This window comes from Serratia sp. CY83965 (assembly GCF_052166375.1).
Taxonomy (GTDB): Bacteria; Pseudomonadota; Gammaproteobacteria; order Enterobacterales; family Enterobacteriaceae; genus Serratia; species Serratia marcescens.
On sequence record NZ_JBJNOV010000018.1, the window covers coordinates 1 to 57,671 of the forward strand.

Here is a 57,671-nt window from a genome sequence, read left to right on the forward strand (position 1 = left end):
CCGTCGGGCGGCGATGTCGCCTTTCCTGACTATAACCAAGCGGTGAAGATGGGGGAAGCGGATTCAGTGCGCAGACGAATGAGGGCTACCGCGCTTGAACGGGCGATAGCCGGCGAGCGGTAATTAGCGTTCGATAACCTGGGAAACCTGATCGCCGTTGATCTGGCGGTGGTTGCCTTTCTCGTCTTTATAACTGATGAGTCCGGTGTCTGTGTCGATCTCCGGTTTTCCTTGCGTCAGGATCATGTTGCCGTCTTTAGTCGCCATGACGTAGTCGCTGGAACATCCCGCCAAACCGGCGGCCATAACCAGCGCAGACACTGCCATTACCCACTTTTTCATCCTGCGGATCCTCGATTATGCAGAAAACAATGTTCTTTCAAGATTAGCAAACTCTCGGCCGGGGGCGTCTCAGATAAGTCTTTATCTGATAAGAAAAAGTGAAATGAGGGGGCAATGAAACGGCGGAAGCCGCCGCTGGCGGCTTCCATATCGCGTTATTCCGGCACGTGATTTTTTTTGCTGCGCATCAGATTGAGCGCTTCTACCGACATGGAGAAGAACATGGCGAAATAGATGTAGCCTTTCGGCACGTGCACCTGGAAGCTTTCCAGCATCAACGTGAAGCCCACCAGGATCAGGAACGCCAGCGCCAGCATTTTTACCGACGGATGGCGGTTAACGAACTCGCCGATCGGCCGGGCGGCGAACATCATCACGCCGACGGCGATCACCACCGCCGCCATCATGATGAACAGATGGTCGGAAAGGCCCACGGCGGTAATCACCGAATCCAGACTGAAGATGATATCCAACAGCATGATTTGCACGATCGCGCCGAAGAAGCTGTGCACCTTGGTGTGGTGCTCTTCTTCCGAACCTTCGATGGTTTCGTGGATCTCTTTGCTGGCTTTCCAGATCAGGAACAATCCCCCCAGCAGCAGGATTAAATCGCGGGCGGAAATGGCGTGATCCAGCACGGTGAACAGCGGGTGCGTCAAGCGGATCACCCAGGCGATAGAGGCCAGCAGCGCCAGGCGCATCAGCATGGCGGCGGCCAGCCCGAGCCGGCGAGCTTTGTTCTGTTGCGCTTTGGGCAGCTTGGCTACCACCAGCGACAGAAAAATGATGTTATCAATACCCAGTACGATCTCAAGAATGGTTAGCGTACCTAACGCTAACCAGGCATTGGGATCCATAATCCATTCGAACATTGCCCGACACACCTTAATAAATGCAAAGCGTGAATTATACGCGTTTATCGCGGCGCTGACAGGGTTAGCTAAACCAGAGTTAAACGAAATCGCTTAGATTGAGAAATGTCTTGCCAGCAGCGCGCCGGTAAAGCCCTTTTTCAGATAGAAACCGCGCGGCAGCGTCATGATAGGTTGCCCCTGTTCGCCGATGGCTTCGGTGAGCGCCTTGTTGTTGGCCGCTTTGGGGCGCAGTTGCAGCACTTCGCCGTGGCGTGCGGTGATGCGTTCTACGTGACCGAGCACGATCAGATCCATCAGTTCTTCCCAATCGCGGCGCAACCTCTCTTCTTCTGCAAGGCTCGGGCTCCACAGCAGCGGCGAACCGACGCGGCGCTGGGCCAGCGGGATTTGCCGTTCGCCTTCTACCGGTATCCACAACACGCGCGCCAGCTTGTGGCGAACGTGGCTGCTGGCCCAGGTGACGCCGCTGTTGCCGGTGAGCGGGGCGACGCAGACGAAAGTGGTTTCCAGCGGTTTGCCGGCGGCGTCGACAGGAATGGTTTTCAGCTCAATGCCCAACTCGGGAAAATCCTGTTCCGGTTTGCTGCCGGCCATGGCGCCGAGATACAGCTCCAGCAGCATGCCCACCCAGCCTTTATCGCGTTTCAGATCCTTGGGGATCGGCAATTGCGCACGGGCGGCCAGTTCGCCAAAGCTGAAGCCGGCCAGCGCCTGAGCGCGCTCGAACAGCTGCCGTTCATTTTCCGGCGGGGGCGGCAAAGGGGATAAAAATGCCATAAATCAAGCCTGTCGAATTTGGTTGAAAAACGTACTGCAATTATACACGGCGAGCGATAACCGCTATCGCCTGGGGAAAAGAATAATAGTAGCATGATTTTACATGACTTTTTTTCTTTCTTTACGCGGGCGACAATGCACTCGCGGGGCTTGTTCACCTGAAGCCACCGACAATAAACAGGATCTTACACCTATTTATCCACAGATTTATGGGATAACCCAAATTTTTACCGATCACTGGTTCAATTTACAGCCTTGACTCAGGCGGGTTTTTACGAATTTGTCCGTTTTGTGCGTAACTTGCCCGGATAATCTGTGGATAAAAACGGCGTTGGTGGATCTTTCGCCAGGGTAAGATCCTTACCGTGCATAGATCACATTTTTGTCCTGTGCATCACTGCGAGATATTGGTTAACTATATGTTTTTAAGTTTAATATTTGTTTTTAGGTATGAGGGCGGATTTTAGAGGACGAGAGTTTTACCGGCTTATCCCTCGAGTTCTGCACACACCTATCCACAGAAAAAGTGAATAAAACCGGTCTGAAAGGCTGGGGTATGTTTATAACTTTGCCAATATCTGTGAGTTATCCCAATGTTATCCGGCCCGCAGCGCCGTAAAGCAGTGGTTTACCGCCTGTAGCTTGTGTGAAACAATCAGGACATCTATGCGAATTTAAGCTTATCGAGGTAGTCCGGTGATCGATGATGATGGCTACCGCCCGAATGTTGGTATCGTAATCTGTAATCGTCAGGGGCAGGTCTTATGGGCCCGCCGTTACGGTCAGCACTCCTGGCAGTTTCCCCAAGGTGGGATTAACCCTGGCGAAACTGCGGAGCAGGCGATGTACCGTGAGCTGTTCGAAGAAGTGGGGCTGAGTAAAAAGGATGTGCGCATCCTGGCTTCGACCCGCAACTGGTTGCGCTATAAATTGCCGAAACGTTTGGTGCGTTGGGACACAAAGCCGGTTTGTATCGGCCAAAAGCAAAAATGGTTTTTGTTGCAGCTACTGTGCAATGACGCTGATATCAATATGCAGCGCAGCAGCACGCCGGAGTTCGACGGTTGGCGCTGGGTGAGCTTCTGGTATCCGGTGCGCCAGGTGGTGTCGTTCAAACGCGACGTCTACCGCCGGGTGATGAAAGAATTCGCCGTGACCGTGATGCCGATGCAAGAGCAGGCGGCGCCGCGGCAGGCTCCCGCTTATCGCCGAAAGAGAGGTTAAGTTAAGCCGACTATGCTCACGCGCTTGCGAGAAATTGTAGAGAAGGTGGCCGCGGCGGCCAGTCTGACGGATGCGCTGGATCTGCTGGTCAATGAAACCTGTCTGGCGATGGACACTGAAGTGTGTTCCATCTACCTGGCGGACAACGATCGCCGCTGCTACTACCTGATGGCCACGCGCGGGCTGAAAAAGCCGCGTGGGCGCACTATCGCATTGGCGTTTGACGAGGGCGTCGTCGGGTTGGTCGGCCGCCGAGCCGAGCCTATCAACCTGGCCGATGCCCAAAGCCACCCCAGTTTCAAATACGTTCCGCAGGTGAAAGAGGATCGTTTCCGATCCTTCCTCGGGGTGCCGATCATTCATCGGCGCCAACTGCTGGGGGTGCTGGTGGTGCAGCAGCGCGAGCTGCGCCAGTTCGATGAAAGCGAAGAGTCTTTCATGGTCACTCTGGCCACGCAGATGGCCGGGATCTTGTCACAGTCGCAGCTCAACGCCATTTTCGGCCAGTATCGCCAAACGCGCGTGCGCGCACTGGCGGCCTCGCCCGGCGTGGCGGTGGCTGAAGGGTGGCAGGACAGTAGCCAGCCTTCGCTCGATCAGGTTTACCGCGCGTCGACGCTGGACACCGCCAGCGAGCGCGAGCGCCTGACGCTGGCGCTGGAAGAGGCCGGCGCGGAGTTTCGCCGCTTCAGCAAGCGTTTTGCCGCCAGCTCGCAAAAAGAGAGCGCGGCGATCTTCGATCTTTATTCTCACCTGTTAAACGACGCCCGCCTCAAGCGCGAACTGTTCGCCGAAATCGACAACGGCTCGGTGGCGGAGTGGGCGGTGAAACAGGTGATAGAAGCCTTTGCCGAACAGTTCGCCAAACTGCAGGACACCTACATGCGCGAGCGCGGCAGCGATCTGCGCGCGCTGGGCCAGCGCCTGCTGTTCCACCTCGATGACACCACCCAGGGCGCCACCCAGTGGCCGGCGCGTTTTGTGCTGGTGGCGGATGAGCTGACCGCGACATTGCTGGCCGAAGTGCCGCAGGATCGCCTGGTCGGCGTGGTGGTGCGCGACGGTGCCGCCAACTCGCATGCGGCGATTTTGGTGCGGGCGATGGGGGTGCCGACGGTGATGGGCGCCGACATCCAGCCTTCTCTGCTCAGCCAGCGGTTGCTGATCGTTGATGGGTATCGCGGTGAACTGTTGGTCGATCCTGAACCGGTGCTGGTGCAGGAGTATCAACGGCTGATCAGCGAAGAGCTGGAGTTGAGCAAGCTGGCGGAAGACGACGTCGAGCAACCGGCGCAGTTGAAAAGCGGCGAGCGTATCCAGGTGATGCTGAACGCCGGCCTCAGCCCGGAACATGAACAACTGTTGGGCGGCAGAGTGGATGGCGTGGGGTTGTACCGCACCGAAATCCCGTTCATGTTGCAAAGCGGTTTCCCCTCCGAAGAAGAACAGGTCGCGCAGTATCAAGGCATGCTGCAGCTTTATCCGAGCAAGCCGGTTACGCTGCGCACCCTGGATATCGGCGCCGACAAGCAACTGCCCTATATGCCGATCAGCGAAGAGAACCCTTGCCTGGGGTGGCGCGGCATCCGCATCACTCTGGATCAGCCGGAGATCTTTTTGATTCAGGTACGCGCCATGCTGCGCGCCAATGCCGGCACCGGCAACCTGGGTATTTTGCTGCCGATGATCACCAGCCTTGAAGAGGTCGACGAAGCTAAACGCCTGATTGACCGAGCCGGGCGCGAGGTGGAAGAGGTGCTCGGCTACGCGATCCCGAAACCGAAAATCGGCGTGATGCTGGAAGTGCCATCGATGATTTTCCTGATCCCGCATTTGGCCGGGCGCGTTGATTTCATTTCGGTCGGCACCAACGACTTGACCCAGTACCTGCTGGCGGTGGATCGCAACAACACGCGGGTCGCCGCGCTGTATGACAGTTTGCATCCCGCGATGTTGCAGGTGCTGAACTTGATCGCCGAGCAGGGGAAAGCGGCCGGGCTGCAGCTTAGCCTCTGCGGTGAGTTGGCCGGCGATCCCATGGGCGCGCTGTTGCTGGTGGGCATGGGCTATCGCAATCTGAGCATGAATGGCCGCAGCGTGGCGCGCATCAAATACCTGCTGCGACATATTGACCTGGCCGACGCCGAAATGCTGGCTCACCGGGTGTTGAATACCCAGATGACCACCGAAGTGCGCCATCTGGTGGCGGCGTTTATGGAGCGGCGCGGCATGGGTGGGCTGATCCGCGGGGGCCGATAACCGCCGCGCGGTGTGATTTTTTTACAGAACTTTTCCCGCCCTGCCGGACCGGACCGCGCTAAGCCTATGTTATGATGCGCAACCTCAGCGCGGCGCATGCTCGTCGCCTTGCAGACCGCAGCGGCCAATGCCGCCGTTTGCAAGGCGCGGGATAATTTCCGTCGCCGCTTGGCACCTGCCGCCCCCGCATGGGGAAAAATAACAGACATGTTGTGGTGATAGATGAGCAATAGCTATCTGGCGTTTCCTAAATTTGATCCGGTCATTTTCTCCATTGGCCCGGTTTCTCTGCATTGGTACGGCCTGATGTACCTGGTCGGCTTCGTTTTTGCCATGTGGCTGGCGGTGCGTCGCGCCAACAAGCCGGGCAGCGGCTGGACCAAAGACGAAGTGGAAAACCTGCTCTACGCCGGCTTCCTGGGCGTATTCGTCGGCGGCCGCGTCGGCTATGTGCTGTTCTACAACCTGCCGCTGTTCCTGGATAACCCGCTCTATCTGTTCAAGGTCTGGGATGGCGGCATGTCGTTCCACGGCGGCTTGATGGGGGTGATTCTGGTGATGTTCTGGTTCGCTCGCCGCACCAAACGCACCTTCTTCCAGGTTTCCGATTTTATCGCGCCATTGATCCCATTCGGCCTGGGCGCCGGCCGCCTCGGCAACTTTATCAACGGCGAACTGTGGGGCCGCGTGACCACCGATACCCCTTGGGCGATGTTGTTCCCAAGTTCGCGCAGCGAAGACGTGGCCCTCGCCGCCGCCGATCCCTCTTTGTTGCCGTTGCTGAATCAGTACGGCGTACTGCCGCGCCACCCGTCGCAGCTGTATGAACTGCTGCTGGAAGGCGTGGTGCTGTTTATCATTCTGAACCTGTTTATTCGCAAGCCGCGGCCGATGGGCGCCGTATCAGGCCTGTTCCTGATCGGGTATGGCGCATTCCGCATCATCGTTGAAGCGTTCCGCCAGCCGGATGCCCAGCTCGGCCTGTTCGACGGCGTGATCAGCATGGGGCAGATCCTGTCCATCCCGATGGTGGTGGCCGGTATTATTATGATGATTTGGGCGTACCGTCGTCGCCCACAGCAACAACTGTCGTGAGGAACAAATGAAACAGTATCTGGATTTGATGAATAAGGTGCTCGCCGAGGGCACCCCTAAAGCCGACCGTACCGGCACTGGCACATTGTCGATTTTCGGCCACCAGATGCGTTTCAACTTGCAGGAAGGTTTCCCGTTGGTGACCACCAAGAAATGTCATCTGCGTTCGATCATTCATGAGCTGTTATGGTTCCTGAACGGCGATACCAACATCGCCTACCTGCGTGACAACAAGGTCACCATTTGGGACGAGTGGGCCGATGAAAACGGCGATCTCGGCCCGGTGTACGGCAAACAGTGGCGCGCCTGGGGCGCAGCGGACGGCCGTCAGATCGATCAGCTGAGCAACGTGCTCCAACAGCTGAAGCAAGATCCGGATTCGCGTCGCATCATTGTTTCCGCCTGGAACGTCGGCGAGCTGGATCAGATGGCGTTGGCGCCGTGCCACGCGTTCTTCCAGTTCTACGTGGCGGACGGCAAGCTCTCTTGCCAGCTGTACCAGCGTTCCTGCGACGTTTTCCTCGGCCTGCCGTTCAACATCGCCAGCTACGCGCTGTTGGTGCACATGATGGCGCAGCAGTGCGATCTGGAAGTGGGCGACTTCGTCTGGACCGGCGGCGATACCCACCTGTACAGCAACCACATGGAACAGACTCAGCTGCAGCTGACGCGTGAACCGCGTCCGTTGCCGAAACTGGTGATCAAACGCAAACCGGCTTCACTGTTCGATTACCGTTTCGAAGACTTCGAGATCGAAGGTTACGATCCGCACCCGGCCATCAAGGCGCCGGTCGCGATCTGACCTTAACCGCATCACACCAGGGGCGCAGCGATTGCGCCCCTTTTTTTATCCGCATTGCGTACCGCACCGCATTTTTTTGTCGCCGTCTGCCATCGTAGAGAAAACATTGCGCAGCTTGCCGCAGCGCTTGCGCATGCGGCTTTACCGCGTTGTTACGGCCCTTACACTGGCGGCATGAACGACAATACTCTCTCGAACATCGATGATCGCCAACGGGGCATGACGCTGATTGAGCTAATGGCGGCGATCCTGATCGCCGCCATGCTCACCGGCTGGGGCGTCGGGCAATGGCGCTATCATCAGCAAGCGCTGCGGCTGGAACACACGGCCCAACAACTGCTGGCGTTTTTGCTGCGATTACAGGCGGACGCCAACTGGCGTAACCGCACGGCGCTGCTGTGGTTCAAGAATGGCACGCCCTGGTGCCTGGGCGGCGGTGTGCCACCGACGGATTGCATTTCCGCCGAAGGCTCCGTTTTCTTGCCGCCTTATCGCGACGTTGTGCTGAGTGGCTACTCCGGCAAAGAGATTGGGTTTTATGGTTTGCGCAATACTGCGCAGGCGGGGCACATCCTTCTCAGCAACGACGCAGGCAGCCTGCGGCTGGTGCTGTCCGCCCGTGGGCGGCTGCGTTTGTGCAGCGAAGGGCTCCGGATAAGGGGGATCGCGCCATGCTGACTGTCGAACGCGGTTTTACCTTGCCGGAGGTGATGTTGGCGCTGGTGTTCGGTAGCGTGATCGCGCTCGGCGCGGCGAAAACTTACCCGCTGTTACGCCAGCAGAACGTGGCCGTCGGTCAGCACTTTCGGCTGGAGTCAACGCTGCGACAGTTGGCGTTCGGCATTGAGAAAGATCTGCGCCGCGCCGGTTTTTGCGCCGGGCAATGCGCTGGCCGGCCGCTGCTGATAGGCCAGGCATCGGGGGAAACGGCTGGCAGCTGCGTTATCGTTGCCTACGACATTGCTCGCAGCGGGCAATGGCTCACTTCGGGTGAGGATGCAGGCTATTTCGGTTATCGACTACGTAATGGCGGCTTGGAAGGGCAGCGCGGCGTGAGCCAATGCGAGGGCGGTGGCTGGGAGCGGCTGCTCGATCATGACGAAGTGCGCATTGAGCGGTTTCATGTGGCGATAGAGCGGGGCGATCACGGCGCGGCATTGGCTCGCCTGACGCTGACGGGGCGCTCCGCCAGCGATACGCGTATCAGGCGCAGCCTGAGCGGGAGCGTCGAAATGGCGGCGCTGCCATGAAGCGGCGAACCCAGCGAGGTGGTAGCACCCTGGCGGCGGTGATGTTGCTGCTGGCGCTGGGGCTGATGTTGCTCAATGCTCAACAGCGGCAATTGGATAACGCGCTGTTACTGGCCGCCGATCAGCAGCGTTACCTTCAGGCTTACAATCAGGCCGCTTCGGCGCTGAGTTGGGGCATGAGCCAGCGTTGGCCGCGCGCCGAGCTGAGTGCAGCGGCCTGGCTATGCAGGCAGCGCGTGGAACTGACGGCTTGCGCTCGGCTGTCAGCCAGAGCGGGAGTGGTGACGGTTCGCGGCCTTGGTGAGATGCGCGGCGGTGAACCGGTATGGCTGTATCAATGGGGCACCTTTAACGGCGCGGAGGCTGCTGGCAAGTTGCAAGCACAGCCGGGCGGTCGGCTGGATTTTTGTCCCGAGAAAAGGTTGGCCGACTGTGAAGGCTAACGCTCGGGCAGCGTGGATATCCCGCAACGGCTTCAGTCTGCCGGAAGTGTTGGTGGCGGCCTTGCTGTTCTCGGTGTCGCTGCTTGGCTTGTTACAGTATCATCAGGTGCTGTTGCAGTCGTTCCAGCGCCAGTGGCACTACCGGCAAGCCTGGGGGCTGGCGCACCAGCAGTTGGAGGCGTTCGCCGTCATCGGCCGGCTCGAGGCTGAACCGCTGCCGGAAGGGTGGCGGCGCGAGACGGCACTTGACGATGCGGGGAGCGATTGTCACCGATTGACGGTCAGGATCCAAACGCCGCAGCGGCAGTGGGCAACGCTGAGCCGCTGGTATTGCGCCCGTTTTTGAGCCGTATGTCTTTTTTTTTAAAGGAGTCTTCATGTTCACTGTTTATCATTCCAATCAGCTGGATTTGTTGAAAACGCTGACCAGCGCGCTGATAGCCAGAGATCCGTTGACCGATCCTTTTCAACAGGAGGTGGTGCTGGTGCAAAGCCCCGGCATGGCGCAATGGCTGCAGATGCAGCTGGCGGAACAGTTCGGTATCGCAGCCAATGTCGCGTTTCCGCTGCCGGCGACCTTCATTTGGGACATGTTCACCCGGGTGTTGCCGGATATTCCGAAAGAGAGCGCCTTCAGCAAGGATGCCATGACCTGGAAGCTGATGTGGTTGTTGCCGGAGATGCTGACTCAGCCGGCATTTGCGCCACTGCAGCACTATCTCACCGATGACGGCGACAAGCGCAAAATCCACCAATTGGCCGGCCGGGTTGCCGACCTGTTCGACCAGTATTTGGTTTATCGCCCGCAGTGGCTGGAGAGCTGGCAGCGCGGCGAGCGCATCGACGGTCTGCCCGAGGCTCAGCAGTGGCAGGCGCCGCTCTGGGCGCGGCTGGTGGAGTACACGCGCGAATTGGGGCAGCCGGAATGGCACCGCGCCAATCTGTACAGCCGCTTTATCCACGCGCTCGAGCAGGCAACAACGTGCCCGCCCGGTTTGCCGCCGCGGGTGTTTATCTGCGGCATCTCGGCGTTGCCGCCGGTCTATCTGGAAGCGTTGCAGGCGCTGGGGCGGCATATCGACATCCACCTGATGTTCACCAACCCTTGTCGCTACTATTGGGGCGACATTCAGGATTATGCTTTCCTGGCCCGCTTGCAGAGCCGCAAGCGTCGTCATTACCACCAGGCTCGCGAGCAAGGGCTGTTTCGCGAGCCGGCCGACGCGGCGCGCCTGTTTGACGCCGAAGGGCAGCAGCAACTCAGCAACCCGCTGCTGGCCTCTTGGGGCAAGCTGGGGCGCGATCACCTCTATTTGCTGTCGCAGATGGAAGGGGCGCAAGAGGTCGACGCCTTTGTCGATATCCCGGCGGATACCATGCTGCACGCCGTTCAGCGCGACATGCTGGAGTTGGAAGATCATGCGGTGATCGGTATTACCGCGGAAACGCTGGAAAGCAGCTTCAGCAAACGCCCGCTTGATGAGAACGACCGCTCCCTCAGCCTGCACGCCTGCCACAGCCCGCAGCGGGAAGTGGAGGTGCTGCACGATCAACTGCTGACCATGCTGGCGCAGGATCCCGCGTTGACGCCGCGCGATATCATCGTGATGGTGGCGGATATCGACAGCTACACGCCTTATATTCAGGCGGTGTTCGGCAATGCCCCCGCCGAGCGCTACCTGCCGTTCGCCATTTCTGACCGCAAAGCGCGGCAGGCGCATCCGGCGCTGCAGGCGTTCATTTCACTGCTCGATCTGCCGCAAAGCCGCTTTACCTCGGAACAGGTGCTGGCGCTGCTGGAGGTGCCTGCCCTGGCCGCCCGTTTCGCCATTGGCGAAGAGGGGCTGCGTCTGTTGCGCTACTGGGTCGGTGAATCCGGCGTGCGCTGGGGCCTGGACGACGATAACGTGCGCGAACTGGATCTGCCCGCCACCGGTCAGCATACCTGGCGCTTCGGTATTACGCGCATGCTGCTCGGCTACGCGATGGACAGCAATGCCGGCGATTGGCAGGGCATTTTACCTTACGATGAATCGAGCGGGTTGGTCGCCGAACTGGCGGGGCAGTTGGCAGACCTGCTGGCGCAGCTCAGCCACTGGCGGCAAATTTTGAGCGAAGCGCGCCCGCTCGAGGCGTGGCTACCGCTGTGCCGGCAACTGCTGGATGCCTTCTTCGAAGCGGAGAGCGACACCGAAGTGGTGCTGGCATTGATCGAGCAGCAGTGGCAGCAGGCCATCAATTTTGGCCTAGCGGCGCGCTATCCCGATGAGGTGCCGTTGACCATTCTGCGCGACGATCTGGCGGCGCGCCTCGATCAGGAGCGCATCAGCCAGCGCTTCCTTGCCGGGCAAATCAACTTCTGCACGCTGATGCCGATGCGCTCCATTCCGTTCAAGGTGGTGTGCCTGCTGGGCATGAACGACGGCGTGTATCCGCGCACGCTGCCGCCGCTGGGTTTCGATCTGATGGCGCAGCAGGTCAAACGCGGCGATCGCAGCCGGCGCGATGACGACCGCTATCTGTTCCTGGAAGCGATTTTGTCCGCGCAACAGCGGCTGTATATCAGTTTCATCGGCCGTTCCATTCAGGACAACAGCCCGCGCTACCCTTCGGTGCTGGTCACCGAGCTGCTGGAGTACCTGGAACAAAGCTATTGCCTGCCGGGAGATGAAGAACTCAGCGCAGACGACAGTGCTCGGCGGGTTGGTGAGCATTTGCTTAAGTGGCACGCGCGCATGCCGTTCGCCGCCGAGAATTTCTTGCCGGGCTCGGAGGAGCAAAGTTATGCCGCCGAGTGGCTGCCTGCCGCCGATGGTCGCGGTGCGGCGCACCCGGCCTTCAACCAACCGCTGCCCGCCGAAGCGCTGCAGCAAATATCGTTGGATGAGCTGCTGCGGTTTTACCGCCATCCTATCCGCGCCTTCTTCCAGCTGCGGCTGGGCGTCAGTTTTATCCTGGAAGAGACTGAGCTGCCGGACGAAGAGCCCTTCACGCTGGATAACCTCAGCCGTTACCAGTTCAACAGCCAACTGCTGAATACCCTGATCGACGGCGACGATCCCGAACGGTTGTTCCAACGGGTGCGTGCCGCCGGCGGCTTGCCCTATGGCGCCTTCGGCGAGATCTATTGGCAAAAGCAGCAGGAAGAGATGAGCGAACTGGCCGAGCAGGTGCGTGCGGAACGCGCAGAGAGCCATAGCCTGGAGCTGGATATCGATATCGCCGGCGTACGTCTCAGCGGCTGGCTGCATCAGGTGCAGGATGACGGCCTGTTGCGCTGGCGGCCCGCCACGTTGTCGGCGGTGGACGGCATATTGCTGTGGCTGGAGCACCTGGTGTACTGCTGCGCCGGCGGCACCGGCGAGAGCCGCATCTACGGTCGCAAGAACTCCGCCTGGCGCTTTGCCGCGCTGGCGCCTGAAGAGGCGCAGGCGCAGCTGGCGGAACTGCTGGCGGGCTATCAGCGCGGTTTGTGTCAGCCGCTGCTGTTGCTGAACAAGAGCGGCTGGGCGTGGCTGAGTCAGTGCTATCAGCCGGAAACGCAGCAAATCGACTGGGAGGAAGAAGCGCAAATTAAGGCACGCGCCAAATTGCTGCAGGCTTGGCAGGGCGATCAGCGCATTCCCGGAGAAGGGGAAGATCCCTACGTGCAGCGAGTATTCCGCCAATTGGATAATGAATACTTAGCGCAAATACTGGCCGAAACAGAGCGTTATCTGCTGCCGGTGGCGCGACATAACCTGGGGTAACAATCCCCCGGTGGTGCTGTACGGCGGGAGGTGGTAAAAATAACGAAGGTTATATTCAACCATTGGGGTGATTCCCGGTCTTACATAACGTACAGGCATATACCCGCCGTGTTTCGGGCCGCCACATTGGCGAAGATCCCGGCGAGTACAGATTTGGTTATGTGGTTTTGATGCACGTCGCCAACGTCAGGGAGTGGGCGTAGCGACGTCAGAATAGGGGTTTATTTTGGATATGCGCAGACAGTTGGTCCGTATCACCGGGCTGGTACTATTGGCTATGTGTTGGGCACCGTTGAGTTGGGCCGCGCAAGGATGGCAACCGCTGACGGAGAAGATCAACAAGAGCGAACACGATCCGCGTCAGTATGAAGCGATCAAGTTGGCTAATGGCATGACGGTGTTGCTGGTGTCTGATGCCCAGGCGCCGAAATCGCTGGCGGCGCTGGCATTGCCGGTTGGATCGCTCGAAGATCCGAACAGCCAACTGGGATTGGCGCACTATCTGGAACATATGGTGCTGATGGGCTCCAAACGCTATCCAGAGCCGGAAAACCTGTCCGAATTCCTGAAAAAGCACGGCGGCAGCCACAACGCCAGCACGGCCTCTTATCGCACCGCCTTCTATCTGGAAGTGGAAAATGACGCGCTGGAGCCGGCGGTCGACCGCATGGCCGACGCTATTGCCGAGCCGCTGCTGGATCCGGGCAATGCCGATCGCGAGCGCAATGCGGTGAACGCCGAGTTGACGATGGCGCGTTCGCGCGACGGCATGCGCATGGCGCAGGTCGGCGCGGAAACCCTTAACCCGGCGCACCCGAGCGCGCGCTTCTCCGGCGGCAATCTCGATACGTTGAAAGACAAGCCGGACAGCAAGTTGCACGATGAACTGACCGGCTTCTATAAGCGCTACTATTCCGCCAATCTGATGATGGGCGTTTTGTACGGCAATCAGCCGCTGCCGCAGCTGGCTGACATTGCGGCGAAAACCTTTGGCCGCGTGCCGAATCATGACGCCAGCGTGCCGCCGATCACCGTGCCGGCCGTGACGCCGGAACAGCAGGGCATCATCATTCACTATGTGCCGGCGCAGCCGCGCAAGCAGCTGAAGGTCGAGTTCCGCATCGATAACAACAGCGCCGCGTTTCGCAGCAAAACCGATACCTACATCAGCTACCTGATCGGCAACCGCAGCAAAAACACCTTGTCTGACTGGTTGCAGAAGCAGGGGCTGGCGGACGCCATCAATGCCGGCGCCGATCCGATGGTGGATCGCAACGGCGGCGTCTTCGCTATCAGCGTCTCGCTGACCGACAAAGGCCTGGCCCAGCGCGACCAAGTCGTCGCCGCCATTTTCAACTACCTGAAAATGCTGCGCAGCGAAGGCATCAAGCAGAGCTACTTCGATGAAATCTCGCATGTTCTGAACCTGGACTTCCGTTATCCGTCGATCACGCGCGACATGGACTATATCGAATGGCTGGTGGACACCATGCTGCGCGTTCCGGTTGAGCATGCGCTGGACGCGCCTTATCTGGCCGACCGTTATGATCCTAAGGCGATCGCCGAACGCCTGGACGCCATGACGCCGCAAAACGCGCGCATCTGGTTCGTCAGCCCGGATGAACCGCACAATAAGACGGCCTATTTCGTCAACGCGCCTTACCAGGTCGACAAAATCACGCCGCAGCGCTTTACGCAGTGGCAGCAGTTGGAGAGCGGCATTTCCCTGTCGCTGCCGGCGCTCAACCCGTACATCCCGGATGACTTTACCCTGACCAAGCCATCGCACGAGTTCAAAAAACCGGAAAGGGTGGTGGATAAACCCGGCCTGCGCGTGCTGTACATGCCGAGTCGTTACTTCGCCGACGAGCCGAAGGCCGACGTCACCGTCGCTTTCCGCAACGCCAAAACCATGGATTCCGCGCGCAATCAGGTGCTGTTCTCGCTGACGGATTATCTGGCCGGCCTCGCGCTGGATCAGTTGAGCTATCAGGCGTCGGTCGGCGGGTTGAGCTTCTCGACCTCGCCGAACAACGGTCTGATGTTTAACGCCAACGGCTTCACCCAGCGTTTGCCGCAGTTGCTGACGGCGCTGATCGAGGGTTATTCCAGCTTCACGCCGACGGAAGATCAGTTGGCGCAAGCCAAATCCTGGTATCTGGAGCAGTTGGACGCCGCCGAGAAGGGCAAGGCGTTTGAGCTGGCCATTCAGCCGGTGCAGATGGTTTCCCGCGTGCCGTATTCCGAACGCAGCGAGCGCCGCGAGGTGCTGAAGACGTTAACGCTGAAAGACGTGCTGGCCTATCGCGACAGCCTGCTGGCCGAGGCCACGCCGGAGCTGCTGGTAGTGGGCAACATGAGCAAGCAGCAGGTCGACACGTTGGCGTCGACGTTAAAACATCGTCTGGGCTGTACCGGTAGCGAATGGTGGCACGGCGAAGACGTGGTGGTGGACAAGAATCATCTGGCCAACCTGCAACAGGTGGGCAGCAGTACTGACTCGGCGCTGGCGGCGGTTTATGTGCCGACCGGCTACGACGAAGTGACCGGCATGGCCTACAGTTCGCTGCTGGGGCAGATTATTCAGCCGTGGTTTTACAGCCAGCTGCGCACGCAGGAGCAATTGGGGTACGCGGTCTTCGCCTTCCCGATGTCGGTAGGGCGCCAGTGGGGCGTGGGCTTCCTGTTGCAGAGCAACAGCAAACAGCCGGCCTACCTGTACCAGCGCTATCAGGATTTCTACCCGAAAACCGAGAAACGCCTGCGCGACATGAGCGAGGCGGACTTTGAACAGTACAAACAGGCGCTGATCAATGAGCTGAAACAGCGGCCGCAAACCCTGAGCGAGGAGGCCAGCCGGTTCGCCAACGATTTCGATCGCGGCAACTTCGCCTTCGATACCCGTCAGAAGCTGATCGCGCAGGTGCAACAGCTGACGCCGGCCAAACTGGCGGATTATTTCCACCAGGCGGTGATCCAGCCACAGGGGCTGGCGGTGCTGTCGCAGGTCAGCGGCAGCGGGCAAGACAAGGCGGATTACGCGGCGCCTAAGGACTGGGTCACCTATCCGAACGCGTCGGCATTGCAGCAGATTTTGCCGCGTAAAGTGGCGACGCCATGACGGAAATTGCCCCGCAGAGGTTGGAGCCTCTGTCGCTGCCGCTGTTCGGCGAACGCCTGATAGAAGCGTCGGCGGGCACCGGCAAAACTTTTACCATCGGCGCGCTGTACCTGCGTTTGCTGCTGGGGTTGGGCGGTGAAGCAGCGTTTCCCCGCCCGCTGACGGTCGAAGAAATCCTGGTGGTGACCTTTACCGAGGCCGCCACCGAGGAGCTGCGCGGGCGTATCCGCGACAATATTCACGGATTACGCATCGCCTGCGTGCGCGGTGTCAGCGCCAACCCGCTGTTTTCGGCGCTGATGGCTGAAATTGACGATTTGACCGACGCCGCCTCGCAGCTGCTGGCGGCGGAGCGGCAGATGGACGAAGCGGCGATCTACACCATTCACGGCTTTTGCCAACGAATGCTGACGCACAACGCCTTCGAGTCCGGCATGCTGTTTGAACAAACGCTGGTGCAGGACGAGCTGCCGCTGCGGCGGCAAGCCTGCGCCGATTTCTGGCGTCGCCACTGCTATCCGTTGCCGCTGGGCGTGGCGAGTGCGGTCAGCCAGGAGTGGAGCGGCCCGGAAGCGTTGCTGGCCGATCTCTCCGGTTATCTGCACGGTGAAGCGCCGGCGCTGCGTCGGCCGCCGAAGGATGAAGAAACCGTCCTGATGCGCCACGAGCAGATCGTCGCGCGCATCGACGCCATCAAGGCGCAATGGCGGGCGGAGGCGGGCGATCTGGAAGCGTTGATCGCTCAGTCCGGCGTCGATAAGCGCAGCTACAGCAGTAAACACCTGCCGAACTGGCTGAACAAGGTCGGCGAATGGAGCGGGCAGGAGACTCAGGACTACCAGTTGCCGAAGGAACTGGATAAATTTCGCCAGTCGGTGCTGCTGGAGAAGACCAAGAAAGGTGAGCCGCCGCGGCATACGCTGTTCACGGCGATAGATGAGTTGTTCGCTGAACCCTTGACGCTGCGCGACCTGATCATGGCGCGTGCGCTCAGCGAGATCCGCACCTCCATTCAGCAGGAAAAGCGCCAGCGCGCCGAACTGGGATTTGATGACCTGCTCAGCCGGCTGGACGGCGCCCTGCAAAGCGGCGGCGGCGAACAGCTGGCGCAGGCGATCCGCCAGCGATACCCGGTGGCGATGATCGATGAATTCCAGGATACCGATCCGCAGCAATACCGTATTTTCCAAAAACTTTACGTCGGCCGGCCTGATTGCGGCCTGCTGTTGATCGGCGATCCCAAGCAGGCGATTTACGCCTTTCGCGGCGCCGACATCTTTACCTACATGCGCGCGCGTTCAGAGGTGAGCGCCCACTATACGCTGGAGACCAACTGGCGCTCGTCGCCGTCGATGGTCGCCAGCGTCAATCACCTGTTTTCTCAGGTAGAAAAGCCTTTCCTGTTCGGCCAAATCCCCTTTATTGAAGTTAACGCGGCGGAAAAGAACCAAGGGCTGGCGTTTGAATTGCACGGCAAGCCGCAGCCAGCGATGCAGTTCTGGCTGCAGCAGGGAGAAGGCGCGGGTGTAAGTGATTACCAACAGCTGATGGCGCGCCTGTGCGCCACGCAAATTCGCGACTGGCTCAGCGCCGGGCAGCAGGGCCAGGCGCGGCTGCAGAGCGGCAAGGAGTCACGGCCGGTACAAGCCTCCGATATCACGGTGCTGGTGCGCAGCCGCAATGAGGCGGCGTTGGTGCGCGATGCGCTGAGCGCGCTGTCTATTCCGTCGGTCTACCTGTCCAACCGCGACAGCGTGTTTGACACCCCGGAGGCCAAAGACCTGCTGTGGTTACTGCAGGCGGTGTTGGCGCCGGAGCAGGAGCGCACGCTGCGCAGCGCCATGGCCACCGGGCTGATGGGGTTGGACGCGCCGACGCTGGACGGCCTGAGCCGCGATGAGCGCGCCTGGGACGCGCTGGTTAACGAGTTCGACAATTACCGCACGCTCTGGCTGCGCCGCGGCGTGTTGCCGATGCTGAGCGAGGTGATGAAAGCGCGCCAGCTGGCGGAGAACCTGTTGGCCAGCGCCGGCGGCGAGCGTCGCCTGACCGACGTGCTGCATCTGGGAGAACTGTTGCAGGAGGCGGCGGCGCAGCTCGACAGCGAGCATGCGCTGGTGCGCTGGCTGGCGCAGCAGATCGCCCAGCCTAATCGTCAGTCCGATAATCAGCAGCTGCGGCTGGAGAGCGACCGGCATCTGGTGCAGGTGATCACGATCCACAAATCCAAGGGGCTGGAGTTCGATCTGGTGTGGTTGCCATTCATCGGCAACTTCCGCCAGCAGCAACAGGCGCTGTATCACGATCGCCACAGTTTCCAGGCATTGCTGGATCTCGACGCCAATGAAGAGAGCCAGGCCTGGGCGGAGGAGGAGCGGTTGGCGGAAGATCTGCGTCTGCTGTACGTGGCGCTGACCCGCTCGGTGTACCACTGCAGCATCGGCATCGCGCCGCTGTTCCAGGGCACGCGCAAGAAACAGGGCGATACCGATCTGCACCGCAGCGCATTGGGTTATCTGGTGCAGGGCGGGCAGGCCGGCGACGCCGTGTATCTGCAGGAACGTCTGCAGCAATTGGCGGGCGGGGGTATCGCACTGTCGCTGGTTGAACCGCCGGACGAAAAACCCTGGCAACCCCAGACGGAACTGGCCGAAGCGCTGGCGGCGAAAAGCTTTACCCGGCGGATCCAGGATTTTTGGCGGGTGACCAGCTATACCGGTTTGCAACAGCACGGCGCGAGCCTGATGCAGGATCTGCTGCCGCGTCTGGATGTCGACGCGGCGGGCGAGCGGAGTGAGGAGAGTGAGCCAGCGCTCACACCGCATACTTTCCCGCGCGGCGCGGCGCCCGGCACCTTCTTGCACAGCCTGTTCGAAACGCTGGACTTCACCCAGCCGTTGGATGAACAGTGGCTGTTGGCACAGCTGCAACAGCAAGGATTTGCCGAACACTGGCAGCCGATTTTGCTGGCGTGGATGCAGGTATTGCTCAACACGCCGCTCGCCGACAGCGGCGTGACGCTGGCGGCGCTAACGCCGCAGCACAAGCAGGCCGAGCTGCAGTTCTATTTGCCGATCAACCGGCTGTTGCAGGCGAAGGAGCTCGATGCCCTGGTGAAGCGTTACGATCCGCTTTCCGCCCGCTGTCCGGCGCTGGATTTCCATCAGGTGCAAGGCATGCTGAAAGGCTTTATCGACCTGGTGTTCTGTTGGCAGGGCAAATACTACCTGCTGGACTACAAGTCCAACTGGTTGGGGGAAGACAGCAGCGCCTATACCCGGCCGGCGATGGAGCAGGCGATGGCGGAGCATCGTTACGATCTGCAATATCAGCTGTATACGCTGGCGCTGCACCGTTATCTGCGTCATCGGCTGCCGGATTACGATTACCGGCGCCATTTCGGCGGGGTGATTTATCTGTTCCTGCGCGGCGTGGATGCGGCGCACCCGGGCAACGGCATTTTCACCTGTCTTCCCGAGTTTGAGCTGGTGGCGGGGATGGATCGTTTGTTCAGCGGCGAGGCCGCTGCGACGGAGGATGGATCATGATCGCACTGCTGGAGCAGGCGGTGGCGCTTGGCGTGTTGCGCCCGCTGGACGTGCAGTTCGCCCGCGTGGTGGCGAACGAAGACGAGCCCGATATTTTGCTGGCCGCCGCCTGCCTGAGTGCAGAGGCGGGGGCCGGTCACGTCTGCCTGATGCTGGAGCAGCTGCAGGCGGATACGCTGTTTGAAGGGCGCCAACCGGCGCTGGCGCTGGCGGTGTGGGAGGCGGCCGGGCGGCCGGATGGCGTGCGTTGGCAGCAGCGCCTGGCGGCCAGCGCGGCGGTCGGGGATGGCAGCGAGGCTACGCCGCTGGTGCTGCGCGGGCCGCGCTTGTATCTGCAGCGCATGTGGCAAAACGAAGGTGAAGTGGCGGCGTTTATCGGCGGCGAAGGCGAGTCGCTGGCGGTGCCGGAGGCTGAACTGCGCACTATTCTTGACCGTTTGTTCGGCTCGGCGAGCGATGAACCCGATTGGCAGAAGATCGCCGCCGCGGTGGCCGCCACACGGCGCATTGCGGTCATTTCCGGCGGGCCGGGCACCGGTAAAACCACCACCGTCGCCAAGCTGTTGGCGGCGCTGGTGCAGTTGGATGAAAGCGCGCGCTTGCGCATTCAGCTGGCGGCGCCGACTGGGAAGGCGGCGGCGCGCCTGACGGAGTCGCTTGGCAGCGCCAGCCGTCAGCTGGCGTTGACCCCGGCGCAGCAGGCGCTGTTCCCGACGGAGGCGGCGACGTTGCACCGCCTGTTGGGGGCGCAACCGAACAGTCAGCGCATGCGCTATCACCGCGGCAACCGGCTGCATTTGGATGTGCTGGTGGTGGATGAGGCCTCGATGGTCGATCTGCCGATGATGGCGCGCCTGATTGCCGCGTTGCCCGATCGGGCCCGGGTGATTTTCCTTGGCGACCGCGATCAGCTGGCCTCGGTGGAGGCCGGCGCGGTGCTGGGGGATATTTGCCGTTTTGCCGAGCAGGGATACAGCGATGCGCGCGCTGCAGAGCTGAGCCGCCTGACCGGCTGTTCGATCGAAGGACGGCTGGCCGTTGCGGAAGCGGCGGTGCGCGACAGCCTGTGCCTGCTGCGCAAGAGCTATCGCTTCGACGCCCGTTCCGGCATCGGTCAACTGGCGTTGGCGGTCAACGCCGGAGCGGGGGATCGCGCGCTGGCGGCACTAAACGGCAGTTTCGGCGATGTCATGGGTTATGCGTTGGCGACGAGTGAAGAGTATCAGACGCTGTTGGATGCCTGCGTGGCGGGCTATCGCGACTATTTGCGGCTGACCGCCGAAGGCGCAGACGCGGCGGCGGTGCTGGCGGCCTTTGGCCGCTTCCAGGTGCTGTGCGCGCTGCGTGAAGGGCCGTTTGGCGTCGCCGGCCTGAACGAGCGCATTGAGATCGGGTTGCAGCGCGCCGGTCTGATCGACCGTAAACCGGGCGTGCTCGGCCGTTGGTATCGGGGGCGGCCGGTGATGATCGGCCGCAACGACAGCGCGCTGGGGCTATTCAATGGGGATATCGGCATTACGCTGCCGGATGAGCGCGGCGAGCTGCGCGTGCATTTCCAATTGCCGGATGGAAGCATCAAGTCGGTGCAGCCGAGCCGTTTGCCGGCGCATGAAACCGCCTATGCCATGACGGTGCACAAATCTCAGGGATCGGAATTTGACCATACGGTTCTGGTGTTGCCGAATCACTTCCTGCCGGTGCTGACGCGTGAATTGGTCTATACCGCGATCACTCGCGCGCGTAAGCAGCTCTCGCTGTATGCCACGGAGGCGGTGTTGCTGCGGGCCATTCGCACGCCGACCCAGCGCCGCAGCGGATTGGCTGAACGATTACAGGCAACGGAATAAACGATGAACGGGCGCGGCAACGGCCGCGCCCACTGGGATTACAGATCCGCCAGCAGAATTTTGGAGCGGCGCTGGTAGTTGTACAACGCCTGTTTCTGCATCGGCAGCACGTCGACCTCCGCCGGGGTAAAGCCACGTTCCTGGAACCAGTGGATGCTGCGGGTGGTCAGCACGAACAGCTTCTTCAGCCCCATCTGTCGCGCCTGGTTTTCTACCCGCTGCAGCAGCATCTCGCCGCGCGAAGAGCTGCGGTAATCGGGATGCACCGCCACGCAGGCCATCTCACCGATTTTTTCCTCCAGGAACGGGTACAGCGCCGCACAGGCGATGGTCAGGTTATCGCGTTCAATGATGGTGAATTTGTCGATCTCCATCTCCAGCTGTTCACGCGAACGGCGCACCAGAATGCCCTGCTGCTCGAGCGGCCGGATCAGCTCCAGGATGCCGCCGATGTCGTTGATTGTCGCCCGGCGCACCTGTTCGGCGCTCTCCATCACGATTTGGGTGCCGATGCCGTCGCGCGAGAACAGTTCCTGCACCAGCGCACCGTCTTCCTGGTAGCTGATCAGGTGGCTGCGGCGCACGCCGCTGCGGCAGCCTTTCACCGCGCCGCGCAGGAAACGCACGGTGCCGGAATGGTAATCGCCGCCTTCCTCCAGCTCTTCAAGGCGCTTTTGCGCGTCGTTGGGGAACAGCTCGGAAAGGATGTTGCCTTCCGCGTCGGTCACGCCCTGCGAGGAGCAGAAACCGATCATTTTTTCCGCCTTCAGCTTGATCGCCAACTGGGTGGCCACTTCTTCCGAGGTCAGGTTGAAGCTCTCGCCGGTGACCGAAACCGCGACCGGGCCAATCAGCACGATGGCGTTGCTGTCGAGCTGGCGGTGGATCGCTTCTTCATCGATGCGGCGAATGCGGCCGCTGTGGCAGTAGTCGATGCCGTCATCCACGCCCAGTGGCTGCGCGATGATGAAGTTACCGCTGACCACGTTAATGTGCGCGCCTTGCAGTGGCGTGTTGTTGAGGCTCATCGACAGCCGAGCGGTGATGTCGAGCTGCAGCAGGCCGGCGGCCTGCTTGACCAGCTCGAGCGTATGGGCGTCGGTCACGCGAGTGTGTTTGTGGTAGATCGGCTCATAGTTGTGCTGCGCCAGATTGGCGTCGATCTGCGGCCGTGCGCCGTAAACCACCACCAGGCGAATACCCAGGCTATGCAGTAGCCCGATATCGTTGACGATGTTGGAGAAATTCTCGTGTTCGATGGCTTCCCCGCCGAGCATGATGACGAACGTCTTGCCGCGGTGGGCATTGATATAGGGGACTGAGTGACGGAATCCTTGCACCAGCTCTGTACTACGTTCCTTCACGGCCAAACCTCTTTGCATATTTATACGATATTTTTGTATTTTTATTCTTTTATTGCGCCGATGGCAAGTGGGAAATCGTCATGAAGCGTGCGCTAAGGGCGCTAAATCGTTAATAAATTGAAAAACCATAAAAAGATTTTCTGATGACAGGGCTGGCATGATTGGTTAAAGTTTTCGGCATCCCCATTTCATTGGTGTTTTTTTCATCTGTTGTAAACAGCTATTACTGCCGGAGCCGCATGCCAAACGCTAATCACAATCTGGGCCGCCGTCGTTTATTACAGGGCGTTGCCGCCAGCTGGTTGCTGAGTGTGAGTCGTACGGGCTTCGCCGCATCATCGCACGTGATCGCCGTGCGCGTCTGGCCATCCTCCACCTATACCCGCGTCACGCTGGAATCCAACGTCGAACTGAAATACAAGCAGTTCGCCCTGACCAATCCCGATCGCGTGGTGGTGGACATCGAAGGTGTTCACCTCAACAGCGTGCTGAAAGGCATCGCCGGGCAGGTGCGCGCCGACGATCCTTATCTCAAGCAGGCGCGCGTCGGCCAGTTTGATCAGAATACCGTGCGGCTGGTGCTGGAGCTCAAACAAAGCGTCAGCCCGCATATTTTCACGCTGGCGCCGGTGCCGGAGTATCGCAACCGTCTGGTGATGGATCTCTATCCGACGAAGGGCGGCAGCGGGGGTGAGGAGTATGATCCGCTACTGGCGTTACTGGAAGATTACAACAAGGGCGATCTGGAGCGCACGCTGCCGCCGGAAGCGCCGCAGGCCGGCAAAGCGGGGCGCGATCGGCCGATCGTCATCATGCTGGATCCCGGCCACGGCGGCGAAGATCCCGGCGCTATCGGCAAGTACAAGACGCGCGAGAAAGACATCGTGCTGCAGATTGCCCGCAAGCTGAGCGCCATGATCAAGCGCGAGCCAAACATGAAAGTGTTCATGACGCGCAATGAAGACGTGTTTATTCCGCTCAAGGTGCGCGTCGCCAAGGCGCGCAAGCAGCGCGCCGATCTGTTCGTTTCGATTCACGCCGACGCCTTCACCAGCCGCGCCGCGCGCGGTTCATCGGTGTTCGCGTTGTCCACCAAGGGCGCCACCAGCTCGGCGGCCAAGTTCCTGGCGCAGACGCAGAACGCGTCGGACCAAATCGGCGGTGTCAGCAAGAGTGGCGACCGTTATCTCGATCACACCATGTTCGATCTGATCCAAACCGCGACCATCAACGACAGCCTGAAGTTTGGCAAGGAAGTGTTGAATCGGATGGGGAAAATCAACCGGTTGCACAAGAATCGTGTCGATCAGGCCGGTTTTGCGGTGTTGAAGGCGCCGGATATCCCGTCGATCCTGGTGGAAACGGCGTTTATCAGCAACATTGAAGAGGAGCGCAAGCTGCGCACCAGCCACTTCCAGCAGCAGGTGGCGGAATCGATTCTGGCGGGCATCAAGGCTTATTTCTCCAACGGCGGCGCGCTGGCGAGCCGATAAAAGCAGGGCCGGGCGCGAGTCCGGCTATTTTTGCGGATTGCAGATACAAAAAAACACCCGGAAGGGTGCTTATCTGTTGTCATCAAGAGTTGGTTGCGGAGGCCGGATTTGAACCGACGACCTTCGGGTTATGAGCCCGACGAGCTACCAGGCTGCTCCACCCCGCGTCCGTCTTGATGCTGTATTACGACGAAACCACCGTTCATGTTATGCCGCTGGTACGACATTCGGTTGGTTGCGGGGGCCGGATTTGAACCGACGACCTTCGGGTTATGAGCCCGACGAGCTACCAGGCTGCTCCACCCCGCGTCCGTATAATACTTTGTTATCGAAGCCAAACGCAAATACCGCCAATGCGGCATCGGTTGGTTGCGGGGGCCGGATTTGAACCGACGACCTTCGGGTTATGAGCCCGACGAGCTACCAGGCTGCTCCACCCCGCGTCCGATGGATGCGCACTATACTCTCCATGCGTTTTGTTGCAAACCCTTTTTGCATTTTATTGGCCTAAACCCGTTTTTCTGCTGGATTTGCCCGCAATTTGCCTTCTTTTTCATCACCATCCTCCGGGCGGCTTTTTTTATTTGCAGCGATTCCTTTATCAATGAGCGTTTGTTATCGTTCAGCCGGTAGATCATATCAGTTTGAGAGTGTGCGCGATGAAAGGACGTTGGGGCAAATACCTGCTGGGCGGGTTGATGGTGGCGGTGTTGGCGGGCTGTTCGTCCAAGCCGACCGATCGGGGTCAGCAATATAAGGACGGCCGTCTGGATCAATCGCTGGAGCTGGTCAATCAGCCCAACGCCAAAGGTTCGCCGGTCAACGCCAAGGATTACTCGGATCAGCTGATGGAGATCAAGTACGCGTCGCCTTCGCTGTTTAACCGCAACAACAGCACCTATCAGGCGGTGCAAAGCTGGATGGCGTCTGGCGCCGACACGCGCATGCTGAGCCAGTACGGCCTCAGCGCTTACCAGATGGAAGGCGTCGACAATTACGGCAACGTGCAGTTTACCGGCTACTATACGCCGGTGGTGCAGGCGCGCTATACCCAACAGGGCGAGTTCCGCTACCCGCTGTACCGCATGCCGCCGAAGGGCAGGGGGCGCTTGCCGGATCGCGCGGGCATCTATTCCGGCGCGCTCGACGATCGCTATATCATCGCTTACACCAACTCGCTGATGGACAACTTCATGATGGAAGTCCAGGGCAGCGGCTATGTCGACTACGGCAACGGCCAGCCGCTGGTGTTCTTCGGCTACGGCGGCAAGAACGGCCATGCCTATCGCAGCATCGGCAAGGTGCTGATCGATCGTGGCGAAGTGGCCAAGGCGGACATGTCGATGCAGGCGATCCGTCAGTGGGCGGATACCCACAGCGCCGCAGAGGTGCGTGAGCTGCTGGAGCAGAACCCGTCGTTCGTGTTCTTCCGTCCGGAAGCTTTTGCGCCGGTGAAGGGCGCCAGCGCGGTGCCGCTGATCGCCAAAGCTTCGGTGGCTTCCGACCGTTCACTGATCCCGGCGGGCACTACGCTGCTGGCCGAAGTGCCGCTGCTGGACAACAAGGGTAAATTCACGGGAAAATACGAGATGCGTCTGATGGTCGCGCTCGACGTGGGCGGCGCCATCAAGGGCCAGCATTTTGACATGTATCAGGGCATCGGGCCGGAAGCCGGCCACTCGGCGGGGTACTACAACCACTACGGCCGCGTCTGGGTGCTGAAGAACAACGGCGGTGGCCAGCTGTTCAGCGCCAATCAGTCAAACCGCGGCGGTTCGTTGCTGGCCACCCGCTAAACGCATACGGCGTGAAAAGATTGACCCGCAAGGGCCGGATTTTCCGGCCCTTATCATTTGCATTATGAAGGTAATTAAAGCGTTATGAGTACAGCTTATTCGGAAGCCTATCTGCAGCGTTTCGGCGGCACGGCGCGGTTGTACGGCCAGCAGGCGCTGGCGGTGTTCGCGCAGGCGCACGTCTGCGTGATCGGCATCGGCGGCGTGGGTTCCTGGGCGGCTGAGGCGCTGGCGCGCACCGGCATCGGCGCCATTACCCTGATCGACATGGATGATGTTTGCGTCACCAATACCAACCGCCAGATCCACGCGCTGCGCCAGCACGTCGGGCAATCGAAAACCGAGGTGATGGCGGAGCGTATCCTGGCGATTAATCCGGAATGCCGGGTGACCTGCATCGACGATTTCATCACCCCGGACAATGTCGCCGAGCTGCTGGACCATAACTTCAGCTACGTCATCGACGCGATCGATAGCGTGCGGCCGAAGGCGGCGCTGCTGTCATACTGCCGCCGATTCAAGATCCCGGTCGTGACCACCGGCGGCGCCGGCGGGCAGATTGACCCGACCAAAATTGAAGTGGCCGATCTGGCCAAAACCATCCAGGATCCGCTGGCCGCCAAGCTGCGCGAGCGGCTGAAGCACGATTTCAACGTGGTGAAAAACGGCAAGGGCAAGCTGGGCATCGACTGCGTCTTCTCCAGCGAGCCGCTGGTTTATCCGCAGCCGGACGGCTCGGTATGCGCTTCGCGCAGCACGGCGGAAGGGCCAAAAAGAATGGATTGCAGCGCGGGGTTCGGCGCAGCGACCATGGTCACCGCCACCTTCGGCTTCGTCGCCGTGTCGCACGCGCTGAAAAAGATGCTGGCGAAGGCGGCGCGTCAGGCGTAACGGGCGGCGATCGCCTGCACGGCGGCGGCCAACGCCGCCAGGCCGCTGGCGCGGGTGGCGCTCAGCTGCGCGCGCAATGCCAGGCGGTCGAACAACGCCAGCGGATCCAATGCGGCGATCTGCGGCGGCGTTTTCCCTTCCACTTCGGTCAGCAGCACCGCCAGCAGGCCGCGCACGATGCGGCCTTCGCTGTCGCCATAGAAATGCAGCGTGCCGTCTTCCAGTAACTGGTGCCCCAGCCAGACGCGGTTTTCACAACCGCTCAATTCCATTTCTTCACTGCGCAAGGCCCCCGGCAGCGGCGGCAGCCGTTTTGCGAGCATAATCAGCTGGCGGTAGCGGTCTTCCCACTGTTTCAGCGCGCTGAAGGTGGCGATCAAGGCTTCGGCGGTGATCTCTCGGCCAAAAGGATGGGGGGCGAGCATAGCGTCTCCGGGAGTCAAGTCAGTCGGCCAGCAGATCGAGGGCGTGAGTCAACGCGCTGACCAGCGTATCGACGTCCTGTTGCGTATTGTAGGGGGCGAACGACGCGCGCAGCGTGCCGCTGACGCCTAACGCCGCCATCAGCGGCTGCGCGCAGTGCTGGCCGGCGCGCAGCGCAATGCCTTGCTCCGCCAGCAGCGTGACGATGTCGCTGTGGTGTACGCCGGCGATGTCGAACGCCAGCAGGCTGGAGCCGGAGCTGCGGAAGCTGCGAAAGCCCGGCAGCTGCGCCAACCGTTGTTCCGCCTGGTCCGCCAGCTCGCGGCTGTAGCGCTCCGCCGCCGCCATGTCCTGTTCGCTGAGCCAGGTGAGCGCGGCGGCCAGCCCCAGCACGCCGGCGATGTTTGGCGTGCCGGCTTCGAAGCAGTGCGGCGGCTTTTGCGGGGTAAAGCCGTCGAACGATGCCTGGGTCAGCATCTTGCCGCCGCCTTGCCACGGGGCCATCTGCGCCAGCGGCTCGGCTTTGCCGTACAGCGCGCCGATGCCGGTCGGGCCATACAGCTTGTGGCCGGAGAAGGCGTAGAAATCGATGTCGAGTCGCTGTACGTCGGCCGGGCCGTGAACCACGCCCTGGGCGCCGTCGATCATCACGCGCGCGCCGGCGGCATGGGCCAGCGCGATAGCCGGCGCCAGATCCGGGCAACCGCCGGTGACGTTGGACATTTGCCCCAGCGCCAACAGGCGGGTTTTGTCGTTGAGCAGGGCGGGCAGCTGCGTCAAATCCGGCAACCGATCGGCGCCGATCGGCAGTTTCACCACCCGCGCGCCGGTTTGTTCCGCCACCATCAGCCAGGGGATCAGGTTAGCGTGGTGTTCCGCTTCGCTCACCAGAATTTCGTCGCCTGGCTGCAGACGCGGGCGCAGGTAGCTCTGCGCCACCAGGTTGATCGCCTCGGTGGTGCCGCGCGTCCAGACGATATCGTCGGCCGACGGCGCATGGATCAGTTGCGCCACCTGGCCGCGCGCCTGCTCGAAGCGGGCGGTCAGATCCTGCGCCGCCCGATGCTGGCTGCGGTGCACGGTGGCGGCGTCATCGCGATAAAATTGCTGCGTGGCGTCGATCACCGCCTGCGGTTTCAACGCGGTGGCGGCGCTGTCCAGATAGATACCGTCCTGCGCGAGCGCGGGAAACTGTTGGCGAAAAAGGCTGGGATTAAAAGGCGTCATACCTTGATTGTCACTGGCTTGAGTCGATGGGTGATCCTGTCCTATTTTGCCGCCGGAGACAAGCGATCCTGCCTATTAGGACTTATCGCCTGGCAAAACTGAGAAAGTTTGTTATGCTATTAAATGTGCGCTTATTAATCGCATTTATACACACAAAAGGTATTTATCAGCATTTAAAACTACAAAGGAGTCCTCAATGAAGAAAACAGCCGCAGTTCTCTCTGCCCTGATGCTTACGTTCACCCTGGCCGCCTGTTCCAGCAACTACGTGATGCATACCAATGACGGACGCACCATTGTTGCTGACGGCAAGCCTAAAGTGGATAACGATACCGGCATGATCAGCTATAAAGACGCCAACGGCGTCGAGCAACAGATCAACCGCGCCGATGTGAAAGAGATGGTTGAAAGCGACCAATAAGCGTCAGGCAAAAAAAAGCACCGCAAGTTTTGCGGTGCTGCATAAAATCACTATGGACAGACAGGGTAAATGTACAGGAAGTGAAAAAACAGTAGCCTAGCTACCATGTCCGGAATCGCCGGACAATTTGCAAACACAACATCACAACCACAAGCCAAAAGTTCATCGGCGTCCTCGACACCCACTCCCTTTTCGTTCCGGCCCGGGAAGTGCCGCCACTATAGGTATTTGCTGGCGCATCCTCAACGGACAAATTATAATGGCTCGGATAAAAAAAACTAATGGCAATACGCCGTTAGCGTTTACCGATGGCTTGCCACGCAAAGCCGCCCGATTTTCGGCGCCGAATCATTCGGATTAATGTTACACAAAAGTAGCTAATTTAATGTCTAAACGCTTACCTCCCCTCAATGCGCTGCGCGTGTTCGATGCGGCCGCTCGCCACCTGAGTTTCACCAAGGCGGCGGAAGAGCTGTTCGTGACCCAGGCCGCGGTGAGCCACCAGATCAAGTCGCTGGAGGACTTCCTCGGGCTGAAGCTGTTTCGTCGGCGCAACCGCTCGCTGCTGCTGACCGAAGAGGGGCAAAGTTACTACCTCGATATCAAGGAGATCTTCTCTTCGATCAACGAGGCGACGCGCAAGCTGCAGGCGCGCAGCGCCAAGGGGGCATTAACCGTCAGTCTGCCGCCGAGCTTCGCCATTCAGTGGTTGGTGCCGCGCCTTTCCGGCTTTAACTCAGCTTATCCGGGGATCGATGTGCGCATCCAGGCGGTGGACCGCGAAGAAGACAAGCTGGCGGACGACGTCGATGTGGCGATTTTCTACGGCCGCGGCAATTGGCCGGGGCTGCGCGCCGAGCGCCTGTATGCGGAATATCTGCTGCCGGTTTGTTCGCCGAGCCTGTTGACCGGCGATCATCCGCTGAAAACCGCAGACGATCTGGCTTATCATACGTTGCTGCATGACGTTTCACGCCGCGACTGGCTGGCCTATACGCGCCAGCTGGGGTTGCAACACATCAATGTGCAGCAGGGGCCGATCTTCAGCCACAGCGCCATGGTGGTGCAGGCGGCGGTGCACGGCCAGGGCGTGGCGCTGGTGAATAACGTGATGGCGCAAACCGAGATCGAAGCCGGTCGCCTGGTATGCCCGTTCAACGATGTGCTGGTCAGTAAAAACGCTTTTTATCTGGTATGTCATGACAGCCAGGCAGAACTGGGTAAAATAGCCGCCTTCCGGCAGTGGATCCTGGCGCGCGCCGCCAGCGAACAAGAGAAGTTCCGCTTCCGCTACGAACAATAAGGCCGGCCGCCGCCTTGCCGCGGCCGGTGATTTTTAATGGGATAGATCACGATGAGCAGCCGTTCCATGCTGGTTTTCGCCGCTATCAGCGGCTTTGTGTTTGTCGCGTTGGGCGCATTCGGCGCGCATGTGTTAAGCGGCACGCTAGGCGCCAACGAAATGGCCTGGATCCGCACCGGGCTGGAATATCAGGGGTTCCACACCCTGGCCATCCTGGCGCTGGCGGTCGCGATGCAGCGCCGCGTGAGCCTGTGGTTTTACTGGAGCGGAGCGCTGTTGGCGTTCGGCACCGTGTTGTTCAGCGGCAGCCTCTATTGCCTGGCGCTGTCGCACCTGAAGGTCTGGGTATATATCACGCCGGTTGGCGGCGTGTGCTTCTTGATCGGCTGGATATTGATGTTGATTGGCGCTTTGCGTCTGAGGAAAAAGGCCGAGCGCCATGAATAAGATTGCGTTGTATTGCCGCCCCGGCTTCGAAAAAGAGTGTGCGGCGGAGATCACCGATAAAGCCGCCCAGCTGGAGATTTACGGCTTTGCGCGGGTAAAAGAGCACAGCGGTTACGTGCTGTTCGAATGCTACCAGCCGGACGATGCCGATCGCCTGGCGCGGGAGATTCCGTTCCGCGAACTGATTTTCGCCCGCCAGATGATCGTGGTGGGTGAGCTGCTGCGCGATCTGCCGCCGGAAGATCGGGTATCGCCGATCGTCGGCATGCTGATCGGCGTAGTCGATCGCGGCGGCGAGCTGCGGGTGGAAGTGCCGGACACCAACGAAAGCAAAGAGCTGATGAAATTCTGCCGCAAGCTGACGGTGCCGCTGCGCGCCGCGATGCGCGAGCAGAAGGTGCTGATGGCGCGCGAGAACCCGACTCGCCCGGTGGTGCATGTGTTTTTCATCGCGCCGGGCTGCTGCTATGTCGGTTACTCCTACAGCAACAACAACTCGCCGTTCTACATGGGCATTCCGCGTCTGCGCTTCCCGGCCGATGCGCCGAGCCGCTCGACGCTGAAGCTGGAAGAAGCGTTCCACGTGTTCATCCCCGCCGACGAGTGGGACGAGCGCCTGGCCAGCGGCATGCACGCGGTCGATCTGGGCGCCTGCCCGGGCGGCTGGACCTATCAGTTGGTGAAACGCAGCATGATGGTGCATTCGGTGGATAACGGCCCGATGGCGCCAAGCCTGATGGAAACCGGCCAGGTGACGCACCACCGCGCCGACGGCTTCAAGTTCGAGCCGAACAGCAGCAAGATCTACTGGCTGGTGTGCGACATGGTGGAGAAACCGGCGAAGGTGACCAGCCTGATGATTCAGTGGCTGGTGAAAGGCTGGTGCCGTGAAGCGATCTTTAACCTCAAGCTGCCGATGAAAAAGCGCTACGAGGAAGTGTCGCAAAACCTGATGAGCATCCGCGAAGCGCTGGGCGCCGCCGGCATCAGCGCTGAAGTGCACGCCAAGCAGCTGTATCACGATCGCGAAGAGATCACCGTACACGTGCGCCGCATGTGGTCGGCGGTGCCGGGCCGCCGCGACGAGCGCGATTAACCGCGTGAAGCCTTAATGAAGGGCGCTGCTTGCAGCGCCCTTATTGTATCGGCAGGCGCAGCTGCTGCAGGTTGCCGTCCAGCGACAGATCGGTGCGCAGCGTGGCGACCCGTTTGCTGATGTAGGCCAGCTCGCGGTGCTGCTCCAGCTTACCGCGCCATTTCTCCGGCACCTGCTCCAGGTGCTGATAAAGCCCGTCCAGATTACCCGATTGCTGCAGCAGCAGCACGGCGGTCTTCGGCCCGATGCCGGCCACGCCGGGGATCTTGCTGCTGCCGATCCCCGCCAACCCCCAGTAGTCCGGCAGCTGCTGCGGCTGCACGCCAAACTCCTGTTGCACGAAAGGCATATCCAGCCAACGTTTCTGGAAGTAATCGCGAATTTGTACGTTCGGCGCCAGCAGTTGGCAATAGCCTTTGTCGGTGGAGACGATGGTCACCTGGTGGCCGCCGCCGGCGACCTTCGCCGCCAGCGTGGCCGCCAGATCGTCCGCTTCGTTGCCGGGCGAATGCCAGCTGGCGACGCCCAGTTCGGCAAAGGCATCGCGCAGCTGCGGCATCTCCTGCTGCAGGTTTTCCGGCATCGGCGAGCGCCCGGCCTTGTAGTCCGGCAGAATTTGGTGGCGCCAGCTGTCGCTGCGATCGTCCTCGTCGAATACCGCCACCGCGTGAGTTGGGCGGCTGTGCTGGAGCAACTGCTGCAGCGCGTGGCGGCAGGCGTTGACGCAAGGGGAGCCCTGCACGGCGTGAATGCGGCGGATGAGGTTCAGGGCGTCGACAATCAGTAGGTGTATCATCATGGGCGGTTAGGTCAGAAAAAACAGGGCGGCCGTTACGCCGCCCGGGATTGAGGGTCAGGCGACGATTTCGTAGCAGGGCACATAGGCGCTGCCCGGCAGCTTCATGCGGTGCTGGGCAACAAAGCCCTGCAGCAGGCTGTCCATCTGCTTCATCATTTGCGGTTCGCCGTGCAGCTTGTACGGGCCGAACTGCTCAATGGCGTGGATGCCGTTTTCCTTCACGTTACCGGCCACGATGCCGGAGAAAGCGCGGCGCAGCGCGGCGGCCAATTGCTCCGGTGGCTGGTTCGGATAAAGATTGAGGTTCGCCATGTTCTCATGGGTCGGCTCGAACGGCAGCTGCAGATCCGGCGCGATGCGGATCGACCAGTTAAAGCTGTAGGCGTCGCCGGTGTTGCGGCGGTTCTCCTTCACCAGCGGCATGGCTTTTTTCATCTGCCGCGCCACTTCCGCCGGATCGTCGATGATGATGGTGTAATGGCGGCGCGCTTCGTCGCCCAGGGTGTTCATGATGAACTCGTCCAGCACGCGGAAGTAGTCGGCGCTCTCTTTTGGCCCGGTCAGGATCAGCGGCAGCACCTGTTCACTGTTCTCCGGGTTCATCAGGATACCCAACAGGTACAGCAGCTCTTCGGCGGTGCCGACACCGCCCGGGAAGATAATGATGCCATGCGCGATGCGCACGAAGGCTTCCAGGCGTTTTTCGATGTCCGGCATGATCACCAGCTCGTTCACCAGCGGGTTAGGTGGCTCGGCGGCGATGATCGAAGGCTCGGTCATGCCGATGAAGCGGCTGTTGCGGTAACGCTGCTGCGCGTGACCGACCGCCGCGCCTTTCATCGGCGCTTCCATCGCGCCCGGCCCGCAGCCGGTGCAGATGTTCAGCTCGCGCAGGCCCAGCTGGCTGCCGACCTTGCGCGCGTACAGATATTCGTTCTCGTTGATCGAGTGGCCGCCCCAGCACACCACCATGTTGGGATCTTCATCCAGATGCAGCGTGCGTGCATTGCGCAGGATCGAAAATACCAGGTTGGTGATGTGGGCCGAGTTTTCCAGATTCAGGTGCTGGAAACGGCCGGCGCTGGCGATTTGGCCGTGCACGAACAGGATGTCGCGCAGCACGGCGAACAGGTTGGCCTGCAGCGAACGGATGATGCGGCCGTCGACGAACGCCTCTTCCGGCGGGTTGACCAGCTCCAGCTTCACCCCGCGCTCACGGCGCAGCACGTTGATGTCGAAGGTTTCATAGCGCGACAGCAGCTGTTTGCTGTTGTCGGTTTGGCTGCCGGAGTTCAACACGGCCAGCGAACAGTTGCGGAACAGGCGGTACAGGTCGCTGCTGGCGGTGCGCTTCAGCATGTCTACTTCCAGCTGCGACAATAAATCCATAGAGCCAAGCGGGCTGATGTGTGTAATCAAGGTAACTCCTTTGCACCCGGTGCGGGGCGGTAGTAATCCATACGCAGCAAAACAGCATCTCGTTATGGTTGGCGTGCTGCGGCGCAGCGGGCGCTCTGCCCGGCCGCAGCCTCGTTTTAACCTTACCGCCGTCCCTGGGCTTTTACCAACATAAACCGCTCGTTAGCTCAGTTGTTGAGCAATGTTTCGCACTTATTGGCGCGCCAGGCGGCCGTGCGCGGGAGCGAATGCGACGTTGCTGCGCCACGGGTTGATATCCAGACCGCCGCGGCGGGTGTAGCGGGCGTAAACCGTCAGGCTTTGCGGCCGGCAGTAGCGCATCAGATCGTTGAAGATGCGCTCGACGCACTGCTCGTGGAATTCGTTGTGGTGACGGAAGGAAACCAGATAGCGCAGCAGCGCTTCGCGATCGATCTTGCCGCCGCGATAGCTTATCTGCACCGAGCCCCAATCCGGCTGATGGGTGATCAGGCAGTTGGACTTCAGCAGGTGGCTGACCAATTGCTCTTCCACCACCTCTTCACCGGCGGCGTTCAGCAGGTAGTCGGCGCTGAACTCATAATTGTCGATGCAGATATCCTGCTGGTCGATGCAGTCGCCGGCCAGACGGGCGATCGGCGTGTCTTCCAACTGCTCGACGCTGAACAGGGTGACGCTGACCTCGCCCTGGGCGCAGGCGGACAGATCGCGCTGCAGGGTGCTGCGCACCATTTCCCAATCGGCGAACGGCGTTTGATTGAAGCTGTTGAGATACAGCTTGAAGCTTTTCGATTCGATCAGGTTCAGGCTGTCGGCGTTAAGGCTGATCTCGCCGACCGCTACCTGCGGCAGCCCGTTGGCGTTCAGCCAGGAGAGTTCGTACAGCGTCCAGATGTCGGCGCCGTGGAAGGGCAGGTTGTCGGGATACAGCCCCAGCGGCTCGCGGTTCATGCTGCGCGGCACCGCCTGCAGCAACGTGGCGTCGTAGCGATCGCGGTAAGCGGTGGGTTTGCCCAGCGTCAGCCCTGACAGGGCCTGGTGGTCTTGATAGGAGGACATCTGCTGTCACCTCGGTCAGAGATAGGTACAATGGCCGTCAGTTTAACGTATGCGAGAAAGAATATGGACCATGATGTATCGCACGCTCTGCGTGAATTCACTCAACGCTATGTCGAGTTGTGGCAGCAAGCGCGCGGCCACGCGCCGGCCAGCCAGGCGCTGTACGGCGTGCCGTCGCCCTGCATCGTGGAGAATCGCGAGGACGACGTGCTGTGGTTGCCGCAGCCTTTCGAACCGGCGGCGACGCTGGAGAAGGTAGAAGCCGCGCTGGAGCTGCGTTTGCAGCCGGATGCGCACCGTTTCTACACGCAGCAATACGCGGGTGACATGAGCGCGCAATTTGGGGAGCATCGCCTGAGCCTGCTGCAGGTCTGGAGCGAGGAGGATTTTATCCGCCTGCAGGAGAACCTGATCGGTCATCTGGTGACGCAAAAACGTCTCAAGCTGTCGCCAACGCTGTTCCTGGCGACCACCGAATCCGAGATGACGATGGTGTCGCTGTGCAACGTCAGCGGCAACGTGGTGCTGGAACAATTCGGCAGCGATAAGCGCACCTTGTTGGCGGCGACGCTGGGGAATTTCCTCGATGCGCTGCGCCCGGTGCTGGACTGAAGCGCGGCGGATTCGCCGTCGCCCGTGTGAGAGATCTCTCACACGGGCTGTGAGATATCGCTCTTAATTTTTCCCACCTTTTTCCAGACTATGAGATTATTGTTATCCAGATCAATTGGTTAGAATTTCTTTAGGATAACTCTTAGGCTTAATTTAGTGTGAGACGTCTCCCAAACCCTTGTGATTCCGGGGAATTTAAGCGATCTTATCGTTACCGGAACGGAACCGGCGGAGCAGGAAAGCATCAGGATGATGCAGCTTCAGGACGAAGAAAGGGATGCGCTCAGGCAAGAGCGAAGGATGGCGTCAGGAGATGCCCAGGATGTTTCAGGATAGAAACCAGGGACACCTCCAGGACGGAGATTGAGAGCCGACACAGGACTGTCGGCGGGTCAGGAAGGCTGAGGAACCGCGTCAGGACGATGCTGCAGGATGATGCAAGGATCACTTGGTCAGGATGGCCGCAGGAAAAGTTTTCAAGGATTGAGCAGGGAGCACACTGTGTAGCGGGATGGCTATAAAACGAACCGGGGGCACTGTTAACGCAGTGCCCCCAACTTTTTGTTCTCTCCCGCCGTGCGTGCTCCTCTGCTGCTTAATCCATCGTCAGCGTTAACCAATCGCGCCCAGCGTATCGCCTGCGCCCTGTTTTTTCGGCAGCAGGAACAGCGTGGCGTAGATATCCAGCAGGTAAATCGCCGCCAGCAGGCTGATGGCGGCGGTGAACGACACCTGCGTCACCAGCGCGCCGATCACCAATGGCCCCAGGCCGCCGACGCCGCGCCCGAGATTGAACAGAATGTTTTGCGCGGTAGCGCGCGCCTGCACCGGGTAGGTATCGGAAATCAATGCGCCGTAGCCGCCGATCATGCCGTTAACAAACATGCCCATCACGGCGCCGGCGAACAGCATCAGCATCGGATCGCTCAACTGGGCGTAGCCGATCACCATCACCACCGCGCCGACCTGATACAGCACGAAAATCTTCCAGCGGGCGAAGCGGTCGGCCAGGACGCCGAACAGCCAGATGCCGAACGTCATGCCGACCACCGTCACCGCCGTCCACAGGCCGGACTTGGTGAGCGAGAAGCCGAAGTTTTTCGCCAGATAAGTCGGCATCCAGATCATCAGCCCGTAGTAACCGAAGTTCTGCACCGAACAGAGAATGAAGATGCCGATGCTGGCCTTGCTGGTGGCGCGATCCTTAAACAGCAGGCGCAAACGCTGAAGGAAGGAGAGCGGCTGCCCGGCGTCTTTCTGCCGCACGAATTCCTCCGGTTCGCCCAGCGTGCGGCGGATCAGGAATGACGCCAGCGCCGGCAGCAGGCCGACCAGGAACATGCCGCGCCAGCCGATATGTTCCAGCAGCAACGGCGTCAGGAAAGCGGCCGCCAGCACCCCCAATTGCCAGCTCATGCCGACGTAAGCCGAAGCGCGGTTGCGTTTCTCCGCCGGCCAGGCTTCGGCGATCAGCGCCATGCCGATGCCGAACTCGCCGCCCAGCCCGATGCCCGCCAGCGTGCGATAGGCGAGTAGATCCCAATAGCCTTGCGCCACGGCGCACAGGCCGGTGAACAGGGAAAACATCAGAATGGTGATGGTCAGCACCCGGATACGGCCGAAACGATCGCTGAGGTGGCCGAAGATCACGCCGCCCAGCACCGCGCCGATCAGCGTCCAGGTGACCAGCGAACCGGCGGCCGATGAGGATAATCCCAATTCGATGCTGATGGCCGGCAGCATAAAGCCGAGGATCAGCAGGTCAAACCCGTCCATGGCATAACCGGTGACCGAGGCCAACATGGCTTTACCGGGCGTCGCGTGGTTTTTTTTCTCTGTTATTACGGACATGAATCTTTATCTGTGTGGTGAATTCGGTGGCCCTATTGTGCCGCGCGACGGTGAACGTCACCAGATAAAAACGGTGAGCTGTCTCAGGCGCGCCGAATTTGGGCTATAAAAATGCTATGCTTTGCCGCCTTTCAGCCAGAGCGCTGAATACCATGATGAAAAGAGATCGGGAATGCAGATGAATATACATAACCAGGTGCGCCGCAGTTTGCAGGCGATTGAACAATCCATGCGCGATCTGGCGCTGTGGCAGGCTGCGCCGCCTGAGCATGAGGCTTTCTCCAGCACCGAGCCGTTCTGCATCGACAGCATGTCGGCCGAAGCCTGGCTGCAGTGGGTGTTCTTGCCGCGCATGTATGCGTTGTTGGACGCCGAAGCGCCGTTGCCGACGCGCTTCGCCATCACGCCTTATTTCGAAGAGGCGTTGAAAGATCGTGAACCGAGCAGCCTGCCGCTGCTGGTGCTGCTGCAACAGCTGGATTTGATGTTGAATAAAGAGCCGTAATGCGCCGGCGGCGCGCAGATTTTTGCCGCCCGGCAGTGTAGAGTACTCGCGCGGATGCCGGGCAGGAGAGCCGACGGCGTCTTTCGGCTCGGTTTAACCGCAGCGGTTGACCGGGGGCTGCATTAGGATGATGAGGTGCTGCAATAATGGATTTATTAAGGTTTATCCTGCGTTTGCCTTTTACCCTGGTTAAGGGCGTTTGTCGCCTGCTGGGCGGGGCGTTGTCGCTGTTGGGGCGGTTGCTGAGACCGCTGGTCGGCAACCTCAGCTGGCGCGCGCCGGCCTGGTGGGCTGCGCTGCCGCGCGGTTTTTTGCGGCTGGAAAGCGGCGTGGATAAACACCCGAAAGCGATCGGTCTGGGCCTGCTGCTGTTGGCAGGCGCTGCGGGCGGCGCATTTTACGGTTGGCACTGGTGGCAAAACCGGCCCCAACCGATTGAACCGGCGCCGATGGTGGTTCAGGAGATTAACGCCGAGATGGCCAACCCCGAGCCGATAGACTACACCGCCGCCCGGCAGGCGCCGCAAACGGTGAGCCTGACCTTCAGCGGCTCAGCTGCGCCGATAACCGCGGCGGGCAAAACCGTGAGCGCCGGCATCACTCTGAAGCCGACGGCGGAAGGGCAGTGGGCGTGGAGTAATGAATCAACGCTGGTGTTCACGCCGAAAAAACCGCTGCCGATGGGGGCGAAATATGATGTGACCCTTGAGCCCGCCACCTTGCTGGCGCCGCAGGTCAAGCTCGCCAAAACCCGCTATGCCTTCACCGTGCCCGCGTTCGATTACCGTCTGGGGCAGGCCGAGTATTACCGCGATCCGCAAAATGCGCAGAAACGCAGCGCGATTTTCAATCTGCAGTTCAACGCGCCGGTCGATGTCGCCAGCTTTGAAAAACAGATTTCGCTGGGATTGAAGGAAGGCAGCACGTCCTCCGAGAAAAAGCTGAATTTCTCTCTGGTCTATGACGAGAAAAAACTGAACGCCTGGGTGCATTCCGAGCCGCTGCAGGCGCTGGATCAGGGCGGCGCGGTACATCTGACCGTCGGCAAGGGCGTTAAATCGACGGCGGCCGGCAACGCGGTCGAAGAGGCGAAAAGCAACTGGGTCAAGGTACCGACGCTGTACAGCCTGGCGCTGAGCGACGCCAGCGCCCAGGTGGTGGACACCGACGCCGGCCAAGGGCAGCGTGCGCTGGTGGTCGGTTTCAGCGATGCGGTGAAGGATAAAGAGCTGGCGCGGGCCGCGAAAGCCTGGCTGCTGCCGCAGCACGATCCGAGCGATGCCGAGGCCGCCAACGATGCTGAAGATTTCTATCAATGGACGGTCGACAGCGTCGGCAAAAACGTGCTGGCGCAGGCGACGGCACTGCCGTTGGCGCTTAACGAGGCGGAAGAGGCCTACCAACCGCAGTTCAGCTTCCGTTTCGACGCCCCGGCGCACCGCTTTGTGCTGCTCGAGATCGATAACCAGCTGGTTTCCGCCGGCGGTTACAAAATGCCGAAGAAGGTTTACCGCGTGGTCGAAGTGCCGGAGTTCCCGAAATCGCTGCAGTTCATGTCGCAGGGCTCGCTGCTGTCGGTCAACGGCGACAAGCAGATCAGCGTGGCGGCGCGCAACGTGGCGGGCCTGCGGCTGGACATCAAGCGGGTGATCCCGAGCCAGCTGCAGCACATCGTCTCCTTCAAAAGCCGGGAATACTCGTCCACGGAATTCAACCGGCTCAACGACGAATATTTCACCGAGCATTTCAAATACCAGACGGCGCTCAACAACGAGCGGCCGGGGGAAGTGAACTATCAGGGCATCGATCTCTCCCGCTATCTCTCCACCAACGCCAGTTCCCATCGCGGGGTGTTCCTGCTGACGCTGTCTGAATGGCAGCCGAACCGAAAACCGGCGGCGGAAGAGGCGGGCGCCGAGCAGGATCAGGAACAGGATGAGAACGAAGGGGAAGAGCAGCCCGACGTCGGCGATTCGCGCTTTGTGGTGGTGACCGATCTGGGCATCGTCGCCAAGAGCTCGCAGGACAAGACGCGCGACGTCTTTGTGCAGTCGATTCAAAGCGGCGCGCCGGTCAGCGGCGCCACCGTGTCGGTGGTGGCCAAAAACGGCGTGACGCTGCTCAGCCAAACCACCGGCGCCGATGGCCACGTGCGTTTCCCGGCGCTGGATGTGTACACCAACGAGCGCCAGCCGGTGATGTTCCTGGTGGAAAAAGAGGGGGATGTCTCCTTCCTGCCGACCGGCAGCTATAACGATCGCGGGCTGGACTTCTCGCGCTTCGACGTCGCCGGTGAACAAACGCCGACCGATCCGCGCACGCTCAGCAGCTACCTGTTCTCCGATCGCGGCGTTTATCGGCCGGGGGATACTTTCAATATTGGCCTGATCACCCGCGCCGCCGACTGGGGCGTTGGCCTGGCCGGCGTGCCGGTGCGCGCCGAAATCCGCGATCCGCGCGACAAGCTGATGTCCACCGTGCCGCTGACGCTGGGCGCCAGCGGTTTCAACGAGCTGAGCTATACCACCGATGAAAACTCACCGACCGGCGAGTGGAACGTCTATCTGTATCTGATCGGCAAAAACAACGACACCTCCACGCTGCTCGGCCATACCGCAGTCAATGTGAAGGAGTTCGAACCGGATCAGCTGAAAGTGAAACTGGCGTTGACGCCGGACCGCCAGCAAGGCTGGGTAAAACCGTCTGAGCTGAAGGCCAGCATCGATGTGCAGAACCTGTTCGGCACCCCGGCGCAGGATCGCCGCGTGACCACCAGGCTGACGCTGCGGCCGATGTATCCGAGCTTCGATCGTTTCCCGGATTATGCGTTCTATGAAAACCGACAAAACAGCGACGGGTTCGAGACCGAGCTGGAAGATCGCTCCACCGATGAGCACGGCGCGGCCGATATTCCGCTCGATCTGAAATCCTACGCCGACGCCACCTATCAGTTGCAATTGCTGTCGGAGGCGTTCGTCGCCGGCGGCGGGCGTTCGGTGGCGGCTACCGCCCGCACGCTGGTTTCCCCTTACGATTACCTGATCGGCGTGAAGGCCGACGGCGATCTGGGCTACATCAACCGCGACGCGGAGCGGCATCTGAACGTGATCGCCATCGATCCGGCCCTGAAACAGATCGCCATGCCGAACCTGAAGCAGGTGTTGATCGAGCAGAAATACATTTCGGTGCTGACCAAACAGGATTCAGGCGTTTACAAATACCAGTCGAAGATGAAGGAAGTGCAGTTGTCGGAACAGCCGCTGGCGCTGGGCGAGCAGGGCGCGGATCTGCGGCTGGCGACCGATAAGCCGGGCGACTTCGTGCTGGTGATTGAAGATGCGCAGGGCAAGACGCTCAACCGCGTCGCCTACAGCGTGGCCGGCAACGCCAACCTGAGCCGCTCGCTGGATCGCAACGCCGAACTGAAGCTGAAACTCAACCAGGCGGAATACCAGCCCGGTGAGGAGATCGAGGTGGCGATCAACGCGCCTTATACCGGCAGTGGCTTGATCACCATTGAAAAGGACAAGGTTTACGCCTGGCAGTGGTTCCACACCGACACCACCAGCTCGGTGCAGACGATTCGCGTGCCGGCCGGCATGGAGGGCAACGGCTACATCAACGTGCAGTTCGTGCGCGACATCAACTCCAGCGAGATCTTCATGAGTCCGCTGAGCTACGGCGTGATGCCGTTCAAGATCAGCACCAAGGCGCGCCAAAACAGCCTCGAGGTGACGGCGCCGGAGGTCATCAAGCCGGGTGAAAACCTGACGATGACGGTCAAGACCGATGCGCCGCAGCAGGTGGCGCTGTTCGCCGTCGATGAGGGCATTCTGCAGGTGGCGCGTTACCGTCTGAAGGATCCGCTGGAGTTCTTCTTCAGCAAGCGCGAACTGAACGTGAGCAGCTCGCAGATCCTCGATCTGATCCTGCCGGAGTTCAGCAAGCTGATGGCGCTGACCGCGGCGCCGGGCGGCGATGCGGGCGAAGGGCTGGATCTCAACCTCAACCCGTTCAAGCGCAAGCGCGATAAGCCGGTGGCCTATTGGTCCGGCATTACCGAGGTCAGCGGCAAGAAACAGTTCGTCTATCCGGTGCCGGATTACTTCAACGGCAAGATCCGCGTCATGGCGATTTCGGTGACGCCGGAGAAAATCGGCAAGGCGCAAACTGCCGCCACGGTACGCGACAGCTTCATCATGACGCCGAACGTGCCGGCGATGGTGGCGCCGGGCGACGAGTTCGACGTCAGCGTGGGCGTCAGCAACAACCTCGAAGGGCTGAACGGCCAGTCGGTGGCCATCAACGTCCTGTTGACGCCGCCGCCGCAGTTGGAGGTGGTGGGCAACGCGACGCAAAGCCTGACGCTGGCGGAAAAACGCGAAGGCGTGATCACCTTCCGTCTGCGCGCCAAAGCCGTGCTGGGCGATGCGCCGCTGGTGTTCGACGCCCGTTACGGCGACCAGGCCAGCCGCCGCACCGTCAGCACCTCGGTGCGGCCGGCGGCGCCGTACCGCACCCAGTCGGTGATGGGGCGCATGAGCGGCAGCAGCCAGAACGTCGATGGCCTGCGCCAGATGTTCGACGCTTTCGCGCAGCGCCGGGCGGCGGTGTCGAATTCGCCGCTGGTGCTGACCAGCGGGCTGGCGCAATACCTGGCGGATTACCCGTATTACTGTTCCGAGCAGATCGTCAGCCGCTCCATTCCGCTGATGCTGCAGAGCCGTCATCCGGAGATGAAAAGCAGCCTGAGCCAGGCGGAAGTCAGCAAGCAGTTGCGCAATCTGCTGGGCGTGCTGCGCGCCCGTCAGAACGACAGCGGGGCGATCGGCGCCTGGCGTTCATCGCCGGATGCCGATCCTTTCGTCACGCCTTATGTGGTGCAATATCTGCTCGAAGCCAAAGCGGCGGGCTACGCCCTGCCGGAAGGCATGCTGGATGAAGCCAACGGCGCGTTGCGCGAGCTGGCGGCCAGCGGTTTCGACGATCTGTATCTGCTGCGCCTGCGCAGCTGGGCGGTTTACCTGCTGACGCTGCAGGGCGAAGTGACCACCAACTCGCTGGCGGCGGTGCAGGATACGCTGCAAAAACGCTATGGCGAAGAGTGGAAAACCGATCTGAGCGCGCTCTATCTGGCCTCTTCCTATCGCCTGTTGAAGATGGACGACGAAGCCGCCGCGCTGCTGCAACCGAGCTGGCAGCAACTGAGCAAGGCTTATGACAGCGCCTGGTGGACGCAGAACTATTTCGATCCGCTGGTGCAGGATGCGACGCGGCTGTATCTGATTACCCGCCACTTCCCGGAGAAGGTGGCGTCGATCCCGCCGCAGGTGCTGGAGAATATGGTCAAGGCGTTGAAAGAAGAGCGCTACACCACCTACTCTTCCGCGATGAGCATTCTGGCGTTGGAAAGCTACTCGGCCCAGGTGGCGGCGCAGTCCGCCAATGCGGATGCATTGGGCATCGCGCAGGTGGGCAAAGCCGGCGGCGAGCCGCAGCGCATCAGCGAGCTGCAAGGGCTGTTCGTTCAGGGGCAATTTAACGCTGACGCCACTGCGGTGCGCTTCACCAACGGCGGCAGCGCGCCGGCCTGGTATGTGGTGACGCAGGCCGGTTACGACCTGAATGCGCCGCAAAAAGCGCTGTCGCGCGGGATTGAGATCGTCCGCGATTACACCGACGAACAGGGCAAGCCGGTGACGCAGGTGACGCTGGGGCAGAAGATCAATGTCCATCTGAAGGTGCGCGCCAACTCGAAAGAGGGGCAGAGCAACCTGGCGATCGTCGATCTGCTGCCGGGCGGGTTCGAAGTGGTGCAGCAGACGCCGCCGGAGCCGGCCGACGCCGGCGAGGAGAGCGACGATCGCGGCGGCTGGCAGTCGCCGCTGGCCGCCTCCGGCTCCACCTGGGCGCCGGACTACAGCGATATCCGCGAAGATCGGGTGATTATCTACGGCAGTGCCGGCACCGAGGTGCAGGAGTTTGTTTATCAGATCAAGGCCACCAATACCGGCAGCTTTATTGTTCCACCGGCCTACGGCGAAGCCATGTATGACCGTGAAGTGCAGGCCATGTCGGCCGGCGGCGGCAAGCTGGTGGTGGTGCCGGCGGGCAACGACTAGGCCATATCCGGCACCAGGCCAGCGTCTGGCGCCGGAATGCTGAGAACGTATGAAGATCCTGACCGGGCGCGTGCTGCAAAACGGCTTGATGGCGGCGTTTTTACTGGCGCTGCTGTTGGCCGCGATTCGGCTGTGGCCGCATCCGCCCCTGTGGCAGGGGCTGCCGCAGTCTTCCGTTTATTACGACAGGCACGGCGCGCTGTTGCGCATCACGCTGGCCAACGACGATCGCTACCGATTGTGGACCCCGCTGGAACAGGTGTCGCCGCTGGCGGTGCGCGGGCTGCTGCTGCACGAAGATCGCTGGTTCTACTACAACCCCGGATTTAACCCCGTCAGCCTGATGCGCGGCTTCTGGCGCAGCTATGTCGCCGGCGGCAAAATGCAGGGCGGATCGACCATCAGCATGCAGCTGGCACGGATGCGCTGGCATCTCAATACCCGCACGCCAGGCGGCAAGCTGCTGCAGGTGCTGCGCGCGGTGCAGCTGGAATTGAGCTACTCCAAGCGTGATATCCTGGAAGCCTACCTGAATTACGCGCCCTACGGCCGCAATATCGAAAGCATCGGCGCCGCCAGCCTGATCTATTTCGCCAAGTCGCCGAAGGCGTTGACCCTGCCGGAGGCGCTGACGCTGGCGGTCTTGCCGCAGTCGCCCAGCTACCGTCTGGAGCCGAAAACCGGCATGCTCGGCGCCGCATTGACGCAGGCGCGCAACCGTCTGTTCCTGCGCTGGCAACAGGTTTACCCGACTGACGCCAGCCAGCAAACGCTGTTCCGCCTGCCGCTGGCGCTGCGGCAGCCTGAGCAAGTGCCCTATATTGCGCCGCACTTTATCGAACAGCTGCGCCTGCAGACGCAGCAACTGGTGCAGCGCGACACTCGCGTCGACACTACGCTGGACGCCGGGTTGCAGCGGCTGGTCGAGCGGCAGGTTAACGCCTTTATCGCCCGCAACCGCAGCCGCGGCATTCAAAACGCCGCGGTGCTGTTGGTGGACAGCCGCGATATGGGGGTGCGCGCGCTGGTGGGCTCGGCGGACTATTACAGCCGTCCGATTCAGGGGCAGGTGAACGGCACCAACGCCAAGCGTTCGCCGGGATCGACGCTGAAGCCGTTCATCTACGCGCTGGGCATGGAGCAGGGCGTGCTGCATCCGATGACCATCCTGAAAGACGTGCCTTCGTCGTTCGGCGCCTATGCGCCGGAAAATTTCGACCGGCGCTTCCTCGGCCCGGTGACCGCCACCGACGCGCTAAATTTCAGCCGCAATATTCCGGCGGTATATGTCGCCTCGCAGCTGCGCCAGCCGACTTTTTATCAGTTCTTACGCCTGACCGGCGTCGCCAATATGGCCAATGAGAGCCACTACGGGCTGTCGCTGGTATTGGGCGGCGGCGAGGTAACGGCGCAGGAATTGGCGAAGCTGTATGCGCTGCTGGCGAATCGCGGTGAGCTGCGGCCGCTTCGCATGCAGTTGAACCAGGCCGAATCGACGCCGGTGCGGCTGCTGAGCGAGGAGGCCAGTTTCATCACGCTGGATATGCTGCGCCAGCACCGGCGGCCGGGCGATACGCTGGCGCAGCGTTCTTCGTCGCTGCCGGTGTACTGGAAGACCGGCACCTCCTGGGGCTTTCGCGACGCCTGGAGCGTCGGGATTTTCGGTCCTTACGTGCTGGTGGTGTGGGAAGGCAATTTCGACGGGCGCGGCAACAATGCGTTGGTCGGCGCTGAGGCGGCCGCGCCGCTGTTTTTCAATATCATCGACAGCGTCAACGCCAGCTATCCCGCCCTGCGGGAGCCGAAACATCCGTTCCCCCAACGGCTGCGGCGGGTGGAGATTTGTCTCGCCAGCGGCGATCTGCCGACGCCGTGGTGCCAGCAAAAGGGCAAGACCTGGTTCATTCCCGGCAAGTCGCCGATCAAGGTAGACAGCGTCTACCGGCCGGTGGTGCTGGATATTCACAGCGGCGAGGTCGTTTGCCCGCCGTATGATGCGGCGCAGACCCGCACCGAAATTTTTGAATTCTGGCCTTCCGATTTGGCCAACGTGTTCGCCCAGGCCGGGCTGCCGAAGCGGGCGCCGCCGGTCAATCGCTGCAAGGACAACGGCATCGCCGTCGGCGGCAACGCGCCGCGCATCACCTCGCCGTTGAAAAACACCACTTATACCCTGCGCCAGTCGCAGCAGGGGCGGGACAAAATCGCCTTCAATGCGGTGACGGACGCCGACAGCAAGACGGTGTACTGGTTCGTCGACGATATCTATCTCGGCAGCAGCGCCAGTAAAAAACCGATCGACTGGCGGCCGATCAACAATGGGCGCTACCGCATTCGGGCGGTGGACGATCGCGGCCGCGCCGATACGCGCCTGGTGACCATCGAATGGGTGAACTAGCGTTGCGTCTCATGCCTGTTATACTCGCGCCCGAAACGGCTATTGACCTGGGAACGCGATGTGATTGAGATTTTGTATCAGGATGAACACCTGGTGGCGGTGAACAAACCGTCGGGCTGGTTGGTGCACCGCAGTTGGCTGGACCGTCATGAAACTCGCTTTATGATGCAGACGGTGCGCGATCAGCTCGGGCAGCATGTCTTTACCGTGCACCGTCTCGATCGCCCGACGTCCGGCGTATTGCTGATGGCGCTCTCCAGTGAGGTGGCGCGCCTGCTGTCGCAGCAGTTCGAGCAGCACCAGGTGCAGAAAACCTATCATGCGGTGGTGCGCGGTTACGTGCAGGAGGAGGCGACCCTCGACTACCCGCTGACGGCTGAGCTGGATAAAATCGCCGATAAACATGCCGATGTCGACAAGGGGCCGCAGCCGGCGGTGACGCACTACCGGCCGTTGGCGCAGGTAGAGATGCCGGTGGCCATCGGCCGCTACGACAGCGCGCGGTACAGTCTGGTGGAACTGCAGCCGGAAACCGGCCGCAAGCACCAACTGCGGCGCCACATGGCGCATCTTCGCCATCCGATCATCGGCGACAGCAAGCACGGCGATCTGCGGCAGAACCGCGGGATGGCGCAGCATTTCGGCTGCCCGCGCCTGATGCTGCACGCCAGCCACCTGCAACTGACGCACCCGGTGACCGGCGAGCCGCTGCAGGTAACGGCGCGCTGGGACGAAGCCTGGCAAGGGGTGATGGCGCAGTTCGGCTGGGCGGGGGTATTCCCTGAACTTGCCGGGGTTGAGTTTAGCGCGGCTAACGGTCAGGATAGCTGACAATTTTTAAAGGTAATGAAGGGAGTAGGAGCCATGGCTCAGGTTGGTATCTTCGTGGGAACGGTCTACGGCAATTCGCTGCTGGTGGCGGAAGAGGCGCAAAACATCCTCAGCGAGCAGGGCCATGAGGTCAAACTGTTCGAAGAGGGCACGCTGGAGGCCTGGCAGTATTATCGTCAGCACTACGCGCTGGTGATCACCTCCACCACCGGGCAGGGCGATCTGCCGGACAGCATCGCGCCGCTGTTCCACGCTATCCGCGATCAGGTTGGCTATCAGCCGGAGCTGCGCTATGGGCTGATCGCCCTCGGCGACAGCAGCTATGACAACTTCTGCGGCGCCGGGCGCGCGTTCGACGCGCTGCTGCAGGAGCAGGGCGCCACCCGCGTTGGCGAAGTGCTGGAGATCGATGCGATGGAACAGCCGGAGCCGGAAGTGGCCGCCTGCCCGTGGGTCGAGCAGTGGGGCACGCTGCTGCAGTCATAACGTAAAAAGGCGCCGCAAAAGGGCGCCTTAACGATGATGCGGGTTAACCGATCCACATTATTTGCCGCGGGTGAGTTTTTCCAGATCGGCTTCGATCTCGGCAATCTTGTGCGACACCACGCCTTCGAGATGGCGCAGGTCGTCGAGGATTTTACGCTTCAGATCCACTTCCACCTGATCGCGCTGGCACAGCTGATCCAGCTCGTCGATCACGTAACGCAGGTTCGGGTTGATCTCGTGAATTTCCTTGTAGCCCTGGCCGGCGTTGTCCGCCACCACGGTTTTACGCTGGCGCGGGTACTTGAACTTCACGCTCTTGGCGAAGAACTCGCCTTTGTCCTTGCGGAAATAGATCTTGAGGATGTCGTTGTTGGCCTCTTGACGCAGGCTATAGCGATCGACGTCTTCCGGTTGATTGATGCCCAAACTCTTCAAGTTATCGTACATACTGCGCCCTCTTTAGATGTGATCGTTATATTCCACGACTGCAATTATGGCGGAAAGCGAGATCTGCGACTGTGACTGCCAGCGAAACGCAGACAAAAAAATAGCGGGTGAATCACCCGCTATTTCAATTTAGTCGATAGTGCGCAATAACTCATTAATGCCGACTTTACCGCGGGTTTTGGCGTCGACTTTCTTGACGATCACCGCGCAGTACAGGCTGTAAGAACCGTCTTTCGACGGCAGGTTGCCGGAAACCACCACCGAACCCGCCGGCACGCGGCCGTAATGGATTTCGCCGGTCTCGCGGTCATAGATGCGGGTGCTCTGGCCGAGGTAGACGCCCATCGAAATCACCGAGCCTTCTTCCACGATCACGCCTTCCACCACTTCGGAGCGCGCGCCGATGAAGCAGTTGTCTTCGATGATGGTCGGGTTGGCCTGCAGTGGCTCCAGCACGCCGCCGATACCGACGCCGCCGGACAGGTGAACGTTTTTGCCTATCTGCGCGCAAGAACCGACGGTGGCCCAGGTGTCGACCATGGTGCCTTCGTCGACGTAGGCGCCGATGTTAACGTAAGACGGCATCAGCACGGTGTTGCGAGCGATGAACGCGCCCTGGCGCACGGTGGCCGGCGGCACGACGCGGAAACCTTCCTTCTGGAAGCGCGCTTCGTCGTAGTCGGCGAATTTCATCGGCACTTTGTCGTAGTAGCGGGTTTCCGCGCCGTCCATGATCTTGTTGTCGTTGATGCGGAAAGAGAGCAGCACGGCTTTCTTCAGCCACTGGTGGGTGACCCATTGACCGTCGATCTTCTCGGCAACGCGCAGGGCGCCGCTGTCCAACAGGCCGATCACCTGGTTTACCGCTTCGCGCGTTACGGTGTCTACGTTCGCCGGAGTGATGTCCGCACGGCGTTCGAAGGCGCTTTCAATAACGTTCTGTAATTGCTGCATGCTGTTCTCTTTCCTGATGTTGTCGGTAAAAAGTTACTTGTATCACATTTTATCGTTTGGGGTGAGGGCCTCTGTCAACCGTTGCTCCAACTTTCTGCGCGTTTCTTGGTCGAGCGCGCGCCGCTCGCCGTCGGCCAGGATAAACAAATCCTCGACCCGCTCGCCGATGGTGGAAATGCGCGCGCCGTGCAGCGACAGCCCCAGATCGGCGAACACTTCGCCCACCCGCGCCAGCAGGCCGGGTTGGTCGAGCGCGGTCAGCTCCAGGTAGCTGCGGCGATCGGTGTGGGTCGGCAGGAAAGTGACCTCGGTTGGCACGCTGAAGTGGCGCAGCTTGGAAGAGGGGCGGCGCACGCGCGGCGGCTGGTACTCCCGCTGGGTGATGGCCTGCAGCAGCGCCTGGCGGATCGCCGCGTGGCGATCCTGCGCCAGCGGGCTGCCGTCCGGCTCCAGCACGATAAAGGTGTCCATCGCCATACCGTCGCGGTTGGTGAAGATCTGGGCGTCGTGCACGCTCAGGTTGCGGCGATCCATCTCTCCGGCGACGGCGGCGAACAGGTAAGGGCGATCCGGGCTCCAGATGAAGATCTCGGTGCCGCCGCGCGTCGCCTGGCGGCTGACTAGCACCAGCGGCTGGGTGGAGTCGTGGGCCAGCAGGTGGCGGGCGTGCCAGGCCAGCTGATTCGGCGAGTGGCGCAGGAAGTAATCGGCGCGGCAGCGGCTCCAGATGCGGTGCAGCGCCTCTTCGTCGATGTTGTCCATGCGCAGCAGCGCCAGCGCCTGCAGGCGATGGTGGCGCACGCGTTCGCGCAGATCCGGGCTGTTTTGCATGCCGCGGCGCAGCTGTTTTTCGGTGGCGAAATACAGCTCGCGCAACAGGCTCTGCTTCCAGCTGTTCCACAGGGTTTCGTTGGTGGCGCAGATATCCGCCACCGTCAGGCACACCAGATAGCGCAGGCGGGTTTCGCTCTGCACTTCGCTGCTGAACTGCTGGATCACCGTCGGATCCTGGATATCGCGGCGCTGCGCGGTGACCGACATCAGCAGGTGGCAGCGCACCAGCCAGGCCACCAGCTGGGTTTCTCGCGAGTTGAGGCCGTGCAGTTCGGCGAACTCCACCACGTCTTCCGCGCCGAGGATCGAGTGATCGCCGCCGCGCCCTTTGGCGATATCGTGGAACAAGGCCGCCAGCAGCAGCAGTTCCGGGTGCGGCAGGCGCGGATACAGCTCCACGCACAGCGGATGGCGCGGCCGGGTTTGCGCATCGGCGAAGCTCTCCAGCTTCTGCAGCACGCGGATAGTGTGTTCGTCGACGGTATAGGCGTGGAACAGATCGAACTGCATCTGCCCGACGATCTTGCCCCACTGCGGCATATAGGCCCACAGCACGCTGTGACGGTGCATCGGCACCAGCGCGCGCGACACCGCGCCGGGGTGACGCAGGATGGCCATAAACAGATCGCGCGCTTCCGGGATGGTGCACAGCGGCTGTTTCAGGTGGCGGCGCGCGTGGCGCAGCTGGCGCACGGTGGTGGAGTAAATGCCCTTGATCTCGCGGTTGCGCACCATCAGGTAGAACATGCGCATGATGGCTTGCGGCTCGCGGATAAACAGCGTTTCGTCACGCAGATCGATCAGATCGCCGCGCAGCTGGAAATCGTCGTTCAGCGGACGCGGCTTTTCGGTGGCGTCCAGCGCCAGGATGGCTTCGTCGAACAGCTGCAGCAGCATGTGGTTCAGCTCGCCGACGCGGCGCGTCATGCGGTAGAAGTCTTTCATCATGCGCTCGACCGGCTCGTTGCCTTCGCCTTCATAGCGCAGCAGCTGCGCCACGCTGAGCTGACGATCGAACAGCAGACGGTTGTCGTAACGCGGCAGCACCAGATGCAGCGCAAAGCGGATGCGCCACAGGAAGCTCTGGCATTCGTTCAGCTCGTTGCGCTCGGCCTGGGTGAGGAAACCGAAACCGACCATTTCGTCCAGCGAGGTGGCGCCGAAGTGGCGGCGCGCCACCCACAGCAGCGTGTGGATGTCACGCAGGCCACCGGGACTGCTTTTGATATCCGGTTCCAGGTTATAGCTGGTGCCGTGGTAGCGCTGATGACGCTCCTGCTGCTCGCTGATCTTGGCGTGGAAGAACTGCGGCGAGGGCCAAAAGCCGTCGCTGAAGATATGCTTTTGCATCTGCAGGAACAGCGCGACGTCGCCGCAAATCATGCGCGATTCGATCAGGTTGGTGGCCACGGTCAGATCCGCCAGCCCTTCCAGCAGGCACTCTTCCAGGGTGCGCACGCTGTGGCCCACTTCCAGCTTGAGATCCCACAGCAGGGTGATGAACTCGCCGACCCGCTGCGACTGTTGCTCCGTCAGCCGGCGCTGGCTGAGCACCAGCACGTCGATATCCGACAGCGGATGCAGCTCGCCGCGGCCATAACCGCCGACCGCCACCAGCGCGGTTTCCGGGATATCTTCAAAGCCGTAGAACGTCCACAGCCGGCGCAGCAGGCGATCGATGAAGTCGCTGCGCGCCGCCACCAGGCTTTCGGCGCTGGAGCCGGCGTCGAACGCCGCCGCCAGCCACAGCTGGAACTGCTCCAGCCGCTGTTTCAGCAGCGGGCAGGTGAGCTCGTCGTCGCCGTAGACGCTGGGAGAGGCGGGCGGCATCGGCACGGCCGGTTGAAGGAGATTGTCAGACATAGTGCGCAGCCCATAAAAAAGGCCGGCATAAGCCGGCCTGGTGACATTCTGCACGCGGCGTGCGCCGCAGTGCTTACATCTCGTGCGTAATGATGTTGGGGATGGTGTCATCCTTGCGCAACGTCATTATCTCGCAGCCGTTATCAGTGACCACAATAGTATGCTCATACTGCGCCGACAAGCTGCGATCTTTGGTTTTTACCGTCCAGCCGTCTTTCATGGTGCGGATGCGGTAGTCGCCGGCGTTGACCATCGGTTCGATGGTGAAGGCCATGCCCGGCTGCAGCACCACGCCGCCGTCGTCCGCGTCATAGTGCAGCACCTGCGGCTCTTCGTGGAACACTTCGCCGATGCCGTGGCCGCAGTACTCGCGCACCACGGAGAACTTCTCGGCTTCGACGAATTGCTGGATGGCCTTGCCCAGGGTGCGCAGACGGATGCCCGGTTTGACCATCTTCAGCGCCAGATACAGGCTTTCCTGAGTGACGCGGCACAGGCGCTCGCCCAGAATGGTCGGTTTGCCGACGATGAACATCTTCGAGGTGTCGCCGTGGAAACCGTCTTTAATCACGGTCACGTCGATGTTGACGATGTCGCCGTCTTTCAGCGTTTTGTCATCGCTCGGGATGCCGTGGCACACCACTTCGTTCACCGAGATGCACACGGATTTCGGGAAGCCGTGGTAGCCGAGGCAGGCGGAGATGGCCTGCTGCTCGTTGGTGATGTACTCGTGACAGATACGGTCCAGTTCGCCGGTGGTCACGCCAGGTTTGACGTGCGGCTCGATGATCTCCAGCACTTCGGCGGCCAGGCGGCCGGCCACGCGCATTTTTTGGATGTCATCAGGTGTTTTAATTGAGATTGCCATGAAATTCGTCCGCAGGTGTCGTTATCGTCGACAATAAGAAGCAGTGACTTATGGTATCAGCCCGGCCGGGGGCTGCCAAATTTCATTTCCTGACGCCCGGCGAAACGCAACAAAAGTTGGTGTCTGCGGCGGGTTTATGGTATAAAGCGCGCCGGCGATCCGCGACTTGGTTCTTGTGACCTGGCGGGAATCGGCCGAAAATACTTTAACTGCACTCATTTTGTGTAAATAACACACACGTATCGGCACATCCGCCGGGGTGCCCTGAGGTGACTTGTCGCCGCCAGGGTCGGCGTTATGGGATACGTGGAGGCATAACCCCAATTAATCTATAGAGGTTTAATCATGGCAACTGTTTCCATGCGCGACATGCTCAAGGCTGGTGTTCACTTTGGTCACCAGACCCGTTACTGGAACCCGAAAATGAAGCCTTTCATCTTCGGCGCTCGTAACAAGGTTCACATCATCAACCTGGAGCAGACCGTACCAATGTTCAACGCCGCTCTGGCTGAACTGAGCAAGATCTCTTCCCGTAAAGGCAAGATCCTGTTCGTTGGTACCAAACGCGCAGCAAGCGAAGCGGTAAAAGACGCTGCGAACAGCTGTGACCAGTTCTTCGTGAACCACCGCTGGTTGGGTGGCATGCTGACTAACTGGAAAACCGTTCGTCAGTCCATCAAGCGTTTGAAAGATCTGGAAATCCAGTCTCAAGACGGCACCCTGGACAAGCTGACCAAGAAAGAAGCGCTGATGCGCACTCGTGAACTGGCCAAGCTGGAAAACTCCCTGGGCGGTATCAAAGATATGGGCGGTCTGCCAGACGCACTGTTCGTTATCGATGCCGATCACGAGCACATCGCGATCAAAGAAGCCAACAACCTGGGTATCCCGGTATTCTCTATCGTTGATACCAACTCCAACCCAGACGGCGTTGACTTCATCATCCCTGGTAACGACGACGCAATCCGTGCAGTAAACCTGTACCTGACTGCTGTTGCTGCCGCTGTGCGTGAAGGTCGTTCTCAAGATCTGGCCGTTCAGGCGGAAGAAGGCTTCGTAGAAGCTGAATAATAAGGCAAGCTCGTCACTGAGCCCTTATTAACCAGGTATTGACATATGTTGGTTAGGGGGGCCTGTTAAGGCCCCCTTTGCTTATCTGAATGAGAACTGTCTCCACGCGAGATAACCGAGGAAAAAGAAATGGCTGATATTACCGCTGCCCTGGTAAAAGAACTGCGCGAGCGTACCGGCGCTGGCATGATGGATTGCAAGAAGGCGCTGGTTGAATCCAACGGCGACATCGAACTGGCAATCGAAAACATGCGTAAGTCCGGTGCGATCAAAGCCGCTAAAAAAGCAGGCAACGTGGCTGCTGACGGCGTGATCAAAACCAAGATCGAAGGCAACTACGGCATCATTCTGGAAGTTAACTGCCAGACTGACTTCGTAGCAAAAGACGCCGGTTTCCAGGCGTTCGCCGACAAAGTGCTGGATGCCGCTATGGCTGGCAAAATCACTGACGTTGACGTGCTGAAAGCACAGTTCGAAGAAGAGCGCGTAGCGCTGGTGGCAAAAATCGGCGAAAACATCAACATTCGTCGCGTTGCTTCCCTGGAAGGCGACGTGCTGGGCAGCTACCTGCACGGCGCGCGTATCGGCGTTCTGGTTGCGGCTAAAGGCGCGGACGAAGAACTGGTTAAGCAAATCGCAATGCACGTTGCGGCGAGCAAGCCAGAGTTCGTGAAGCCAGAAGACGTGTCTGCTGAAGTGGTAGAAAAAGAGTACCAGGTTCAGCTGGACATCGCCATGCAGTCCGGCAAGCCGAAAGAAATCGCAGAGAAAATGGTTGAAGGCCGCATGAAGAAATTCACCGGCGAAGTTTCTCTGACCGGTCAGCCTTTCGTTATGGATCCGAGCAAATCCGTTGCTCAGGTGCTGAAAGAGCACAACGCTGACGTGACCAACTTCATTCGCTTCGAAGTGGGCGAAGGCATCGAGAAAGTCGAAACCGACTTCGCTGCTGAAGTTGCCGCGATGAGCAAACAGTCTTAATGACTGTCGATGGAACCGCCGTCTGGCGGTTCCATACTATCCAGCCAGAATTACACCGGTGGCAGGCCCTGCAGCGTGATACTCACCTCAGGCGCGTTTCATCGGCTGAAATCCCCACTACTAATACTGCTTCTTAGGACAGAACACCATGGCAACCAATGCAAAACCCGTATATCAGCGTATTCTGCTTAAACTGAGTGGCGAAGCCCTGCAAGGTGCAGAAGGTTTTGGTATCGACGCCAGCGTTTTGGATCGCATGGCTCAGGAAGTGAAAGAGCTGGTCGAACTGGGAATTCAGGTCGGTGTAGTTATTGGCGGCGGGAACCTGTTCCGCGGCGCGGGCCTGGCGCAAGCCGGCATGAACCGCGTAGTGGGCGACCACATGGGAATGCTGGCTACCGTGATGAACGGCCTGGCTATGCGTGATGCACTGCACCGTGCCTATGTGAACGCCCGCCTGATGTCGGCGATCCCGCTGAACGGCGTGTGTGATAATTACAGCTGGGCAGAGGCGATCAGCCTGCTGCGCAACAACCGCGTGGTGATCTTCTCCGCCGGTACCGGCAACCCGTTCTTCACCACCGATTCCGCCGCTTGCCTGCGCGGCATCGAGATCGAAGCGGACGTGGTGCTGAAAGCCACCAAAGTGGATGGGGTCTACTCCGCCGATCCGGTGAAAAACCCGGATGCGACGCTGTATGAACAATTAACCTATCAGGACGTGCTGGAGCGCGAGCTGAAAGTGATGGATCTGGCGGCGTTTACGCTGGCCCGCGATCACGGTCTGCCGATTCGCGTGTTCAACATGAATAAGCCTGGCGCGCTGCGCCGCGTGGTGATGGGTGAGAACGAAGGTACGCTGATCAGCAAATAAGGCTGTTCACACCCCTTTTTCGGAGCGCGTGACGCCAGGCGCCGCGCGCTCTTCGAGTACGATTACGGGCTATACTTGAGTATCGCCTGCCAAGTAACCAGCTTCCAAGGGTTTGCAACGTGACTAATGAAATCAGAAAAGATGCTGATTCACGCATGGAAAAAAGCGTAGAAGCATTCAAAAACCAAATCAGCAAGATCCGCACCGGCCGCGCTTCGCCAAGCATTCTGGACGGCATCATGGTGGAATACTACGGCGCCGCTACGCCGCTGCGTCAACTGGCCAACGTGACTGTGGAAGACTCCCGCACGCTGAAAATCAACGTGTTCGACCGCAGCCTGAGCCAGGCCGTTGAGAAAGCGATCATGAGCTCCGATCTGGGCCTTAACCCGTCTTCCGCCGGTTCTGACATTCGTGTTCCGCTGCCTCCGCTGACCGAAGAACGCCGTAAGGATCTGATCAAGATCGTACGCGGCGAAGCCGAGCAGGGCCGCGTAGCGGTGCGTAACGTGCGTCGCGACGCCAACGACAAGGTCAAGGCGCTGCTGAAAGACAAAGAGATCAGCGAAGACGAAGAACGTCGTTCACAAGACGAGATTCAGAAAATGACCGACGCTTACATCAAGCTGGTCGACGCCGCGTTGGCGGAGAAAGAAAAAGAGCTGATGGATTTCTAATCAGCATCGTGCAGAAAAAAAGCGTCGCCTGGGCGGCGCTTTGTTTTTTGTGGCGCAGATCCCGTTTCATCGTACTGAAAGATCATGGACAAGCGGTGTCCAAGGTTCCACACTGGAGCACCTCCGATCTCATCAGACAGTTATTCAGAGTGAACTCATGAAGCAACTGACCATTCTTGGCTCGACCGGCTCGGTAGGGACCAGCACCCTGGCCGTGGTCAGGGCGAATCCCGAGCGTTTTGCGATCAAAGCGCTGGTGGCCGGCCGCAACGTCGCGGTCATGGCGCAGCAATGCATCGAATTCCGGCCCGCCTTCGCCGCGATGGCGGATGAAAGCGCCGCCCGCGAGCTGCGCGTCATTCTGGCGGAAAACGGCGTCGCTACCGAGGTATTGGCCGGGGAGCAAGCGGCCTGTGAACTGGCGGCTTTGGACGACGTCGATCAAGTGACAGCGGCCATCGTCGGCGCTGCGGGGCTGTTGCCGACGCTGGCGGCGATCCGCGCCGGCAAGCAGGTGCTGCTGGCTAACAAAGAGTCGCTGGTCACCTGCGGCCGCCTGTTTATGGACGCGGTGCGGCAAAGCCAGGCGCAACTGCTGCCGCTCGACAGCGAGCACAACGCGATTTTTCAGAGTTTGCCTGAGAGTATTCAGCGCCAGTTGGGATACTCTTCACTGGACACTCATGGTGTTTCGCGCATCGTGCTTACCGGCTCTGGCGGTCCGTTCCGCACCACGCCGCTGGACCAGTTCGCCGCGATGACGCCGGATCAAGCCTGCGCCCACCCGAACTGGTCGATGGGCCGCAAGATCTCGGTGGACTCCGCCACCATGATGAACAAAGGTCTGGAATACATTGAGGCCCGCTGGCTGTTTAACGCCTCGGCCGAGCAAATGGAAGTGATCCTGCACCCGCAGTCGGTGATTCACTCGATGGTGCGCTATGCCGACGGCAGCGTGCTGGCGCAGCTGGGTACGCCGGATATGCGCACGCCGATCGCCCACGCGATGGCGTATCCGCAGCGCGTGAACTCCGGCGTGGAAGCGCTGGACTTCTGCCGCATCGGTTCGCTGACCTTCGCTGAACCGGAACGCGAGCGTTATCCTTGCCTGTATTTGGCGATCGACGCGTTCGAGGCCGGCCAGGCGGCGACCACCGCGCTGAACGCGGCCAACGAAATCGCCGTGGCGGCATTTTTGCAGCAGCAGATCCGCTTTACCGACATTGCGGCGGTCAACCGCCAGGTGGT

The 57,671-nt window shown here is 60.5% G+C and carries 44 protein-coding genes and 3 tRNA genes (1 of these 47 running past the window's edge); 30 read left to right on the plus strand and 17 right to left on the minus strand.

Going from position 1 to position 57,671, the window contains the following annotated elements; all coding sequences use genetic code 11:
• Positions 1-123: 123 nt before the first annotated feature.
• From ACJ8PL_RS23095 to mutH, 3 genes are all read right to left on the minus strand, one after another.
• Complete coding sequence (locus tag ACJ8PL_RS23095; protein ID WP_016929923.1) at positions 124-342, minus strand: YgdI/YgdR family lipoprotein; 219 nt, start codon at positions 340-342, stop codon at positions 124-126.
• 155 nt (positions 343-497) lie between these two features.
• Positions 498-1,214 carry a TerC family protein gene (locus ACJ8PL_RS23100; RefSeq protein WP_110147347.1) on the minus strand — a complete coding sequence of 239 codons (717 nt, stop codon included), beginning with the start codon at positions 1,212-1,214 and terminating at the stop codon, positions 498-500.
• A 93-nt stretch (positions 1,215-1,307) separates the two neighbouring features.
• Positions 1,308-1,994 (minus strand): DNA mismatch repair endonuclease MutH, encoded by a 687-nt coding sequence (mutH, locus tag ACJ8PL_RS23105; protein ID WP_033632226.1) that lies wholly within the window; start codon positions 1,992-1,994, stop codon positions 1,308-1,310.
• A 696-nt stretch (positions 1,995-2,690) separates the two neighbouring features.
• Between mutH and rppH the strand changes: the two genes are divergently transcribed.
• The 12 genes from rppH (at position 2,691) to recD (ending at position 21,332) form a co-directional block, all read left to right on the plus strand.
• On the plus strand, positions 2,691-3,218 hold the full coding sequence (gene rppH, locus ACJ8PL_RS23110; protein ID WP_004931849.1) for an RNA pyrophosphohydrolase: 528 nt from the start codon (positions 2,691-2,693) through the stop codon (positions 3,216-3,218).
• 12 nt (positions 3,219-3,230) lie between these two features.
• Positions 3,231-5,477: a phosphoenolpyruvate--protein phosphotransferase gene (gene ptsP / locus ACJ8PL_RS23115; RefSeq protein WP_016929920.1), complete on the plus strand. Its 2,247-nt coding sequence runs from the start codon at positions 3,231-3,233 to the stop codon at positions 5,475-5,477.
• 222 nt (positions 5,478-5,699) lie between these two features.
• Positions 5,700-6,572, plus strand: coding sequence for a prolipoprotein diacylglyceryl transferase (gene lgt / locus ACJ8PL_RS23120; RefSeq protein WP_016929919.1), 873 nt, complete (start codon positions 5,700-5,702; stop codon positions 6,570-6,572).
• A 7-nt stretch (positions 6,573-6,579) separates the two neighbouring features.
• The gene (gene thyA, locus ACJ8PL_RS23125) at positions 6,580-7,374 is read left to right on the plus strand and encodes a thymidylate synthase (RefSeq protein WP_016929918.1); all 795 of its coding nucleotides are present in this window, start codon (positions 6,580-6,582) and stop codon (positions 7,372-7,374) included.
• A gap of 174 nt (positions 7,375-7,548) precedes the next feature.
• Positions 7,549-8,052 (plus strand): prepilin peptidase-dependent protein, encoded by a 504-nt coding sequence (locus ACJ8PL_RS23130; RefSeq protein ID WP_016929917.1) that lies wholly within the window; start codon positions 7,549-7,551, stop codon positions 8,050-8,052.
• Positions 8,046-8,624 (plus strand): prepilin peptidase-dependent protein, encoded by a 579-nt coding sequence (locus tag ACJ8PL_RS23135; RefSeq protein ID WP_016929916.1) that lies wholly within the window; start codon positions 8,046-8,048, stop codon positions 8,622-8,624. Before ACJ8PL_RS23130 ends, ACJ8PL_RS23135 begins: the two co-directional genes overlap by 7 nt.
• Positions 8,621-9,067 carry a YgdB family protein gene (locus ACJ8PL_RS23140; protein ID WP_028127672.1) on the plus strand — a complete coding sequence of 149 codons (447 nt, stop codon included), beginning with the start codon at positions 8,621-8,623 and terminating at the stop codon, positions 9,065-9,067. The genes ACJ8PL_RS23135 and ACJ8PL_RS23140 overlap by 4 nt, the downstream gene beginning before the upstream one ends.
• On the plus strand, positions 9,057-9,413 hold the full coding sequence (locus ACJ8PL_RS23145; protein ID WP_028127671.1) for a prepilin-type N-terminal cleavage/methylation domain-containing protein: 357 nt from the start codon (positions 9,057-9,059) through the stop codon (positions 9,411-9,413). Before ACJ8PL_RS23140 ends, ACJ8PL_RS23145 begins: the two co-directional genes overlap by 11 nt.
• Positions 9,414-9,444: 31 nt before the next feature.
• Positions 9,445-12,816 carry an exodeoxyribonuclease V subunit gamma gene (recC, locus tag ACJ8PL_RS23150; RefSeq protein WP_442531407.1) on the plus strand — a complete coding sequence of 1,124 codons (3,372 nt, stop codon included), beginning with the start codon at positions 9,445-9,447 and terminating at the stop codon, positions 12,814-12,816.
• Between the two features lie 232 nt (positions 12,817-13,048).
• The gene (gene ptrA / locus ACJ8PL_RS23155) at positions 13,049-15,937 is read left to right on the plus strand and encodes a pitrilysin (protein WP_060445384.1); all 2,889 of its coding nucleotides are present in this window, start codon (positions 13,049-13,051) and stop codon (positions 15,935-15,937) included.
• The gene (recB, locus tag ACJ8PL_RS23160; RefSeq protein ID WP_442531408.1) at positions 15,934-19,485 is read left to right on the plus strand and encodes an exodeoxyribonuclease V subunit beta; all 3,552 of its coding nucleotides are present in this window, start codon (positions 15,934-15,936) and stop codon (positions 19,483-19,485) included. Before ptrA ends, recB begins: the two co-directional genes overlap by 4 nt.
• On the plus strand, positions 19,482-21,332 hold the full coding sequence (gene recD, locus ACJ8PL_RS23165) for an exodeoxyribonuclease V subunit alpha (RefSeq protein WP_318670165.1): 1,851 nt from the start codon (positions 19,482-19,484) through the stop codon (positions 21,330-21,332). Before recB ends, recD begins: the two co-directional genes overlap by 4 nt.
• A 38-nt stretch (positions 21,333-21,370) precedes the next feature.
• Here the strand turns inward: recD and argA are convergent, their stop codons facing one another.
• The gene (gene argA, locus ACJ8PL_RS23170; RefSeq protein WP_004931881.1) at positions 21,371-22,696 is read right to left on the minus strand and encodes an amino-acid N-acetyltransferase; all 1,326 of its coding nucleotides are present in this window, start codon (positions 22,694-22,696) and stop codon (positions 21,371-21,373) included.
• A gap of 239 nt (positions 22,697-22,935) precedes the next feature.
• On the opposite strand from argA, the gene amiC reads away from it, so the two are divergent.
• Entirely contained in the window at positions 22,936-24,189 is a 1,254-nt protein-coding gene (gene amiC / locus ACJ8PL_RS23175; RefSeq protein ID WP_442531409.1) for an N-acetylmuramoyl-L-alanine amidase AmiC, read from the plus strand.
• A gap of 90 nt (positions 24,190-24,279) precedes the next feature.
• On the opposite strand, the gene ACJ8PL_RS23180 is transcribed toward amiC, so the two are convergent.
• The 3 genes from ACJ8PL_RS23180 to ACJ8PL_RS23190 form a co-directional block, all read right to left on the minus strand.
• Positions 24,280-24,356 (minus strand) — tRNA-Met (locus ACJ8PL_RS23180).
• A 65-nt stretch (positions 24,357-24,421) separates the two neighbouring features.
• Positions 24,422-24,498 (minus strand) — tRNA-Met (locus ACJ8PL_RS23185).
• Between the two features lie 57 nt (positions 24,499-24,555).
• A tRNA-Met gene (locus tag ACJ8PL_RS23190) sits at positions 24,556-24,632 on the minus strand.
• Between the two features lie 216 nt (positions 24,633-24,848).
• On the opposite strand from ACJ8PL_RS23190, the gene mltA reads away from it, so the two are divergent.
• Positions 24,849-25,985 carry a murein transglycosylase A gene (gene mltA, locus ACJ8PL_RS23195; protein ID WP_016929908.1) on the plus strand — a complete coding sequence of 379 codons (1,137 nt, stop codon included), beginning with the start codon at positions 24,849-24,851 and terminating at the stop codon, positions 25,983-25,985.
• A gap of 84 nt (positions 25,986-26,069) precedes the next feature.
• Positions 26,070-26,876 (plus strand): tRNA cyclic N6-threonylcarbamoyladenosine(37) synthase TcdA, encoded by an 807-nt coding sequence (gene tcdA, locus ACJ8PL_RS23200; RefSeq protein ID WP_033639514.1) that lies wholly within the window; start codon positions 26,070-26,072, stop codon positions 26,874-26,876.
• Here tcdA and csdE read toward each other — a convergent pair.
• Both csdE and csdA read right to left on the minus strand, forming a co-directional pair.
• Complete coding sequence (csdE, locus tag ACJ8PL_RS23205; RefSeq protein WP_442531410.1) at positions 26,867-27,301, minus strand: cysteine desulfurase sulfur acceptor subunit CsdE; 435 nt, start codon at positions 27,299-27,301, stop codon at positions 26,867-26,869. The genes tcdA and csdE overlap by 10 nt on opposite strands.
• Before the next feature lie 19 nt (positions 27,302-27,320).
• On the minus strand, positions 27,321-28,526 hold the full coding sequence (csdA, locus tag ACJ8PL_RS23210) for a cysteine desulfurase CsdA (RefSeq protein ID WP_442531411.1): 1,206 nt from the start codon (positions 28,524-28,526) through the stop codon (positions 27,321-27,323).
• Between the two features lie 196 nt (positions 28,527-28,722).
• On the opposite strand from csdA, the gene ACJ8PL_RS23215 reads away from it, so the two are divergent.
• From ACJ8PL_RS23215 to rlmM, 4 genes are all read left to right on the plus strand, one after another.
• A complete protein-coding gene (locus tag ACJ8PL_RS23215) occupies positions 28,723-28,947 on the plus strand; it encodes a YgdI/YgdR family lipoprotein (RefSeq protein ID WP_028127531.1) in 225 nt (74 codons plus the stop codon).
• 385 nt (positions 28,948-29,332) lie between these two features.
• Positions 29,333-30,250: a transcriptional regulator GcvA gene (locus tag ACJ8PL_RS23220; protein ID WP_004931894.1), complete on the plus strand. Its 918-nt coding sequence runs from the start codon at positions 29,333-29,335 to the stop codon at positions 30,248-30,250.
• A 51-nt stretch (positions 30,251-30,301) separates the two neighbouring features.
• Positions 30,302-30,697 carry a DUF423 domain-containing protein gene (locus tag ACJ8PL_RS23225; RefSeq protein WP_004931896.1) on the plus strand — a complete coding sequence of 132 codons (396 nt, stop codon included), beginning with the start codon at positions 30,302-30,304 and terminating at the stop codon, positions 30,695-30,697.
• Entirely contained in the window at positions 30,690-31,793 is a 1,104-nt protein-coding gene (gene rlmM, locus ACJ8PL_RS23230) for a 23S rRNA (cytidine(2498)-2'-O)-methyltransferase RlmM (protein WP_004931897.1), read from the plus strand. The genes ACJ8PL_RS23225 and rlmM overlap by 8 nt, the downstream gene beginning before the upstream one ends.
• Positions 31,794-31,833: 40 nt before the next feature.
• Here rlmM and xni read toward each other — a convergent pair whose 3' ends face one another.
• From xni to queF, 3 genes are all read right to left on the minus strand, one after another.
• Complete coding sequence (gene xni / locus ACJ8PL_RS23235; RefSeq protein WP_016929902.1) at positions 31,834-32,592, minus strand: flap endonuclease Xni; 759 nt, start codon at positions 32,590-32,592, stop codon at positions 31,834-31,836.
• Positions 32,593-32,646: 54 nt separating this feature from the next.
• Positions 32,647-34,011: a nucleotide 5'-monophosphate nucleosidase PpnN gene (ppnN, locus tag ACJ8PL_RS23240; RefSeq protein ID WP_021505658.1), complete on the minus strand. Its 1,365-nt coding sequence runs from the start codon at positions 34,009-34,011 to the stop codon at positions 32,647-32,649.
• A 192-nt stretch (positions 34,012-34,203) separates the two neighbouring features.
• The gene (queF, locus tag ACJ8PL_RS23245) at positions 34,204-35,049 is read right to left on the minus strand and encodes an NADPH-dependent 7-cyano-7-deazaguanine reductase QueF (protein WP_442531412.1); all 846 of its coding nucleotides are present in this window, start codon (positions 35,047-35,049) and stop codon (positions 34,204-34,206) included.
• A gap of 63 nt (positions 35,050-35,112) precedes the next feature.
• Here queF and syd point away from each other — a divergent pair, with 63 nt between their 5' ends.
• The gene (syd, locus tag ACJ8PL_RS23250; RefSeq protein WP_016929899.1) at positions 35,113-35,661 is read left to right on the plus strand and encodes a SecY-interacting protein; all 549 of its coding nucleotides are present in this window, start codon (positions 35,113-35,115) and stop codon (positions 35,659-35,661) included.
• Between the two features lie 612 nt (positions 35,662-36,273).
• Here syd and ACJ8PL_RS23255 read toward each other — a convergent pair.
• Entirely contained in the window at positions 36,274-37,512 is a 1,239-nt protein-coding gene (locus ACJ8PL_RS23255; protein WP_442531413.1) for an MFS transporter, read from the minus strand.
• A 178-nt stretch (positions 37,513-37,690) separates the two neighbouring features.
• Between ACJ8PL_RS23255 and ACJ8PL_RS23260 the strand changes: the two genes are divergently transcribed.
• The 5 genes from ACJ8PL_RS23260 (at position 37,691) to ACJ8PL_RS23280 (ending at position 47,854) form a co-directional block, all read left to right on the plus strand.
• Complete coding sequence (locus ACJ8PL_RS23260; RefSeq protein WP_318670166.1) at positions 37,691-38,017, plus strand: YqcC family protein; 327 nt, start codon at positions 37,691-37,693, stop codon at positions 38,015-38,017.
• 146 nt (positions 38,018-38,163) lie between these two features.
• Positions 38,164-44,139, plus strand: coding sequence for an alpha-2-macroglobulin (locus ACJ8PL_RS23265; RefSeq protein ID WP_442531414.1), 5,976 nt, complete (start codon positions 38,164-38,166; stop codon positions 44,137-44,139).
• A gap of 49 nt (positions 44,140-44,188) precedes the next feature.
• A complete protein-coding gene (gene pbpC, locus ACJ8PL_RS23270; protein WP_442531415.1) occupies positions 44,189-46,537 on the plus strand; it encodes a penicillin-binding protein 1C in 2,349 nt (782 codons plus the stop codon).
• A 60-nt stretch (positions 46,538-46,597) separates the two neighbouring features.
• Complete coding sequence (gene truC, locus ACJ8PL_RS23275; RefSeq protein ID WP_442531416.1) at positions 46,598-47,368, plus strand: tRNA pseudouridine(65) synthase TruC; 771 nt, start codon at positions 46,598-46,600, stop codon at positions 47,366-47,368.
• Positions 47,369-47,401: 33 nt separating this feature from the next.
• Positions 47,402-47,854, plus strand: a complete 453-nt coding sequence (locus ACJ8PL_RS23280) for a flavodoxin (protein ID WP_016929894.1) — start codon at positions 47,402-47,404, stop codon at positions 47,852-47,854.
• Between the two features lie 57 nt (positions 47,855-47,911).
• Here the strand turns inward: ACJ8PL_RS23280 and ACJ8PL_RS23285 are convergent, their stop codons facing one another.
• From ACJ8PL_RS23285 to map, 4 genes are all read right to left on the minus strand, one after another.
• Complete coding sequence (locus ACJ8PL_RS23285; RefSeq protein ID WP_004931929.1) at positions 47,912-48,301, minus strand: DUF3461 family protein; 390 nt, start codon at positions 48,299-48,301, stop codon at positions 47,912-47,914.
• A gap of 129 nt (positions 48,302-48,430) precedes the next feature.
• Complete coding sequence (dapD, locus tag ACJ8PL_RS23290) at positions 48,431-49,255, minus strand: 2,3,4,5-tetrahydropyridine-2,6-dicarboxylate N-succinyltransferase (RefSeq protein ID WP_442531417.1); 825 nt, start codon at positions 49,253-49,255, stop codon at positions 48,431-48,433.
• 42 nt (positions 49,256-49,297) lie between these two features.
• Positions 49,298-51,952 carry a bifunctional uridylyltransferase/uridylyl-removing protein GlnD gene (gene glnD / locus ACJ8PL_RS23295; RefSeq protein WP_028128316.1) on the minus strand — a complete coding sequence of 885 codons (2,655 nt, stop codon included), beginning with the start codon at positions 51,950-51,952 and terminating at the stop codon, positions 49,298-49,300.
• Between the two features lie 73 nt (positions 51,953-52,025).
• The gene (gene map, locus ACJ8PL_RS23300) at positions 52,026-52,820 is read right to left on the minus strand and encodes a type I methionyl aminopeptidase (protein ID WP_028127527.1); all 795 of its coding nucleotides are present in this window, start codon (positions 52,818-52,820) and stop codon (positions 52,026-52,028) included.
• A 345-nt stretch (positions 52,821-53,165) separates the two neighbouring features.
• Between map and rpsB the strand changes: the two genes are divergently transcribed.
• The 5 genes from rpsB to ispC form a co-directional block, all read left to right on the plus strand.
• On the plus strand, positions 53,166-53,891 hold the full coding sequence (gene rpsB, locus ACJ8PL_RS23305) for a 30S ribosomal protein S2 (protein ID WP_016929891.1): 726 nt from the start codon (positions 53,166-53,168) through the stop codon (positions 53,889-53,891).
• 129 nt (positions 53,892-54,020) lie between these two features.
• Positions 54,021-54,872, plus strand: coding sequence for a translation elongation factor Ts (gene tsf / locus ACJ8PL_RS23310; RefSeq protein WP_016929890.1), 852 nt, complete (start codon positions 54,021-54,023; stop codon positions 54,870-54,872).
• 148 nt (positions 54,873-55,020) lie between these two features.
• Complete coding sequence (gene pyrH, locus ACJ8PL_RS23315) at positions 55,021-55,746, plus strand: UMP kinase (RefSeq protein WP_004931940.1); 726 nt, start codon at positions 55,021-55,023, stop codon at positions 55,744-55,746.
• Positions 55,747-55,865: 119 nt separating this feature from the next.
• A complete protein-coding gene (gene frr, locus ACJ8PL_RS23320) occupies positions 55,866-56,423 on the plus strand; it encodes a ribosome recycling factor (RefSeq protein WP_004931943.1) in 558 nt (185 codons plus the stop codon).
• Between the two features lie 157 nt (positions 56,424-56,580).
• Positions 56,581-57,671: the 5' portion of a 1-deoxy-D-xylulose-5-phosphate reductoisomerase gene (ispC, locus tag ACJ8PL_RS23325; protein ID WP_110147338.1), read on the plus strand. 106 nt of this gene lie beyond the right edge of the window; the window shows 1,091 of its 1,197 coding nt (coding positions 1-1,091); it begins with the start codon at positions 56,581-56,583; its stop codon lies off the right edge, out of view.

What these genes read in the sequence shown, in the direction of transcription:
- recD (WP_318670165.1), top strand. Translation starts at nt 19,482, where the DNA reads ATGATCGCACTGCTGGAGCAGGCGGTGGCGCTTGGCGTGTTGCGCCCG.
- tcdA (WP_033639514.1), top strand. Translation starts at nt 26,070, where the DNA reads ATGAGTACAGCTTATTCGGAAGCCTATCTGCAGCGTTTCGGCGGCACG.
- recC (WP_442531407.1), top strand. Translation starts at nt 9,445, where the DNA reads ATGTTCACTGTTTATCATTCCAATCAGCTGGATTTGTTGAAAACGCTG.
- ptsP (WP_016929920.1), top strand. Translation starts at nt 3,231, where the DNA reads ATGCTCACGCGCTTGCGAGAAATTGTAGAGAAGGTGGCCGCGGCGGCC.
- ACJ8PL_RS23220 (WP_004931894.1), top strand. Translation starts at nt 29,333, where the DNA reads ATGTCTAAACGCTTACCTCCCCTCAATGCGCTGCGCGTGTTCGATGCG.
- ACJ8PL_RS23095 (WP_016929923.1), bottom strand. Translation starts at nt 342, where the DNA reads ATGAAAAAGTGGGTAATGGCAGTGTCTGCGCTGGTTATGGCCGCCGGT.
- ACJ8PL_RS23285 (WP_004931929.1), bottom strand. Translation starts at nt 48,301, where the DNA reads ATGTACGATAACTTGAAGAGTTTGGGCATCAATCAACCGGAAGACGTC.
- thyA (WP_016929918.1), top strand. Translation starts at nt 6,580, where the DNA reads ATGAAACAGTATCTGGATTTGATGAATAAGGTGCTCGCCGAGGGCACC.
- ACJ8PL_RS23140 (WP_028127672.1), top strand. Translation starts at nt 8,621, where the DNA reads ATGAAGCGGCGAACCCAGCGAGGTGGTAGCACCCTGGCGGCGGTGATG.
- ptrA (WP_060445384.1), top strand. Translation starts at nt 13,049, where the DNA reads ATGCGCAGACAGTTGGTCCGTATCACCGGGCTGGTACTATTGGCTATG.
- pbpC (WP_442531415.1), top strand. Translation starts at nt 44,189, where the DNA reads ATGAAGATCCTGACCGGGCGCGTGCTGCAAAACGGCTTGATGGCGGCG.
- map (WP_028127527.1), bottom strand. Translation starts at nt 52,820, where the DNA reads ATGGCAATCTCAATTAAAACACCTGATGACATCCAAAAAATGCGCGTG.
- glnD (WP_028128316.1), bottom strand. Translation starts at nt 51,952, where the DNA reads ATGTCTGACAATCTCCTTCAACCGGCCGTGCCGATGCCGCCCGCCTCT.
- rpsB (WP_016929891.1), top strand. Translation starts at nt 53,166, where the DNA reads ATGGCAACTGTTTCCATGCGCGACATGCTCAAGGCTGGTGTTCACTTT.
- ACJ8PL_RS23255 (WP_442531413.1), bottom strand. Translation starts at nt 37,512, where the DNA reads ATGTCCGTAATAACAGAGAAAAAAAACCACGCGACGCCCGGTAAAGCC.
- syd (WP_016929899.1), top strand. Translation starts at nt 35,113, where the DNA reads ATGGACCATGATGTATCGCACGCTCTGCGTGAATTCACTCAACGCTAT.
- ACJ8PL_RS23215 (WP_028127531.1), top strand. Translation starts at nt 28,723, where the DNA reads ATGAAGAAAACAGCCGCAGTTCTCTCTGCCCTGATGCTTACGTTCACC.
- lgt (WP_016929919.1), top strand. Translation starts at nt 5,700, where the DNA reads ATGAGCAATAGCTATCTGGCGTTTCCTAAATTTGATCCGGTCATTTTC.
- dapD (WP_442531417.1), bottom strand. Translation starts at nt 49,255, where the DNA reads ATGCAGCAATTACAGAACGTTATTGAAAGCGCCTTCGAACGCCGTGCG.
- ACJ8PL_RS23130 (WP_016929917.1), top strand. Translation starts at nt 7,549, where the DNA reads ATGAACGACAATACTCTCTCGAACATCGATGATCGCCAACGGGGCATG.
- amiC (WP_442531409.1), top strand. Translation starts at nt 22,936, where the DNA reads ATGCCAAACGCTAATCACAATCTGGGCCGCCGTCGTTTATTACAGGGC.
- recB (WP_442531408.1), top strand. Translation starts at nt 15,934, where the DNA reads ATGACGGAAATTGCCCCGCAGAGGTTGGAGCCTCTGTCGCTGCCGCTG.
- xni (WP_016929902.1), bottom strand. Translation starts at nt 32,592, where the DNA reads ATGATGATACACCTACTGATTGTCGACGCCCTGAACCTCATCCGCCGC.
- ACJ8PL_RS23265 (WP_442531414.1), top strand. Translation starts at nt 38,164, where the DNA reads ATGGATTTATTAAGGTTTATCCTGCGTTTGCCTTTTACCCTGGTTAAG.
- ACJ8PL_RS23100 (WP_110147347.1), bottom strand. Translation starts at nt 1,214, where the DNA reads ATGTTCGAATGGATTATGGATCCCAATGCCTGGTTAGCGTTAGGTACG.
- ACJ8PL_RS23280 (WP_016929894.1), top strand. Translation starts at nt 47,402, where the DNA reads ATGGCTCAGGTTGGTATCTTCGTGGGAACGGTCTACGGCAATTCGCTG.
- mltA (WP_016929908.1), top strand. Translation starts at nt 24,849, where the DNA reads ATGAAAGGACGTTGGGGCAAATACCTGCTGGGCGGGTTGATGGTGGCG.
- ACJ8PL_RS23135 (WP_016929916.1), top strand. Translation starts at nt 8,046, where the DNA reads ATGCTGACTGTCGAACGCGGTTTTACCTTGCCGGAGGTGATGTTGGCG.
- rlmM (WP_004931897.1), top strand. Translation starts at nt 30,690, where the DNA reads ATGAATAAGATTGCGTTGTATTGCCGCCCCGGCTTCGAAAAAGAGTGT.
- csdE (WP_442531410.1), bottom strand. Translation starts at nt 27,301, where the DNA reads ATGCTCGCCCCCCATCCTTTTGGCCGAGAGATCACCGCCGAAGCCTTG.
- ACJ8PL_RS23225 (WP_004931896.1), top strand. Translation starts at nt 30,302, where the DNA reads ATGAGCAGCCGTTCCATGCTGGTTTTCGCCGCTATCAGCGGCTTTGTG.
- ACJ8PL_RS23260 (WP_318670166.1), top strand. Translation starts at nt 37,691, where the DNA reads ATGAATATACATAACCAGGTGCGCCGCAGTTTGCAGGCGATTGAACAA.
- queF (WP_442531412.1), bottom strand. Translation starts at nt 35,049, where the DNA reads ATGTCCTCCTATCAAGACCACCAGGCCCTGTCAGGGCTGACGCTGGGC.
- pyrH (WP_004931940.1), top strand. Translation starts at nt 55,021, where the DNA reads ATGGCAACCAATGCAAAACCCGTATATCAGCGTATTCTGCTTAAACTG.
- tsf (WP_016929890.1), top strand. Translation starts at nt 54,021, where the DNA reads ATGGCTGATATTACCGCTGCCCTGGTAAAAGAACTGCGCGAGCGTACC.
- csdA (WP_442531411.1), bottom strand. Translation starts at nt 28,526, where the DNA reads ATGACGCCTTTTAATCCCAGCCTTTTTCGCCAACAGTTTCCCGCGCTC.
- mutH (WP_033632226.1), bottom strand. Translation starts at nt 1,994, where the DNA reads ATGGCATTTTTATCCCCTTTGCCGCCCCCGCCGGAAAATGAACGGCAG.